The 57,671-nt window shown below is 64.2% G+C and carries 46 protein-coding genes and 1 pseudogene (1 of these 47 running past the window's edge); 21 read left to right on the plus strand and 26 right to left on the minus strand.

The genetic code is table 11. From position 1 onward, the window contains the following. Nucleotides 1–1,352, plus strand: a 1,352-nt coding sequence (locus ASD25_RS31570; RefSeq protein WP_235562587.1) for a toprim domain-containing protein, incomplete at both ends; no start/stop codon positions are given. 1 nt (nt 1,353) lies between these two features. Continuing rightward, nucleotides 1,354–2,286, plus strand: a pseudogene (locus ASD25_RS31575) (toprim domain-containing protein); the annotation flags it as partial. Between the two features lie 3 nt (nt 2,287–2,289). Here ASD25_RS31575 and ASD25_RS03335 read toward each other — a convergent pair. Together ASD25_RS03335 and ASD25_RS03340 are read right to left on the minus strand one after the other, a co-directional pair. Beyond that, on the minus strand, nt 2,290–2,727 hold the full coding sequence (locus ASD25_RS03335; RefSeq protein WP_055827153.1) for a surface-adhesin E family protein: 438 nt from the start codon (nt 2,725–2,727) through the stop codon (nt 2,290–2,292). 72 nt (nt 2,728–2,799) lie between these two features. Then, entirely contained in the window at nt 2,800–3,975 is a 1,176-nt protein-coding gene (locus tag ASD25_RS03340; RefSeq protein ID WP_055827156.1) for a DNA cytosine methyltransferase, read from the minus strand. A 582-nt stretch (nt 3,976–4,557) separates the two neighbouring features. Between ASD25_RS03340 and ASD25_RS31580 the strand changes: the two genes are divergently transcribed. From ASD25_RS31580 to ASD25_RS03350, 4 genes are all read left to right on the plus strand, one after another. After that, the coding region (locus tag ASD25_RS31580) for a HAMP domain-containing protein (protein WP_255356135.1) at nt 4,558–5,156 on the plus strand (599 nt) is incomplete at its 3' end. Nucleotides 5,157–5,241: 85 nt separating this feature from the next. Beyond that, nucleotides 5,242–7,451, plus strand: a 2,210-nt coding sequence (locus ASD25_RS31585; protein ID WP_255356136.1) for a HAMP domain-containing protein, incomplete at its 3' end; no start/stop codon positions are given. 202 nt (nt 7,452–7,653) lie between these two features. Next, nucleotides 7,654–10,419 (plus strand): response regulator, encoded by a 2,766-nt coding sequence (locus tag ASD25_RS31590; RefSeq protein WP_235562593.1) that lies wholly within the window; start codon nt 7,654–7,656, stop codon nt 10,417–10,419. Further along, complete coding sequence (locus ASD25_RS03350) at nt 10,419–12,452, plus strand: response regulator (RefSeq protein ID WP_055827161.1); 2,034 nt, start codon at nt 10,419–10,421, stop codon at nt 12,450–12,452. The genes ASD25_RS31590 and ASD25_RS03350 overlap by 1 nt, the downstream gene beginning before the upstream one ends. Here the strand turns inward: ASD25_RS03350 and ASD25_RS03355 are convergent. The 6 genes from ASD25_RS03355 to ASD25_RS03375 form a co-directional block, all read right to left on the minus strand. Continuing rightward, a complete protein-coding gene (locus ASD25_RS03355; RefSeq protein ID WP_055827164.1) occupies nt 12,440–13,003 on the minus strand; it encodes a dihydrofolate reductase family protein in 564 nt (187 codons plus the stop codon). The two genes, ASD25_RS03350 and ASD25_RS03355, sit on opposite strands and share 13 nt — an antisense overlap. A 70-nt stretch (nt 13,004–13,073) precedes the next feature. Further along, entirely contained in the window at nt 13,074–13,607 is a 534-nt protein-coding gene (locus ASD25_RS03360) for an SRPBCC family protein (protein ID WP_055827167.1), read from the minus strand. Next, on the minus strand, nt 13,604–13,969 hold the full coding sequence (locus ASD25_RS03365) for a helix-turn-helix transcriptional regulator (protein WP_055827169.1): 366 nt from the start codon (nt 13,967–13,969) through the stop codon (nt 13,604–13,606). Before ASD25_RS03365 ends, ASD25_RS03360 begins: the two co-directional genes overlap by 4 nt. A 107-nt stretch (nt 13,970–14,076) precedes the next feature. Next, complete coding sequence (locus tag ASD25_RS32790) at nt 14,077–14,199, minus strand: hypothetical protein (RefSeq protein ID WP_255356134.1); 123 nt, start codon at nt 14,197–14,199, stop codon at nt 14,077–14,079. Further along, nucleotides 14,196–15,533, minus strand: coding sequence for a serine hydrolase (locus ASD25_RS03370; RefSeq protein WP_055827172.1), 1,338 nt, complete (start codon nt 15,531–15,533; stop codon nt 14,196–14,198). Before ASD25_RS03370 ends, ASD25_RS32790 begins: the two co-directional genes overlap by 4 nt. After that, nucleotides 15,533–15,796, minus strand: a complete 264-nt coding sequence (locus tag ASD25_RS03375; RefSeq protein WP_055827175.1) for a DUF1272 domain-containing protein — start codon at nt 15,794–15,796, stop codon at nt 15,533–15,535. The genes ASD25_RS03370 and ASD25_RS03375 overlap by 1 nt, the downstream gene beginning before the upstream one ends. 215 nt (nt 15,797–16,011) lie before the next feature. Between ASD25_RS03375 and ASD25_RS03380 the strand changes: the two genes are divergently transcribed. Together ASD25_RS03380 and ASD25_RS03385 are read left to right on the plus strand one after the other, a co-directional pair. Continuing rightward, nucleotides 16,012–16,851: an AraC family transcriptional regulator gene (locus ASD25_RS03380; protein WP_055827179.1), complete on the plus strand. Its 840-nt coding sequence runs from the start codon at nt 16,012–16,014 to the stop codon at nt 16,849–16,851. A gap of 92 nt (nt 16,852–16,943) precedes the next feature. After that, nucleotides 16,944–17,411: a nuclear transport factor 2 family protein gene (locus tag ASD25_RS03385; RefSeq protein ID WP_082560067.1), complete on the plus strand. Its 468-nt coding sequence runs from the start codon at nt 16,944–16,946 to the stop codon at nt 17,409–17,411. Between the two features lie 138 nt (nt 17,412–17,549). Here the strand turns inward: ASD25_RS03385 and ASD25_RS29105 are convergent, their stop codons facing one another. Continuing rightward, nucleotides 17,550–17,987 carry a very short patch repair endonuclease gene (locus ASD25_RS29105; protein ID WP_082559997.1) on the minus strand — a complete coding sequence of 146 codons (438 nt, stop codon included), beginning with the start codon at nt 17,985–17,987 and terminating at the stop codon, nt 17,550–17,552. Nucleotides 17,988–18,064: 77 nt separating this feature from the next. On the opposite strand from ASD25_RS29105, the gene ASD25_RS03390 reads away from it, so the two are divergent. Further along, nucleotides 18,065–19,612, plus strand: coding sequence for a DNA cytosine methyltransferase (locus ASD25_RS03390; RefSeq protein ID WP_055827182.1), 1,548 nt, complete (start codon nt 18,065–18,067; stop codon nt 19,610–19,612). A 120-nt stretch (nt 19,613–19,732) separates the two neighbouring features. On the opposite strand, the gene ASD25_RS03395 is transcribed toward ASD25_RS03390, so the two are convergent. Genes ASD25_RS03395 through ASD25_RS03415 form a run of 5 tightly spaced genes read right to left on the minus strand, consistent with a single transcriptional unit; the run spans nt 19,733 to nt 26,831 of the window. Next, on the minus strand, nt 19,733–20,509 hold the full coding sequence (locus ASD25_RS03395; protein WP_055827186.1) for a hypothetical protein: 777 nt from the start codon (nt 20,507–20,509) through the stop codon (nt 19,733–19,735). Then, the gene (locus ASD25_RS03400; protein ID WP_055827189.1) at nt 20,506–21,399 is read right to left on the minus strand and encodes a hypothetical protein; all 894 of its coding nucleotides are present in this window, start codon (nt 21,397–21,399) and stop codon (nt 20,506–20,508) included. The genes ASD25_RS03395 and ASD25_RS03400 overlap by 4 nt, the downstream gene beginning before the upstream one ends. Beyond that, nucleotides 21,396–23,246 (minus strand): hypothetical protein, encoded by a 1,851-nt coding sequence (locus tag ASD25_RS03405; RefSeq protein WP_200943526.1) that lies wholly within the window; start codon nt 23,244–23,246, stop codon nt 21,396–21,398. The genes ASD25_RS03400 and ASD25_RS03405 overlap by 4 nt, the downstream gene beginning before the upstream one ends. Continuing rightward, nucleotides 23,234–24,247, minus strand: a complete 1,014-nt coding sequence (locus ASD25_RS03410) for a PD-(D/E)XK motif protein (RefSeq protein WP_162246613.1) — start codon at nt 24,245–24,247, stop codon at nt 23,234–23,236. Before ASD25_RS03410 ends, ASD25_RS03405 begins: the two co-directional genes overlap by 13 nt. Next, on the minus strand, nt 24,228–26,831 hold the full coding sequence (locus tag ASD25_RS03415; protein WP_200943528.1) for a Z1 domain-containing protein: 2,604 nt from the start codon (nt 26,829–26,831) through the stop codon (nt 24,228–24,230). The genes ASD25_RS03410 and ASD25_RS03415 overlap by 20 nt, the downstream gene beginning before the upstream one ends. A gap of 470 nt (nt 26,832–27,301) precedes the next feature. On the opposite strand from ASD25_RS03415, the gene ASD25_RS03420 reads away from it, so the two are divergent. After that, nucleotides 27,302–27,961 carry a hypothetical protein gene (locus ASD25_RS03420; RefSeq protein WP_055827200.1) on the plus strand — a complete coding sequence of 220 codons (660 nt, stop codon included), beginning with the start codon at nt 27,302–27,304 and terminating at the stop codon, nt 27,959–27,961. A 1,083-nt stretch (nt 27,962–29,044) separates the two neighbouring features. Here the strand turns inward: ASD25_RS03420 and ASD25_RS03425 are convergent. Continuing rightward, nucleotides 29,045–30,007, minus strand: a complete 963-nt coding sequence (locus tag ASD25_RS03425; protein ID WP_055827203.1) for a hypothetical protein — start codon at nt 30,005–30,007, stop codon at nt 29,045–29,047. Between the two features lie 182 nt (nt 30,008–30,189). Between ASD25_RS03425 and ASD25_RS03430 the strand changes: the two genes are divergently transcribed. From ASD25_RS03430 to ASD25_RS03455, 6 genes are all read left to right on the plus strand, one after another. Then, nucleotides 30,190–30,903 (plus strand): exonuclease domain-containing protein, encoded by a 714-nt coding sequence (locus ASD25_RS03430; RefSeq protein ID WP_162246614.1) that lies wholly within the window; start codon nt 30,190–30,192, stop codon nt 30,901–30,903. A 41-nt stretch (nt 30,904–30,944) separates the two neighbouring features. Further along, nucleotides 30,945–31,232, plus strand: a complete 288-nt coding sequence (locus tag ASD25_RS03435) for a hypothetical protein (protein WP_156389180.1) — start codon at nt 30,945–30,947, stop codon at nt 31,230–31,232. Nucleotides 31,233–31,331: 99 nt separating this feature from the next. Beyond that, on the plus strand, nt 31,332–32,258 hold the full coding sequence (locus ASD25_RS03440; protein ID WP_055827213.1) for a metallophosphoesterase: 927 nt from the start codon (nt 31,332–31,334) through the stop codon (nt 32,256–32,258). 19 nt (nt 32,259–32,277) lie between these two features. Then, entirely contained in the window at nt 32,278–32,646 is a 369-nt protein-coding gene (locus ASD25_RS03445) for a hypothetical protein (RefSeq protein ID WP_156376879.1), read from the plus strand. A gap of 257 nt (nt 32,647–32,903) precedes the next feature. Continuing rightward, nucleotides 32,904–35,633, plus strand: a complete 2,730-nt coding sequence (locus ASD25_RS03450; protein ID WP_055827220.1) for an ATP-dependent RecD-like DNA helicase — start codon at nt 32,904–32,906, stop codon at nt 35,631–35,633. A 202-nt stretch (nt 35,634–35,835) separates the two neighbouring features. Further along, nucleotides 35,836–37,743: a hypothetical protein gene (locus tag ASD25_RS03455; protein ID WP_055827224.1), complete on the plus strand. Its 1,908-nt coding sequence runs from the start codon at nt 35,836–35,838 to the stop codon at nt 37,741–37,743. A gap of 29 nt (nt 37,744–37,772) precedes the next feature. Here the strand turns inward: ASD25_RS03455 and ASD25_RS03460 are convergent, their stop codons facing one another. Together ASD25_RS03460 and ASD25_RS03465 are read right to left on the minus strand one after the other, a co-directional pair. Beyond that, nucleotides 37,773–38,738 carry a TerB family tellurite resistance protein gene (locus ASD25_RS03460; protein ID WP_055827227.1) on the minus strand — a complete coding sequence of 322 codons (966 nt, stop codon included), beginning with the start codon at nt 38,736–38,738 and terminating at the stop codon, nt 37,773–37,775. Next, nucleotides 38,735–39,130, minus strand: coding sequence for a hypothetical protein (locus ASD25_RS03465; protein WP_156376880.1), 396 nt, complete (start codon nt 39,128–39,130; stop codon nt 38,735–38,737). Before ASD25_RS03465 ends, ASD25_RS03460 begins: the two co-directional genes overlap by 4 nt. A 116-nt stretch (nt 39,131–39,246) precedes the next feature. On the opposite strand from ASD25_RS03465, the gene ASD25_RS03470 reads away from it, so the two are divergent. Next, complete coding sequence (locus ASD25_RS03470; protein WP_055827233.1) at nt 39,247–39,441, plus strand: hypothetical protein; 195 nt, start codon at nt 39,247–39,249, stop codon at nt 39,439–39,441. Between the two features lie 230 nt (nt 39,442–39,671). Here ASD25_RS03470 and ASD25_RS29115 read toward each other — a convergent pair whose 3' ends face one another. Continuing rightward, nucleotides 39,672–40,250, minus strand: a complete 579-nt coding sequence (locus ASD25_RS29115; protein WP_082560002.1) for a helix-turn-helix transcriptional regulator — start codon at nt 40,248–40,250, stop codon at nt 39,672–39,674. Nucleotides 40,251–40,658: 408 nt separating this feature from the next. On the opposite strand from ASD25_RS29115, the gene ASD25_RS03480 reads away from it, so the two are divergent. From ASD25_RS03480 to ASD25_RS03490, 3 genes are all read left to right on the plus strand, one after another. Continuing rightward, nucleotides 40,659–40,823, plus strand: a complete 165-nt coding sequence (locus tag ASD25_RS03480; RefSeq protein ID WP_200943530.1) for a hypothetical protein — start codon at nt 40,659–40,661, stop codon at nt 40,821–40,823. Nucleotides 40,824–40,899: 76 nt separating this feature from the next. After that, complete coding sequence (locus ASD25_RS03485; protein WP_055827239.1) at nt 40,900–42,024, plus strand: hypothetical protein; 1,125 nt, start codon at nt 40,900–40,902, stop codon at nt 42,022–42,024. Continuing rightward, entirely contained in the window at nt 42,021–43,262 is a 1,242-nt protein-coding gene (locus tag ASD25_RS03490) for an MBL fold metallo-hydrolase (RefSeq protein ID WP_055827242.1), read from the plus strand. Before ASD25_RS03485 ends, ASD25_RS03490 begins: the two co-directional genes overlap by 4 nt. 63 nt (nt 43,263–43,325) lie before the next feature. On the opposite strand, the gene ASD25_RS03495 is transcribed toward ASD25_RS03490, so the two are convergent. After that, nucleotides 43,326–43,874 carry a hypothetical protein gene (locus tag ASD25_RS03495; RefSeq protein WP_156376881.1) on the minus strand — a complete coding sequence of 183 codons (549 nt, stop codon included), beginning with the start codon at nt 43,872–43,874 and terminating at the stop codon, nt 43,326–43,328. Beyond that, nucleotides 43,871–44,605, minus strand: a complete 735-nt coding sequence (locus ASD25_RS30125) for an NUDIX domain-containing protein (protein ID WP_156376882.1) — start codon at nt 44,603–44,605, stop codon at nt 43,871–43,873. Before ASD25_RS30125 ends, ASD25_RS03495 begins: the two co-directional genes overlap by 4 nt. Nucleotides 44,606–44,672: 67 nt before the next feature. Between ASD25_RS30125 and ASD25_RS03505 the strand changes: the two genes are divergently transcribed. Then, nucleotides 44,673–46,208, plus strand: a complete 1,536-nt coding sequence (locus ASD25_RS03505; protein WP_056614981.1) for an ADP-ribosylglycohydrolase family protein — start codon at nt 44,673–44,675, stop codon at nt 46,206–46,208. Here ASD25_RS03505 and ASD25_RS03510 read toward each other — a convergent pair. From ASD25_RS03510 to ASD25_RS03535, 6 genes are all read right to left on the minus strand, one after another. Then, on the minus strand, nt 46,200–46,763 hold the full coding sequence (locus ASD25_RS03510; RefSeq protein WP_156376883.1) for a hypothetical protein: 564 nt from the start codon (nt 46,761–46,763) through the stop codon (nt 46,200–46,202). The two genes, ASD25_RS03505 and ASD25_RS03510, sit on opposite strands and share 9 nt — an antisense overlap. Before the next feature lie 107 nt (nt 46,764–46,870). Then, complete coding sequence (locus ASD25_RS03515; protein WP_055827256.1) at nt 46,871–50,557, minus strand: DEAD/DEAH box helicase; 3,687 nt, start codon at nt 50,555–50,557, stop codon at nt 46,871–46,873. Continuing rightward, a complete protein-coding gene (locus tag ASD25_RS03520; protein WP_055827259.1) occupies nt 50,554–51,939 on the minus strand; it encodes an EH signature domain-containing protein in 1,386 nt (461 codons plus the stop codon). Before ASD25_RS03520 ends, ASD25_RS03515 begins: the two co-directional genes overlap by 4 nt. Continuing rightward, nucleotides 51,936–52,685 carry an OmpA family protein gene (locus ASD25_RS03525; RefSeq protein ID WP_055827262.1) on the minus strand — a complete coding sequence of 250 codons (750 nt, stop codon included), beginning with the start codon at nt 52,683–52,685 and terminating at the stop codon, nt 51,936–51,938. The genes ASD25_RS03520 and ASD25_RS03525 overlap by 4 nt, the downstream gene beginning before the upstream one ends. Next, on the minus strand, nt 52,685–54,637 hold the full coding sequence (zorA, locus tag ASD25_RS03530; RefSeq protein ID WP_055827266.1) for an anti-phage ZorAB system protein ZorA: 1,953 nt from the start codon (nt 54,635–54,637) through the stop codon (nt 52,685–52,687). Before zorA ends, ASD25_RS03525 begins: the two co-directional genes overlap by 1 nt. A 194-nt stretch (nt 54,638–54,831) precedes the next feature. After that, nucleotides 54,832–57,671, minus strand: the 3' portion of a protein-coding gene (locus ASD25_RS03535; RefSeq protein ID WP_056614991.1) for a TM0106 family RecB-like putative nuclease. It continues 490 nt past the right edge of the window; the window shows 2,840 of its 3,330 coding nt (coding positions 491–3,330); the start codon falls outside the window, past its right edge — the gene reads right to left on this strand; the stop codon is at nt 54,832–54,834.

A 57,671-nucleotide genomic window follows, 5' to 3' on the forward strand; every position in this document is an offset into this window, starting at 1 on the left:
AACGCCGACGGCTCGGTCACCGTGACCGACAACGGCCGCGGCATCCCCACCGACATCCACGGCGAGGAGGGCGTCTCGGCGGCGGAGGTCATCATGACCCAGCTGCACGCGGGCGGGAAATTCGACCAGAATTCCTACAAGGTCTCGGGCGGCCTGCACGGCGTCGGCGTCTCGGTCGTCAACGCCCTCAGCGACTGGCTGAAGCTGGTCATCTACCGCAACGGCAAACGCCACGAGATGCGCTTCGAGCGCGGCGACACGGTCGAGAGCCTGCGTGTCACCGGCGACGCCCCGTTGCGCGACAACGGCAAGGTCCTGTCGGGCACAGAGGTCACCTTCTATCCGTCGGTGACGACCTTCGCCCACATCGACTTCGATCTGAAGACGCTGGAGCACCGCCTGCGCGAGCTGGCCTTCCTCAACTCGGGCGTGGTCATCAAGCTGCAGGACCATCGCGGGGCCGATCCGTTCGAGGAAATCCTGCACTACGAGGGCGGGGTCGAGGCCTTCGTGCGCCACCTGGACAAGTCCAAGTCGCCCATCCTCAAGGACGTCATCGTCATCCGCGGCAAGAAGGAAGGGATCGAGATCGATCTCGCCCTGTGGTGGAACGACAGCTACCACGAGACCATGCTGTGCTTCACCAACAACATCCCCCAGCGGGATGGAGGCACCCACCTCTCGGCCTTCCGCGCCAGCCTGACGCGGGTCATGGGCGGCTATATCGACGCCGCCGGCGCGGCCAAGCGCGAGAAGGTCTCGGTTTCGGGCGAGGACGCCCGCGAAGGCCTGACCTGCGTCCTGTCGGTCAAGGTTCCGGATCCGAAATTCTCCTCCCAGACCAAGGACAAGCTGGTCTCGTCAGAGGTGCGCCCGGCGGTGGAAGGGCTGTGCTCCGAAGGCCTGTCGACCTGGTTCGAGGAACACCCCGTCGAGGCCAAGGCCGTGGTCGCCAAGATCATCGAGGCCGCCGCCGCCCGCGAGGCCGCGCGCAAGGCCCGCGACCTGACCCGGCGCAAGACCTCGATGGACATGGCCTCCCTGCCCGGCAAGCTGGCCGACTGTCAGGAACGCGATCCCGCCAAGTCCGAACTGTTCATCGTCGAGGGCGACAGCGCCGGCGGCTCGGCCAAACAGGCCCGCAACCGCGAGAACCAGGCCGTCCTGCCCTTGCGCGGCAAGATCCTGAACGTCGAGCGCGCGCGCTTCGACCGCATGCTGTCGTCGGAGCTGATCGGCACCCTGATCATGGCGCTGGGCACCGGCATCGGCCGCGACGACTTCAACGCCGACAAGCTGCGCTATCACAAGATCATCCTGATGGCCGACGCCGACGTCGACGGCGCCCACATNGACGACTTCAACGCCGACAAGCTGCGCTATCACAAGATCATCCTGATGGCCGACGCCGACGTCGACGGCGCCCACATCCGGACCCTGCTGCTGACCTTTTTCTATCGCCAGATGCCCGAGTTGATCGAGCGCGGGCACGTCTATATCGCCCAGCCGCCGCTCTACAAGGTCGCCAAGGGCAAGCAGTCCCGCTACCTCAAGGACCAGTCCGAGATGGACTCCTACCTCATTGAGGAGGGGTCGTCCGAGGCCGAACTGGACCTGCCGACCGGCGAGCGCCGCACCGGCCTGGACCTGCAGTCCCTGGTGCGCGAGGCCAAGGCCTTCAAGGCCGGCGTCGACCGTCTGTCTCAGCGCGCCCCGGCCTTCGCTATCGAACAGTCCGCCCTGGCCGGCCTGTTCGATGAAGACGCGTCCGATCCGGCGAAGGCCGCCGCCCGCCTGAACCTCTATGCCGAGGAAGGCGACGGCGACTGGACCGGCGAGCCCGGAGCGCAGGGGGCCGTGGCCTTCGAGCGCGTGCGCCGCGCCGTGACCGAACGCATCGTGCTGGAAGAGGCCCTGATCCGCTCGCTGGACGCCCGCCGTCTGGCCGAACGCTCGGCCGCCTTCGAGGGTCTGTTCGACAAGCCGGCCATCTTCCGCCGCAAGGACAAGGTGGTCACCGTCCGCGGTCCGCTGGACCTGCTGGAAGCTGTCCTCGACGCCGGCAAGAAGGGCATCGCCATCCAGCGCTACAAGGGCCTGGGCGAGATGAACCCGGAACAGCTGTGGGAGACCACCCTGGACGTCAACGCCCGCACCCTGCTGAAGGTGCAGGTCGAGCATCAGGAGGATGCGTCGGATCTGTTCGCCAAGCTGATGGGCGACGTGGTCGAGCCGCGCCGCGAGTTCATCCAGGCCAACGCCCTGGACGCCGCCGTCGACGCCTAGGATTCAGTTCCGTCCGGCGTCGACGAACGCCTTGATGTTGGGCCAGGTCGGCGGCTGGGCGCGCGTACCCTTGCAGACGATATCGTTGAGGAACTGGGGCGAGGTGTTGGGACGAACGTCCTCCCAGGCCGCCCCCTCCTCGGGATAGCGGTCCGCTTCCGCGCCGTCGGGACCGTATTCGATCACGCCGGCGGTGCGCCATTTGCCGGTGGCGCACTGGATTTCATAGGTCTCCACCGAATGGCTGTAGTCGCCCGGCGTCCCGGTCCTCGGCGCCGTGGCCACGTGAACGGTGGTGATGTCGCCATTGGCCACGATGCTGTCGACGTCGGCCATGAAGACGTTGTTCTGGCTGCGCGAGAAGGGATGCCAATTCTCGGCCGCCGCCGGCGTGGCCGCTCCCGCCGCCAGAACCGCAAGGCTTAGTGCAAGATATTTCACGATGATCTCCCCAGACCCCTGCACCGCATGATGCTCCGCTGCGCGGCTTTGGCAAGAGGCTGTGGGCGTGGATCAGGCCGCGCGGCGCGCGCCCCCCGCGGCATCGAGGATCGGTTCGAACAGCCATTCCGCCAGATGCCGCACGACGGGAACGGCGACCCCGTCTCCGGTCAGCCGGTATGCGGCGCTGCCGGACTCCGGCAGGCGGTAGCGGTCGGCCAGCCCCATCAGTCGCGCCGTCTCGCGCGGCGACATCAGGCGCGAGCGAATCTCGCCCCGATCGATGACCAGCACCGTCTGGCGACTTGACCCGCCCGCCGGGGTGCGCAGGCAGCCGGCGATGTCGAAGCGCACTTCCGCCCGCTGCAGCTTGCCGCCGTCGGCGCCCCGGCGGGTCCGCCGGTACAGCGCCCCGACGCGCCGACCGCCGTCGCCGCGGGCCTGCTCGACCTTGGCCAGATTGACCGGCGACATCAGGGCCAGCAGCCGCGCGGTCCGTTCGGGCGGACTCCAGGGCATATCAGCCGGATCGTCCTCGATCAGCGCCGCCAGGTCGGCCGGCCGCGCACCCGGCTCGGGCAGCCGCCACCAGACCATCCGGCCGCGCAGGCTCTCGGGCAGCCGGTCGACGGCGCGGCGCAGGGCGGCCGGATGAAACGGCGCGAGCGGCGCCAGCGCGGTCAGGCCGGACGGCGCCGGCAGATCGCCCCGCACGCCGACCACGAACAGCCGCGGCCGCGACTGGGGCAGGAACCGGTCGGCATTGATGATCAGGGCGCCCCAGCGGTAGCCCGCCTCGACATAGGTCCGGCAAACCGCCTCGAAATCCCGGCCGCCCCGCGAGGTCAGCGTGCCGCACACATTCTCGACCGCCACGATCGCCGGCGCCCGTCCGTCGGCCGCCAGCCCCCGGACCACGTCCCAGAAGGCGTGGAAGGTGCCCGAGCGCCGTCCGCCCAGGCCGGCTCCCGCACCGGCCAGCGACAGGTCCTGGCACGGAAACGAGCCCCACATCAGATCGGCCGCGCCCGGCAGATCGCTCGCGGCCACGGCGCCGATGTCGCCGAGGTGGAAATCGCCGTCGCCCCAGTTGGCGCGATAGGCCTGACCCTTCCCGGCGTCGATGTCGTTGGCGAACAGGCAGCGCCAGCCCTCGCCCAGCCCGGCCCGGACCATGCCGCCGCCTGCGAAGAACTCATAGAATCCGGGGCGACCGTCGGCCGGCGTTTCAGGGCGCGATTCGCTCATGATCCGACGCTGACGCCCCGGCGTCCCGAAGTCCACCGGAAGGGCGGCATCGCCCGCCTGTCATCGGGGCGATCCGGGCTTCCCCGCGCGGCGCCGGCATCAGGTTGATCAGCAGGGGCGCCACGCCCATCAGAAGAAACGCGGCGGCGAAGGCCAGGAGGAGACCGTCTCCGGTCCTGCGCCAGCGGTGCGTACGCCTCGCGCGCGACGCTGGCGTCCCGGGCCCGATTGGCGCGTCAAAATATGTTCCGTCTGTCGGAACCGTTCCGGTTCCTCGCGGTTTTTTGCAGTTGGTTCGGGGGAAGCGGACGGAAGGTGGGCGGGGGCGCGGCGATCGCGAAAGCGGGACCGCCTTCTTGCCGCCAGACGGCCGACGGAGCCTTCGGACGGTTGCCCCTGAGCTGAAGGTGAAAGATGTCGCTTGCCGCCGCCGTAGAGCCGAACCTCGACAATCGACAGCTGCTGACAGCCCTGAGAGCGTTCCGGAGGGGTGACTTCTCGGTCCGCCTGCCCGGGGGACTGACCGGGATGGACGGCGACCTGGCGGAGGCCTTCAACGACGTCGTCGAACTGAACGACCGGATGAGCCGCGAATTCAGCCGTCTCGGCGAGGCTGTCGGCCGTCAGGGCAAGATCAACAATCGCGCCCGGGTCCCGGCGGCGACCGGCGCCTGGGCCGACAGCGTCGAGGCCGTCAACACCCTGATCGCCGACATGGTCCACCCGACGGCGGAAATGGCCCGGGTGATCGGCGCCGTGGCCAAGGGCGACCTGAGCCAGACCATGGACCTCGAGAACGAGGAACAGCCCCTGCGCGGCGAATTCCTGCGCATCGGCCGGGTCGTGAACACCATGGTGGGCCAGCTGGGCTCGTTCGCCTCGGAGGTGACGCGCGTCGCCCGCGAGGTCGGCACCGAGGGCAAGCTGGGCGGGCAGGCCAACGTCAAGGGCGTGGCCGGCACCTGGAAGGACCTGACCGACAACGTGAACTTCATGGCCGCCAACCTGACCGGTCAGGTGCGCAACATCGCCGAGGTGACCACCGCCGTGGCCAACGGCGACCTCAGCCGCAAGATCACCGTCGACGTGAAGGGCGAGGTGCTGGAGCTGAAGAACACCATCAACACCATGGTGGACCAGCTGAACTCCTTCGCCTCGGAAGTGACCCGGATGGCCCGCGANGTGAAGGGCGAGGTGCTGGAGCTGAAGAACACCATCAACACCATGGTGGACCAGCTGAACTCCTTCGCCTCGGAAGTGACCCGGATGGCCCGCGAGGTCGGCACCGAGGGCAAGCTGGGCGGCCAGGCCAATGTGAAGGGTGTGGCCGGCACCTGGAAGGACCTGACCGACAATGTGAACTTCATGGCGGCCAACCTGACCGGTCAGGTGCGCAACATCGCCGAGGTGACCACCGCGGTGGCCAAGGGCGACCTGTCCAAGAAGATCACCGTCGACGTGAAGGGCGAGATTCTCGAACTGAAGTCGACCATCAACACCATGGTGGACCAGCTCAACGCCTTCGCCTCGGARGTGACCCGCGTGGCGCGCGAAGTCGGCACCGAGGGCAAGCTGGGCGGCCAGGCCCAGGTCACGGGCGTCACCGGCGCCTGGAAGGATCTCACCGACAACGTCAACCTGATGGCCGACAACCTGACCGGCCAGGTTCGAAACATCGCCGAAGTGACCACCGCCGTGGCCAAGGGCGACCTGTCCAAGAAGATCACCGTGCAGGTCCGCGGCGAAGTGCTCGAGCTCAAGGACACCATCAACGTCATGGTGGACCAGCTCAACGCCTTCGCCTCGGAAGTGACGCGCGTGGCCAAGGAAGTGGGCACCGACGGCAAGCTCGGCGGCCAGGCCCAGGTGGAGGGCGTCRCCGGCRCSTGGAAGGACCTGACCGACAATGTGAACCTGATGGCCGACAACCTGACGGGTCAGGTGCGCAACATCGCCGAGGTGACCACCGCCGTGGCCAACGGCGACCTGTCCAAGAAGATCACCGTCGACGTGAAGGGCGAAATCCTCGAGCTCAAATCGACCATCAACGTCATGGTGGACCAGCTGAATTCCTTCGCCTCGGAGGTGTCGCGCGTGGCGCGCGAGGTGGGCACCGAGGGCAAGCTGGGCGGCCAGGCGAACGTGAAGGGTGTCGGCGGCGCCTGGAAGGACCTGACCGACAACGTGAATTTCATGGCGGCCAACCTGACCGGCCAGGTGCGCAACATCGCCGAGGTGACCACCGCCGTGGCCAATGGCGACCTGTCCAAGAAGATCACCGTCGACGTGAAGGGCGAAATCCTCGAGCTCAAATCCACCATAAACGTCATGGTGGATCAGCTGAACGCCTTCGCCTCGGAAGTGACGCGCGTGGCTCGCGAGGTGGGCACGGAGGGCAATCTGGGCGGCCAGGCCCAGGTCACCGGCGTGACCGGCGCGTGGAAGGATCTCACCGACAACGTCAACCTGATGGCCGACAACCTGACCGGCCAGGTGCGCAACATCGCCGAGGTGACCACCGCCGTGGCCAACGGCGACCTGTCGAAGAAGATCACCGTCGACGTGAAGGGAGAAATCCTCGAGCTCAAGTCGACCATCAACACCATGGTGGACCAGCTCAACGCCTTCGCTTCCGAAGTGACGCGCGTGGCCCGCGAGGTGGGCACCGAGGGCAAGCTGGGCGGTCAGGCCCAGGTGAAGGGCGTGACCGGCACCTGGAAGGATCTGACCGACAATGTGAACTTCATGGCCGGCAACCTGACCGGCCAGGTGCGCAACATCGCCGAGGTGACCACCGCCGTGGCCAAGGGTGACCTGTCGAAGAAGATCACCGTCGATGTGAAGGGCGAGATCCTCGAGCTCAAGAACACCATCAACACCATGGTGGACCAGCTCAACGCCTTCGCCTCGGAAGTCACGCGCGTGGCCAAGGAGGTCGGCACCGAGGGCAAGCTGGGCGGCCAGGCGCGCGTGGAGGGCGTCGGCGGCACCTGGAAGGATCTGACCGACAATGTGAACTCCATGGCCGCCAACCTGACCGGTCAGGTGCGCGGAATCGCCGACGTCGTCACCGCGGTGGCCAACGGCGACCTGAAGCGGAAATTGACCGTGGACGCCAAGGGCGAGATCGCCTCCCTGGCCGACACCATCAACGGCATGATCGAGACCCTCGCCATCTTCGCCGACCAGGTCACCAACGTGGCCCGTGAGGTGGGGATCGAGGGCAAGCTGGGCGGCCAGGCCCGGGTGCCCGGCGCCGCCGGCCTGTGGCGCGACCTAACCGACAACGTGAACCAGCTGGCCGGCAACCTGACCACCCAAGTGCGCGCCATCGCCGAGGTKTCGACCGCSGTGACCAAGGGCGAGCTGACCCGCTCCATCACCGTCGAGGCCTCCGGCGAGGTSGCGGCGCTGAAGGACAACATCAACGAGATGATCCGGAACCTGAAGGATCAGACCCTCAAGAACACCGAACANGTGACCAAGGGCGAGCTGACCCGCTCCATCACCGTCGAGGCCTCCGGCGAGGTCGCGGCGCTGAAGGACAACATCAACGAGATGATCCGGAACCTGAAGGATCAGACCCTCAAGAACACCGARCAGGACTGGCTSAAGACCAACCTSGCCCGSTTCACCCGCATGCTGCAGGGCGARCGCGAYCTGGCCACGGTGTCGAACATGGTGCTGTCSGARCTGGCSCCGCTGATCAACGCCCAGCACGCGGTGTTCTACGTCTCGGACCGGGACGCTGGCGACGAACCCATCCTGGTCCTCGCCGCGGCCTACGCCGCGACCGAGCGCGAACAGCTGTCGCCGACCTTCCGCCTCGGCCAGAGCCTGATCGGCCAGTGCGCCAAGGAGAAGGAGCGCATCCTTCTGACCAACGTGCCGCAGGACTATGTCCAGATCGGCTCGGGTCTGGGAACCTCGGCGCCGCTGAACATCATCATCCTGCCGGCCCTGTTCGAGGGCGAGGTCAAGGCGGTGATCGAGCTGGCGACCTTCGGCGAGTTCTCGGAGACCCACCAGTCCTTCCTCAGCCAGCTGATGGAGTCGGTCGGCATCGTGCTCAGCACCATCGCCGCCAACATGCGCACCGAGGGGCTGCTGACCCAGTCCCAGCTGCTGACCGCCGAGCTTCAGGCCCAGCAGGACGAGCTGAAGTCCACCAACGACCGGCTGGAGCAGCAGGCGGCCTCCTTGCGCCAGTCCGAGGAACTGCTGCGCGCCAAACAGGAGGAACTGCAGCAATCCAACGCCGAACTGGAGGACAAGGCGGTCCTGCTGTCGGCCCAGAACCAGCAGGTGGAAGCCAAGAACCGCGAGGTCGAGCAGGCCCGTTTCGCGCTCGAGGAAAAGGCCGAACAGCTGGCCCTGACGTCGAAATACAAGTCGGAATTCCTGGCCAATATGAGCCACGAGCTGCGCACGCCGCTGAACAGCCTGCTGATCCTGTCCAAGATGCTGAGCGAGAACACCCAGGGCAATCTGACGCCCAAACAGGTGGAATTCTCGAGGAACATCCACGCCGCCGGTTCGGATCTGCTGGGCCTGATCAACGACATCCTCGACCTGTCCAAGATCGAGTCCGGCACCGTCACCCTGGACATCGGCGAGATGGCGCTGGAGTCCCTGCGCGACCAGATGCACCGCACCTTCGCCCAGATCGCCCAGGACAAGCGGCTGGACTTCTCGATCGACATCGACCCCGACCTGCCGCCGTCGATGTACACCGACGACAAGCGGCTGCTGCAGATCATCAAGAACCTGCTGTCCAACGCCTTCAAATTCACCGCCAACGGTTCGGTGCGCCTGCGCGTCGACCGGGTGGCCGAGGGCTGGAGCCCCGGCAACGAACACCTCAACAAGGCCGGCCAGGTCCTCGCCTTCTCGGTGCAGGACAGCGGCATCGGCATTCCCGAGGACAAGCAGCGCATCATCTTCGAGGCCTTCCAGCAGGCCGACGGCACCACCAGCCGCAAATACGGCGGCACGGGCCTGGGCCTGTCGATCAGCCGGGAGATCACCCGCACCCTCGGCGGCGAACTCAAGGTCGAGAGCGAACCCGGCCAGGGCAGCACCTTCACCCTGTTCCTGCCGCTGAACTTCAGCCCGACGGCGGCCGCCGCCGGCCCCTCGGCCCGGGAGGCGTCCCGCGCCGTCATGGTGCGGACCGCGTCCGAGGAGGAGGTGGTGGAAACCATCGAGCCCGTGGCGGATGACCGCGACACGGTTGCGCCCGGCGATCCGGTGATCCTGATCGTCGAGGACGATCCCCGCTTCGGCGCCATCCTTCTGGCTCTCGTCCGCGACAGCGGCTTCAAGGGGGTGATCACCCATGAGGGCATTGCGGCGACCGCCTTGGCCCGCCGCTACGGACCCCAGGCGATCATGCTGGATGTCGGACTTCCCGACATGGACGGCCTGGCCCTTCTGGACCTACTGAAGCGGACTCCCGAGACGCGCCACATCCCGGTCCATGTCATCTCGGCCCACGACCATGCCGGCCTCGGCCTGTCGATCGGCGCCTTCGGCTTCACCGCCAAGCCGATCGACCGCGAAGGCGTGGTCGCGAGCCTCGACGAGGTGAAGAAATTCGTCTCGACCGCCAACCGGCGCCTCATCCTGGTCGGGCCCGCCGGCGAGGCCCAGGCCCTGCTGAAATCCGCCTTCGGCTCCGTCGTCCGGGTCGAGGCGCTCAAGGGTCTGGCGAGGACGAAGATCAAGCCCGCCGACAGCCTGATCATCGACGCCTCCGCCGCGCCGATCCCCGAATTGGTGGAATGGCTGAAGGCGGCCGACCGTCCCGCGGTGATCTACGCCGGCGACAGCCTGTCGTCCCTGGACGAGCGCCGGCTGCGGCTGGCGGTCTTCGCCGGCCATGCGCGCCTGGCCCGCACGCCGGAACAGCTGGTGGAGCAGGCCACCCTGCTGCTGCACGAGCCCACCGATCGCCTGTCGGAAACGGCCCGCATCACCCTGGCCCAGACGCGCAAGGAAGACGCCATCCTGACCGGCCGAACGGCCCTGGTCATCGACGACGACATCCGCAACATCTTCTCCATGGCCAGCGCCCTGGAGGAGTTCGGCGTCGACCTGCTCTATGCCGAAAGCGGCCGCGCGGGCCTCGACCTGCTGGCCCAGCATCCCGAGACCGACGTCATCCTGGTCGACATCATGATGCCGGACATGGACGGCTACGAGACCATGCGTGAGATCCGCTCGCTTTCGAACTTCGCCCGCATCCCGATCATTGCGGTGACCGCCAAGGCGATGAAGGGCGACCGGCAGAAATGCATCCAGGCCGGGGCCTCGGACTATGTCTCCAAGCCGGTCGACATCGACTATCTGATCTCGGTCATGCGGGTCTCGATCCAGCGGGCCGACGCCGGCCGCATGTCGGCCTTCGAGCAGTCCGCGCTTCCCGCCCCGGCGGCGATCTGATGGGCCGTCAAACCAGAACGAAACCGAAGCCGCTGACGGCGCGCGTCCTCATCGTCGACGACGACGAACGCAACGCCTTCGCCGCCTCGGAGGCGCTGGAGGTGCTGGGCCACGAACTGGTCATCGCCCGCTCGGGCGAGGAGGCGCTGCGGCTGCTGCTGCATCAGGAATTCGCGGTCATCCTGCTGGACCTGCACATGCCCGGCATGGACGGCTACGAGACCGCCAGACTGATCCGCGAACACCCCCGCACGCGCGACACGCCGATCGTCTTCGTCACCGCCGTGTTCCGCGACGAAGCCCACATCTTCCAGGCCTATACCGCCGGCGCCGTCGATGTGGTGTTCAAGCCGGTCGACCCCTTCATCCTGCGCTCCAAGGTGGCGATCCTGGTCGAGTTGCACCTCAAGACGCTGGAGGTGCGCCGTCAGGCCGAGGAACAGCACGCCCTGCTGGAGGCCAACGCCCGCATCACCGAGGAAAAGCTGGCTGCGGAACTGGCCCTGCGCGAGACGCGGGAACGGCAGGACACCATCCTGAAATCCCTGCCCGTGGTCTTCACCTCGCGCGCCAGCGCCCATCCGTTCGGCGCCCTGTTCGTCAGCGACAGCATTGCGCCCCTGACGGGCTTCGCCCCCAGCCGGTTCGTGGATGAGCCGGAAATCGGTCTCGGCCGCATCCACCCCGACGACGTCGCGGGCGTGATCAACTGCCTGATGCAGGCCTCCACAAGCGGGGCCTATGCCTGCGAATACCGCTGGCAGTGTTCCGACGGGACTTGGCGCACCTTCCTCGACCAGGGCGTCTGGGTGCCCGACGCCAACGGCGGGGAGGGGGAGATTCTCGGCACCCTGCTGGACGTCACCGACCGCCGACAGCTCGAGGAGCATCTGGCCCAGGCGCGCAAGATGGAGGCGGTGGGCCAGCTGACGGGCGGGGTCGCCCACGACTTCAACAATCTGCTGACGGTGGTGCTGGGCAACGCCGACATCCTGCTGCGCCGGCTCGGCGACGACGAGCCGCGGATCACGCGCCAGCTGTCCGCCATCCGTTCTGCGGCCGAGCGCGGCCAGACCCTGACCCGCCAGCTGCTGGCCTTCTCGCGCCGGCAGCAGCTCAACCCGCAGGTCATCGACCTGAACGCCCTGATCCGCGGCTTCGCCCCGCTGATGCAGCAGGCGGTGGGCGAGGGGATCACCATCGCCCTGGAACTGCACGGCGATCCGCTGCACGCCTCGATCGATCCCACCCATCTGGAGACCGCCCTGCTGAACCTGGCGGTCAACGCCCGCGACGCCATGGAGGGGGACGGCCGGCTGGTCGTGGCCACTTCGGCGGTGACGGACGACGAGGCGCAACCCATGGCGCGCATCCTGGTCGGCGACACCGGTCCGGGTATGGCGGAGGACGTCGCCCAGCGGGTGTTCGAGCCCTTCTACACCACCAAGGAAGTCGGCCGGGGAACGGGTCTGGGCCTGTCGCAGGTCTATGGTTTCGTCAGCCAGTCCGGCGGCCGCATCGACGTGTCGGCCACGCCCGGAGAGGGCGCCGTCTTCGAACTGATGCTGCCCCTCACCGATGAGGCGCCCGCCGCCGCGGCGGCCGAGATCGAGGCTGCCAAGGTCGAGGCCGGCTCGGAACGGGTGCTGATCGTCGAGGACGATCCGGCGGTGCTGAGCCTGTGCCTGGATATGCTGACCAGCCTCGGCTACCGCTGCGACGTCGCGTCGGACGCGGGCGGGGCCCTGCATCGGCTGGACAGCGACCCGGACTACGACCTGCTGTTTTCCGACGTGATCATGCCCGGCGGGATGAACGGCATCGAGCTGGCGCAGAAGGCGCAACAGCGCCATCCCGATCTGAAGGTGCTGCTGACCTCCGGCTACCTTGGCGAAACCGGCAACCAGATGCAGCACGACTTCCCGCTGATCGACAAACCCTACCAGTGCGCCGAACTGGCCAGCCGCCTGCGTGCGGTGCTGGGCGCCCCGGCCATGGCCGAAGCGCCCGCTGCGGGGCGTCAGGTCCGGTAGGTCAGGACCACCCGGCCCTCCTGCGTCGCCCGGCTGCCGGCCAGCGTCAGCTCGAGGGGCTTCTTCAGTCCGCCGAAAAGGGACTGGCCTCCGCCCAGCGCGATCGGATGAACGATCAGCCGCAGCTCGTCGATCAGGCCCTCATTGAGGAGATTGCGGACCAGGGTGGCTCCGCCAGCGACGTAGATGTTTTTCCCCGGCTCAGCCTTGATGGCGGCGAGGGTCTTCAGGTCTCGCACGATCCGCGCATTGGGCCATGGCGCTTCCTGAAGTGTGCGGGACATCACCACATGAGGCGTCCTGCTGGCCTGCTCGGCATAGGCGATCTCGGGCGGAGTGGGAGGGCGCTCCATGAAGGGCGCGAGGGCCTTGGGATCCCGGTGGATCGCCTCCCAGAACATGCCGTAGCCGGGATACATGCCGGCGCCGATGACGAAGACGTCGACATCGTCGATCAGGCCAAGGGCGTCCGCCCAGCTGCTGACCCAGTCCTGCTCGCCTTCCGGCCCCCGGGTGTAGCCGTCCAGCGAGACTTGAAGGGCCGCGATCATGGTTCTCGAAGCGTGCGCCAAAATGGCCTCCGTCGTCTGGTCCGGCCGCTCAGCAACCCGGATTCTCGGGTCAGGCGGAGATGCGGTCCGCGTATTCGGCCTTCAGGCTGTGCCATCGATCCCAGAAGGGATCGGCCTGCCCGCCCCTGAGGCGAATCCCCAGCAGGTCGAGATGGGCGTGCCATCCCGCGCCGATGTTCAACAGCGTCGCCCGGTCGGTCAGGCGGTGATGGGTCAGCGTCAGGATTACGTCGTCGCCGCTGGCTTCCAGGTCGAAGGTCACGCCGCCCGTCGAGCCCCAGGTGATGGCCAGCCGGGTCGGAGCCTGAAGTTCGGTGATCGTTCCTTCCAGACGGTGTTCCTCGGGCGCGCCGGCCGGCCGGGCGCCGGAGGGGTCGGTCAGTTCGTCATTGCGCCAGATGAACTGGAAGCTCCCGCCCATGGTCAGGTCCATCGCGCCCGCCGCCAGCCATTGCCGGCGCAGGTCGGCCTCGGTGAGATAGTCCCACACCCGCTCGATCGGTCCCGGGAGCAGCCGCTGGATGGTCAGGGTCATGGGTTCTGTCACGACGCCATAGGCGTCCTTGCTCGCGAGCCGGCTCATTGATCGTCTCCTTGTCGGGGTTTGGAAGTTGCCGCGCGCTCCTGTCGAAGCAGCCCGTCCAGCACGGACAGTCGGTCGGTCCAGAACCGCTCGTAGAAGCCCAGCCATTCATTGGCGCTGGCCAGCGGTCCCGGGTTCAGGCTGCAGACGTGCTGTCGTCCCCGTATTTCGCGCCGAACCAGCCCGGCTCTCTCCAGAACCTTGATGTGTTTGGACGCGGCGTTCAGGGACATCGAGAAGGGGTCGGCTAACTGGCCGACCGTGCGCTCGCCGTCGGCGAGGGCGCGGATCATCTGCCGTCTCGTGCCGTCGCCCAGGGCGTGGAAGACGTGATCCAGCGGTGTCTGCTGATGTTCAACCATGTGGTTGAGATTACGCGGGGGATTCCGAACAGTCAACCGTATGGTTGATCATTTTTCCGCATGCCCAAAGGTCACGCGGCCCGCAGTCTTCTACAGGTGCGACGTCCTTATGCCGGGGCCCACAGGCAGTCGGCGGCGAGGGCGTAGCCCTTGCCCTGCACCGTCTGGATCAGATCCGGATGAAGGGCGCGCCGGGCCGGGCCGCCTTCGATGGCCAAGCATTCGGTCACCCGCCGACCGAGGCTCGGGCCGGGGATGTTGAACCAAGGTCCTCTGCGATCGCCCGGCGGACGTCGTTGACGATGGGCGTGTGATCGGTGGGAAACTGCTGGACCATGACGACGGCGGCCAGGCCGGACTCGGGATCGATCCAGGCGGTCGTCCCGGCCGCGCCGTAGTGGCCATACGAGCCCGCCCGCAACCCGCCGGGCGCCGGATCGTCGCGCAGCCGCACATAGCCGCCGAAGCCATGACCCTGGCCGTCGAAGCCGGTGACCGCCTCGGGCAGGATGTTGGTGTGGATCAGCCGCGCGGTCTCGGGGCGCATGACCCGCCGGTCTCCGACGCGCCCCTCGTCGAGCAGCATGGTCAGGAACCGGAGATAGTCGCGCGTGCTGGATAGCAGCCCCGCGCCCCCCGCGAACAGGGTTACGGGCTGCGCATAGGCGGTGGTCGCCGGGCTGTCGATGCGGATCGGCCCGGAGGCGGTGAAGGCGTAGAAGGACGCGAAGCGGTCGGCCTTGTCCGCAGGCAGCCGCCAGTCGGTGTCGGGCATGCCGATCGGGTCCAGCAGGCGCGTCCGGACGAAGGCTTCGAAACTCATTCCGCTGACGCGCTGGATCACCAGACCGAGCACGTCGAGCGAGACGCCGTATTCGTAGGCGGTCCCGGGCTGGAACAGCCGGGGGATGTCCGCCAGCCGCGCGACCATCTGCTCCAGATCCGCGGCCTTGGGACCGTCGATCGCGGGCCGCGGATCGATGGTGGCGCCCGTCGACGGGAAGATCCCGGCCCGGCGATAGGCCATGTGAACCGGGCCCGCGCCCGAGAAATGATAGGTCAGTCCGGAGGTGTGGGTGAGCAGGTGACGGATCGTCATCGGCCGTTCGAGGGCCGTCCCCTCCAGTCCTTCGCCCGGATTGACCGCGACCTTGAGGGCCCGGAATTCCGGAATGATCTCGACGACCGGTTGATCCAGATGCAGGCGTCCGTCCTCGATCAGAAGCGCGCACGCCGCCCCAGTGATCAGCTTGGTCAGGGAGTAGATTCTGAAGATCGTCCGATCGTCGACCGGCGTCGGATCGTCGAAGGCGAGGGCCCCTGCGCGGACATAGGCGGGACCGGAGGTTCCGTGCCGCAGTCCGACCGTCGCGCCCGGGAGCCGACGGGCGGTGACATAGCCGTCGACGACCGCCTGGCAGTGTTCAAACGTCAGCGCGGCGTCCCGGGTCGCCGCGCTGACAGCGCCCGGCTTCACAGCGCCGATCATGAGCATGGCCGCGGCGCCGTTCATCCACTGGCGCCTGTCGGGCTGGACCGCCCATGTCGCGTGCGGAGGCTTCATCAGGCCGCTCCCGCAGCGCCCGGCGCGCAGCGCCGGTCGTCCCGCAGGACGCGTTTGAGCGACACGGGGACCTTGAGCAGGGCCGCCGCCGGCCGCGTGGGCCGCAGGACCAGATCGCCGCCGCAGTTCGGGCAGGCGCCAGCGAACGCGACCTCGGCGCAGGCCGCGCAGAAGGTGCATTCGAACGTGCAGATCCGCGCCTCCGGGTCCCCGTTCGCGAGGTCCCGGTCACAGCATTCGCAATTGGGCCGCATCTCCAGCATCGGACTTTCCTGCTGCGCCGCTGAACCGGCCGGCGCGCCAAAACCGCCTGTTCTTGAACCGGGAAACCGCCCTCGCGCTTCCATGTTTCGGCTAAGTTTCACGGGCTCGCCGGGATGGCCGGCGAGGTGGCGGTTCCGCGCTTCCATGATAGATTTTGTCCTCGGCCGCCGCCGATGCGGCGCAACGGCCGCAACCTTCCGGGATTGAAATTCGCATGGCCTCCCTGGATTCCGGCGTCGTTCAGCCGGCTTCGCCCGACGCCTCGGGAACGCGCCTGTTCGCGTGGGGCGCGCGGGCGATCTACCTCGGCCCGGCCTTCAATCTGTCGGCCCACAGGAATGCGGTGGGCGTGATCGCCCTCGGGCTCGACGAGCCGTTCGGCGTGGCGGAACCGCCCGCGGCCTCGTCCGGCCGATATCGCCTGTGCCGCAGCGCGATCATCCCGCCCAACACGCTTCATCATTTCGCCGACACCCAGGGCCTGATGGCGTTCATCTATGTCGACGCCCTGAGCCGTGACCTGCACCATCTGGGTGAGACCGCGGCAGCGCGCCTGTCCCACGCCGCCTTCGATCTCGCCGACGAAGCGGCCTTGATCGGGACGCTGCGGGGACTGGCGTCCGCAGCGATCGACTGGCCGACGGCGCGGGTCGTGCTGGAACGGATTCTGCTCGGACCCGACCATGCGCCCGTCGACCGGCGCGTCGCCGGCGCCCTGTCGCTGCTTCACGGCAGCCCCGACGATCGCCCCTCGCTGTCGGCGCTCGCATCCCGGGCCGGTCTCTCGGAATCCCGCCTGCGACACCTCTTCAAGGCGACGACAGGGGTCCCGTTGAGGCGCTACCGGATTTGGGTGGCGATGCGGGTGGCGCTTCAGGCCCTGTCGCGCGGAGCCAGCATCACCACCGCCGCGCTCGACGCGGGCTTCGCCTCTTCCGCCCATTTCAGCACGGCCTTCCGGGAGATGTTCGGGATGGAGCCCTCACGACTGACCCGCGGGGGCCTTGTCCTTGAGGGCGCGCGATCCAACAGTCGAAGCGCAGCCGCTTCCTGAAAGCCCGCCGCCCCGGCCGGAGTTAGCCTCTCCGCAAGGGGTCAGTCGGCGCACGGCGCGTCGGAGACGTCTCGTGGAGCGCCATGCCTGTGATGATCGACCGTCGTGACGCGCTGGCGATGCTGGCCGCATCCGTCGCCCCGGCCGAGACGGACCGGCAGGGCGATCCGGGCATTCGGGCCGCGCTGGAGCGGTATGCGACGGCCTGGCTGGCCAACGACCTTCCGGCCATCGTCGCCTGCTACCATGACCGGTTCACCCTCCACTATTTCGGCTCCAACCCGCTGTCGGGAGTTCACGTCGGCAAGCGGGCGGCGCTGACGACCCTGGCCGAATTCGGCCGCCTGACCGGACGCCAGCTCCTGGGCGTCGTCGACATCATGGCCGGCGCGACCCGAGGCGTCATCCTGGCGCGCGAGCGTCTCGGCCATGGAGGCGACGCCCGGGATGTGGATCGGGTTCTCGTCTACCGGATCGAGGACGGCCTGCTGGCCGAGTGCTGGGTCCACGACGCCGATCAGGCCCTGATCGACAGGTTGCTGACGCCGCCGGCTGGCTGAATGAGACGGCCGCCTCAGTCATTCCGAAGGCGAGCCTCCTTGGCTCGGACGCAATAGCGCAGCGTCGCTGGCGAGAAAAGAACCCCTGAGCGAACCGGCGACGTCTGGTGCGAGGCAAGGGTTTTCAGGGTCAATCCGTTAGTCGATCGTTGCCGAACCCGAATCTGAAGTGATCCATCGGGCAAGTCGCTCTGTAGCGCCCCGAGCATCGCGGCGAACCGCACATTCCCAGACGGTCGCAACCCGCCAGCCTGCCTTTTGCAACGCCACAAACGCGCGCTCATCGCGGAGGACATTGGCGCCAAACTTCTGGTCCCAGAACGCTGGTCGTGTCGCCGGTGTCGTGGTGAAGCGGCAGCCTTCATGCCGATGCCAGAAACAGCCATGAACGAAGATCGCAGCGCGCCACTTGGGGAGAAGCAGATCGGGCTTGCCGGGCAATCCGGGCGCGTGGAGCCGAAAACGAAATCCCGCGCGATGAAGACCTTGCCGCACCACCATTTCCGGCTTCGTGTTCTTCCCCTTGATGCCGGACATCATCCGAGACCGGGTCGCCTTGTCGACAACGTCAGCCATTCTGTCCTTTTCGCGTGGCGGTTTCGCGCGTCCCTGGTAGATACCGATCTAATTCAAGGCGCGAGAACTTCTGGGGCATGGCTTTAACGTATCAGGTCGTCGATCTGTTCGCAGGACCGGGCGGTCTTGCGGAGGGCTTTTCCTCGTTCACTGACAGGGACGGAACGAACCCATTCCAGGTAACGATCTCCGTCGAGAAGGAGGCGTCCGCACACAAAACCCTCCAGCTCCGGGCGTTCCTTCGCCAGTTCGATGAGTTTCCGGACGAGTATTATGATTGGCTGAACAATGGTGGTGCGGAGCCGGACTGGTCCGTGACGCATCCGGGCGAGTGGGAGACCGCCCTCGAAGAAGCGCTGCGGCTAGAGCTCGGCACACCGCACGCGGCCCGCGTTCTGGACAGTCGGATCGCAGAGCTGGTCGAGCTGGACGTGCCGACTGTCGTGATCGGAGGGCCGCCATGTCAGGCATATTCCCTCGTCGGAAGGTCACGTAATCAGGGCACAGAGGGCTATGTCCCTGAGGACGACAAGCGACACTTTCTCTATCGCGAATATATCCGGATCCTGAAGGGACTGCGGCCCGTCGCGTTCGTCATGGAAAACGTGAAGGGAATCCTTTCGTCGTCGGTCGAGGGGCGTTTCATCTTCGAACAGGTGCTAGCAGACCTTCGGGCTGCCGACGGCTCTCCCGACGCTTACGAACTGTTCGCAGTAGCCCTGGATGATGAGGGACACACAGTCCTTCGCCGGACATCACGTCACCAGGACTTCATCGTCCGAAGTGAAGATTTTGGCGTGCCGCAGGCTCGCCATCGCGTCATCGTCGTGGGTCTCCGCCGCGATGTTGCCGGGGCAATTTCGTCTGCCAGTGAGACAGCCGGCAAGTTCGTTGGCGAACCAGCCACTGTGCGCGATGTGATCTCCGGACTTTCAGTCCTCCGCAGCGGATTGAGCCGTGGAGACGATGCGGCAGCCTGGCGTGATGTCGTCACTGGTCAGATGGACACTGTCATCACCGCGCTCGAGGAAGTGCCGGAGACTGCTTCGGACCTGCTGACGGCAGCGCGCCGTTTCCGACAGATGTTCATGGCCGTGAATGACCTGCCGCCCCGGTCATCTAAGGCGCCGCCTTCGGTTTCGTCCGATTGCCCTGACGTTCTCGCAGGCTGGCTTGTTGACCCCCGCCTCGAGGTGACTTTGAACCATTCGAGCAGGGGCCACATGGTGGAGGACCTCGGCCGATATTTCTTCAGCTCGGTTTTCACCAGCGTCCGCGGTCGTGCGCCCAAGGCAGGCGACTTCCCGACGGCGCTTGCGCCCGATCATGCCAACTGGGGATCCGGCAAGTTCGCTGACCGTTTCCGGACCCAAGGCTGGGACCAGTCGTCCACCACGGTGACCAGCCACATCTCGAAGGATGGCCACTACTTCATCCATCCGGATCCAGTTCAATGCCGCTCGCTGACCGTGCGTGAAGCGGCGAGGCTTCAGACCTTCCCCGACAACTACCTCTTCCTCGGCAACCGCACCGAGCAATACGTCCAGGTCGGAAACGCTGTCCCGCCGTTTCTTGCACGGCAGATTGCCGAGGTTCTGCACTGCGCGCTGTCTTCGCAAGACTGAATTGCGGCTGTCGGGAAACCTGATGTCCGTGCGACTGGGCGCCCTTGTTGCGTGAGAACCCCCGCTAGTCGCCTCGGGTGAGGGGCGAGCGGCAATGATCGGAGCCCGTTGACGCCGGCCTCAGGCCGCCGTCTGCTCCGCCGCCACGATCCGCGCGCTTTCGTCGAAGATTTCGTCGATCAGATCAGCCAGCGCTTCGGCACCCATCTCGCCAAGGAAGATGATCTCGTTTCTCAGCCGCAAGCCGATTGTGGCCCGGCGCATGATCGCCTGCATCGCTGGTCGGCCATGTCGAAGAGCGGCGCGTACCCAGCCCTCTGCGAGCGCACAGGCGAGGCGGCGATCGCCGCCGATGGAAGGCCGTTCTGTGATGGCGACGAAAGCGTCCTCGGTCAGGGTCTCGAGCAGGGCCCAGCGATTGGGTGCGTCCTCCCCTCGATCGAGTGCCCTGGCCCGCATCCACAGGCGCTGGAAGGTATTGCGAACGCCGCCATGGTGGCGGTCTTCGGACAACTCGTACCGCCAGATCGTCACCGGCCGTAGTAGAGCCGTCGCAATGAATGTCCAGACGTCGTCTCGCAGGGCTTCGCCCGACTGCAGAAGGGGGTGACCCGCGAGCAGCTTCGCGCAGGCGACGTCGAAACGCGCGCGAGCCGCGATGGTGTTATCCGTCGGAAAGCCGGCCTCCCGGGCGACGCGGGTGACATCGTCACGAAAGCGCACCAGCTGCTCCGGCGGTATCGGGCTTCCTCCCACCGGGCCGAAGGTGATCGCGTCCGGCAGCACGTCTGAGGTCGGGCCGTTTCCCGGCAAGCCATGCGTCTCGCGTTGTTCGGCGAGCATCTGGTCCGCGGCGGCCTCGCTCAGCCGTGGCAGCAGGATAACCGGGTCGCTCATGCGTCGAATCCTACACTGGCGATAATAGCGGCGCGGAAATCGCCAGGGCGCTGTTCGAGCGTGGAGCCGGCCTCGGGCACGGAGCTGAAGGGCCGCAGCAGCCAGTGCCGGATCTGACCGCCCAAGGTGGTCTCTTCCGCACTCTGCAGTCGGTCCGCACCATCCGGCGATCGAAGTGCGCTCTCACACATCTGGGACACGACATCTCCCATCAGCGCCTGCAGGGTCAGCGGGTCCTGTTCCTGAACGCGATCCACGAACAGCGGCTGGTCTTCGTTGAGGTACAGCCGTACGGCGCTGTAGAAGTCCCGCTCCAGGTCCGCGGCATTCCAGCGAAGGTGCCACGGCGCATGCTGATGCGGACGACCCCGGAATAGTCCGTTGAAACTGACGACCTCCATCGGGAAACGGGGATCATGACCTTCCAGTCGGGATACGATCCGATCTGACCAGAGCCGAGACCCCTGCAGGGTCGGAGCCAGTCGATTGAAAGCGTCAGCGTCCGCCGCAAGCACTATCGTGGTGCGCAGGCTGAGCTGGCTCGACATCCAGCGGCTCGGCAGTTCGAACTCGACCCTGTGGTCGGCCGCATCGCGCAACAGCGGTTCGCGTACGCGGTGGATGATTTCGCGAGGCAGGGCGCCGGAGCCGGAGCCGGCCTCGACCACCAGGGCGAGCGCAAAGCCGTCGGCGGCAAGACCGAGCTCTTCGGCGGCGGCGGCATGATCCAGGCGAACCCGGCGGCTGACCTTCAGGGCGGCTCCATAGTCCCAGTCCGGCATCGTGTCGCCGAGCGGCAACGGGCTGCCGTGGTTCAGTTCGTAGACCCATCCGTCGAGGCGTGCGGCCTCGGACAGCTGAAGAAAGGGAGCGGCTGTCCGACGCTTCATGCCCGACCGCCTTCACCAACCATCGCCTGCAGCCCGACGGCGCAATTGTCGGGGACCGTCACCCGAACGGTAAAGGAGCCCTCGACCTGGCCGATCCGAATGAGGCTTCCCGGAGCCAGGACGTCGCCGTCTGGACCGGTCACCGAGACGATCTCGGGACAGGGGCCCTGCTCGAGTCGCGAAAGCGGCACGTGGCCGCCATCCATCGCGACCACCGGTTCCAGGAGCAACTGGTCTTCGCGACCGGTGCCGGTCACTTCGAAACTGAACAGCGCCGTTCGTTCGTCATGATGGAGCTCCAGTCGCTCGAAGACTGGTCGCGATGCGCGCCGCCGTGCAGAGCGTGCGCCGCCACCGCCGTTTCCCCGATCGCGGCTCGGTCCGCCATGGCCCCCCGCGTCGAGGAAAGACCCCAGGAGGCCGGAAACCGCAGCCAGCGGGTGGCTGTTGTCGCTCTGGCCCGCACTGGACATGACCGGGCTTGCGACCTCGTGGGCCGCGGCGTTCAGGCGTTTGAGCGCGACCGCCACATAGGTCTTGTCCCGGCCCTTCGGAAAGGCCGAGGGGTCCCAAGTGTCATGGGCCGCCGGTTCCGACAGGGCGAAGGCTCTCTCAACTTCAGGCTCGGCGCTGGCCACGAACACTCCCGCCCATTCGGCGCGGTCGTCGGGCAGTGCCCCGCCCTCGATATTGGTGACGACAAGCTCGGCCGGCCGCATCAGGGCGATGTGGCTGGCGGGTTCCGGGAACAGACTGTCCTCACGCTGGAAGATGGGGAGACGGTCCGATCGGAGCCCCTTCACGATGGCCAGGTGGCCGAGAAGCTTCTGCGGGCGCTGACAGCTTACTGGCACCACATCGGCGTGTTTCTCGCGGATCATGGTCATCGCCCGCGCATAGAGATCGAGTGGCGGGCAGACCTCGGGCAGGGGAACCTCGATCTCCTCTCCCTCGACTTCGACCCGCGCCACGATGCGTTTGGCCGGCTCCGCATTCTCCATCATGCGGGGCCAGAAATTCCACAGTAGCGCCTCGACAATCTCGATACCTGCGGTCTCAACGGTTTCGCCGGCGAGGTCAGGGTCAAGGATGATGATCGAGGTGCCCGTCTCCAAGGGGCCGCGTTCGGGCGAGCCCATGGCCGCGGCGATCCAGGCCGCCATCTCGCCGGTGGCCGGGTCGGTCGGTTCCTCGGCGCCCGACGAGACGCCCCACCAGTGTCGACCGGTATATTTGCGGGAATAGCCATCGCCGGATGATCGGGCGCCTGATGCGCCGAGATGACAGGCCATGATCCGGCGCTCGGGGTCGGCCGGACCCACGGCGAGCGTATCGACGATAATCGTCGAGCACCGGCTGGCCATGTACAGGGACGCCTTGCCAAAGCCGTAGGTGCCGCCGCCGAGCGCAGTATTGCGCTGGGTGCCGACGTTGCGCAGGAAGTCGATGAAATCGGTGCGGTCGACGCCATCCGGGATCCGGTCGGCCCGGGTCGGGCCGCCGAGCCCGGTCGTATTGAAATCGCAGATCTCCAGAACGCGCGGCGTTTCGGACTCCAGAAACCGAAGCAGGTCGTGGCGCGATTCTTCGACGAACGGCAGGTCTCCGAACACGCTCGCACGCAGGAACTCGACCTGCTCCGGCGTGAGCGTCCGAAGGCGGATCAGGATCGAAGGACCGATTCCCAGCTTGGCGGCATCACAGCTGTTCTGAATCGCTTCCCGAAGGACGAGCTGCAGGCCTTCCAGGGAGGGAGCTCCCAACAGCCGACGGAAGCCGCCATCGCCGATGTTGCCGGTGGCCGCATAGGGCTCGGAATAGAGCCTCCACGCCGTCATTTCAGGCACGCGAGTACCCGATCTTCGGTGAGTTTCATGTCGGCCTCGGTCAAGGCGAATGGGCCCGCCTGGGCCAGATCGATCTCGTACTTCAACGCTCCGATGCCCGCAGGCTTGCCGGCCGGCCCGAAGGTCTCGGCGACAATGCGCGGAAAGCCGGGCTCCACGGCGAAGGCGTCGATCGCCTCGCAGTTGAAGGACTGATTGTTCCAGGCGCCCGCAGACGGATCAGGACATCCCATTCCCTTGAGGCGTTCCCGCAACACCTTCGACGAGCCGGTGCGTGCTTCGATATCCTCGACAAGCCGCGCGACCGTAACCGCCCCATTGGAGGTCCGGTCCAGAACAACGCGCCAGAGCTCGAGTGAGCCGCCCATCGGGATGTCGAGCTGGTCGATCGACGAGATCGTAACCGTGCCGGAGCGCCGGCGACTGGATTTGACTTCGATGGCGTGCACGCCGCCCCGAAAGTCGTGGCGATCCTTGTCAGGTCCGAACCATACCTCCGGTGCGCGTGCATGCCGGTTCGCGAGCCGGAGCAGGACGAGGAGCTCAGCCACCAGTCCCTGCACCTGTTCGATGCCGATGCTTTCGTCTTCCGCCTGGACAAACAGGGCTCGCAGATCGCGCACGGCTTCGGTCAGCGCGGTGGATGGCGATTCCCCATCCTCAATCCGCGAAAGAACCGCCAGAACCAGATCGGCAAATGCGCGATCCAGCGACGCCTCTCTGCAACTCACGATCAGATAGGGTCGCGATCCTGACGCATCGGACAGCTGGTTGGCCCCGACCTCGATGACGGGGAGATCGGCGAATACTGGTCGTTTGGTTCCCGGCGCGACCGGCAGCAGCAACTGAGTCCAGCCCTCTGGCGAGATGCTGAGCATTGCGTTGCCATAGCCGGTCGTCACCCCGAGATCGGAGGCCGCGACCGAAGCGGGGTCCTCTTGCGTGGAGCCGGTTCGAAGCGTGGCCCAGCGGGTATGAATGTCAGACGTGGTTCTGGACACCGGCGGCCTCCAGAGCATCCATTTCGTCGGCTTCGATCTGCGCGAGCTCCTCGGGCGTCGGTGGGGCGAGGTGAACGCTGACATACCTGCCGCCCGCTTCGCGGGAGCCGGGCATGACAATCCCGAAGCCCAGGATGTCATGCTCGGCGTCGAGGTCGATGCGTGTCGTGCTTCCCGTTCGCGCCCGGGATGCCCGATCAATCGGATAGAGAAGGAGGAGCGGTCGCTCACCCACCTGCGTTCGGCGCTTCGCCTTGATCGCTTCCCAGTCATCATCCGTCGAGACTGTACCGGAGGGGCAATCGAACGCCGCATCCGCCTTCGACATCAGCGCCTTGATGTCAGCGATCTCACCCTTGTCCTTGAGCCGCGAGCGCTGAACCATTTTCACCGAACCCAGCACGCCCAGGGGCTGGCCGGATGGCTCGCCGTCGGCCGATTGAATCACGCCGACGTTCCACGTCGTCAAAGCGGGATCATCCAGCTGGACGAACTGAAGCAGGAGGTCGTCCTTCAGATCCTGGTGGCTGTCATCGATGCGGTAGCTGCGAAGAAACTGCGCGATCAGCTTTCGCGGAACGTCTGTGAAGAGGCGGCGACCTGGGATGCCTCCAGATTTCCCTTGCTGGTCCGCGAAGGAAACAAGCTCGGCTCCGGCCTGCCAGTTGTTCTGCAGCAGGCGCTCGTCCTTTCGCTTGAACCGCAGGGTCTGAACGTGGCGGCCCCAGTAACCGATGCTGCACTGATGGGCGTGTCGCATCTTGTTGCGGGCGACGATTGCCATGCCAGGTACGCTCCGGATGCGGATCGCGAAATCCATCGGCGTGACAGAGGGCGATCTGCTGTAGTTCGAGATGTCGTCCCGAATTTCCGCCTCGATGGCGGCAAGAGCGCGGAAGCGCGACTTGAGTTCTGTCGGCATCCAGAGACGAGGCAGATCCTCATAGCCGTGCCGATAGCCGAACCAGCGGCCCATCTGCAGCAGGGTGTCGTACTGGTTCGAGGTACGCAGGAAGTAGCTGACCGCGAGGCCCTCCAAGGTCAGACCGCGTGCAAGGATGCTGCCGCCGACGATGATGTAGGTCTTGGCGCCGCCGGTGTAGTCGATGCGGTCGTCGCTCGCCCCGTTTTCGATGACGACGGAAAGGGCCTGCAGCACAGCCGGCAGGTGGTCGCACAGCTCGTCAAACGACACTGGGCGCGCGGAGGTGAGGTCGTCGAGGCCGGCCGCCTGTTCGGCCTCCCAGACGGATCTCAGGGCTTCGAATGCTGGACCAGTCTGTTGCTCAATTCCGGCCCGTTCCTTGTCGATCCAGTTCTCGATCAGATGCGCAATGCTCTGGTGCATCCGGATCGCCGGCGACGTGTGCACAAGCATCGACATGTGCTCGCCCGCATGGCCCCGGGCCCGGCGCACTGCGCAAGTGGCGATGTAGTAGAGGATCGCGTCCTGGAGACTTGGGGTCATGCGAGGCACGAATCCCGCCTGAGCCGCTCGACCGCGTGGCTGAAGCGCCGCCTCATCTGCTTCATCCACTTCTCGGATGACGTCGAGGCCTTCTTCCTCCGGCAAGGGGTTCGCAGCGTCCTGCGGCGTGCGGCCGAACAGCCTCTGGGTTCCGAAATAGCCCTTGGGCAGCGCGAGCGAGGTGATGAAGTCCTTCGGATAGAGATCGTCGAGCGTGTCGGTCTGCTCGGCGTAGGGGTTGATCAGGACATTGGCGAATGGCGTGGCGGTGTATCCGACGTAGGACACCGCCGGCAATTTCTTCAGGATGAGCCGGATCTTTTCGTTGATCTTGCTGATGTCCATTTCGTTGCTGGCGGAGTTGACGCTGGCTTGATCACACTCATCGTCGATCAGCAGGATTTTCAGCTTGCGCATTTCCGCGGCAGGCGTGTCCTCGATGACGTCCAGCAGCCGCTGCAACGGCGCCACGTTCTTCTTCATCACCGCGAGTTGGGCCCGGTTCAGCGCCGAGATATGGCCATGGGCCGGGATCCGGAATTCGCCATGGATGTCGGTGGTGGTCAGCTTGTGCCAGAGAGTCGGGTGACGAACGACGATGTCCGATTCTAGCCGCCGCTGTGTTTGTTGCCGGAGCTTGTCCGTCAGACCGGCGAAAACCAGAATCAGGTTGTAACCGCGATCGACGGCCTTGGAGATGACGGCCGTCATGTTCGCGGTCTTGCCCGACTGGACATAGCCCACCACCAAACCACGGCAGGAAAACTGATCTTGAGCGGGATCAGCGAGGAGCGAGACGATCTCGTTTGAGCCCTCGTCGATGCTCTCGATGGTCTCGCTGTCCCAGTGCTTGGGGCCCAGGAAGTAGGATTTGAGCGCGGGCCAGTGACGATCGCCCGGTTGTGGCCCGTGGTACCAGTCGGGTCGCTTCGCGAAAATCGACGAGCGCCGCAGGATGGTGATCTCGTGCTCCTTGTGGAGCAGCGTCCGGGCCTCCTCGAGATCGTCCCCCAAGGGCCCGGAAAAATCGATCACCGACCCCAGGCTGGAACGTAGCCAGTCGGTCGCTTGGTCGATCCCGTCGTGGCCCGGGAGAGCGTTGCGGATCTGGGCCATGAGCGAAAGAGTCTGGGGGGAGGGCAAATCAACTGGTCCTTGTGGGCGGTCAGTCTTCGCCAACACGCGCCGAGCTTGCAACCACCAAGTGACCCCTCTGAACGATGCTCGCGTCGGACGTCACATCCAGGCCATGCGGCACCGAGGTCTGCATCGTTTGTCACGTCAACATTTCCGAGCCGACGAGCCGGGCAGCTTCCATGCGGGCATCAGGCCGGGTTGGCAGTGACGGGCGAAGAGCTCTACTCAAAGGTCGAGGCGTGCGGTCGCGGAAGCGGACGGAGGCCGGTCTCGACTAATCGACGGAGCGAAGAAGATGGCGGCATGCTCGACACGGTAGAGGTGAAGCCGCCGCTGAATGCGGCGCTGTGGGAGCCGGGACGGGCAGCGCCCGCGTACTTCCTCCGTTTGATACGTGGGGAACCTAGCGGCGAGCCGTTAGGCGCAACTCTCCTAGGCGGGGAGCCATCGTGAGGGAGTATCGCGTTCGGGTCTCCGACCGGTTCTTGGAGACGGCTACCCTGGCCGCCGTTGAAGCCTATAGTCATGGAGACGGCCGCAAGAAGCGCAAAGAGATCGAAACGCTTGGCCTGGTGTGGGGGCACTGTCGAACTCGAGCGGAGGAAACGGTCATCTTTCTAGATCGGCTTGCGGTGTCGCTGTCCGCCGAACGAGAAGCCGGCTCTGTCATGCCAAACGCCGGCGCGATCAGCCTAATGGCGGAGGTCATGGAGCGGTTGGCACCGGATCAGCTCTTGTTGGGGGACTTCCATTCGCACCCCTATAGAGATCTCGCGGAGGTCCAAATGATCAAAGGCTACGAATTCTCAGACGGCGATTTTGACGCATTCCTCGCCGATGATGCGATCTGGGACCGAACGAACAATGCACCTGTAATGGTAGTCGCTACGGTCTGCAGGCTCGGTCGGGTTCACGAATCGGGAGGCGATCACATCCGCAATAACGTCTGGTGGTTCGACGTGGGACAGTTCCGCTTTTGGCTCAATGTTTGCGTCGGTTTTCTGGATGAAGCAGGAAAGCGTCGCCATACCGGAAACAAGAGGTCTTGTGTCTGGCTGGATCTAAACTCACGGTTCTTCAACGACAGCGGCGACCGGGTGGAGGCCTGACCATTCCCCACTCCGCAGCCGATCTTTGACCGATGCTCAGACCTTCGAGGTTGGCGGCCGAGGGCAGATACGTTGGTCTGGTGCGAAGGCCAAGGCTCGCCATAGCTCGTGCAGTTGTGCAAGCGCTGGCTGACTTGCTGCGGGCGCGATTTCCTGCAACCTGTGTGCAGCCGCGCAGACCATCGCCAACCTGCATATCGGGTAAGGCGGCTCTCAATTGGGAATGCAGCCGCGGGAAGTTGGCATCAGGTTTGAGGGAATGCACGACGACCTTCTCGAGCTAGTGCCCGCCGAGTTGCACGCGCGCTCTGGCGGCGTTTTATATTCGGGCCGCTCAGCATTTCGTGGGCCCAGACCGCTTTACCTGCTTGGACTAAACCCCGGAGGGGATCCCGCTGCGCAAGCCGATGAGACTATTGGTCGATCTATTCGCAGTGCAACTGCGAGGAGCCGGAACGACTGGTCCGCTTATGCTGACGAATCTTGGCAAGGTCGCCCCCCGGGAACGGCAACGCTCCAACCGAGGGTCCTGCATCTCCTTCGAAACCTCGACCTTGAACCCCGCGCGGTCCCAGCCTCGAATGTAGTTTTCGTCCGATCAAAGCGGGAAGGATTGCTGGCGAGAAAAGCCGAGTTGTTGCGGGACTGCTGGCCCTTACACGAAGCTGTAATCCGAGGGCTTGGCGTCAGGGTTATCGCCTGCATGGGTGTAACCGCAGGAGCGTGGACAAGGGAGATGGTCGGGGCGCATGAGCTCGTGGAAAGCTGGTCCGAGCAGAACGAGCGCGGGTGGACCAGCCGCACTCACATTGGGCGGGACGGCCTCCAGGTGGTTACGATGACGCACCCTAGCGTTGCTGCATGGAATTCCGCCGCAGCTGATCCTTCCCCTCTTGTCCGGAGCGCCCTTGGGCGCTCGTGAAGTCGGCGCAAGTCGCGAACCGGGCGCCCGCAATGACGGCGGGATCGGGCCGATGGAGCACGAGAATTTGGGCTGCCCCCATCTAGACCCTGATCCACTAGGGACACTGGGCGTCACGGCAAGTTGTGTCGCCTCTGACGACAACTCTCAGGAAGGTCGATTTAGCCATTCCAGTAGGTCCTGCTCGGTAGGTAAGGGCTGATGTGGCCGGGAGCGCCGCTCAAGAGCCGCTCAATTTCATGGAGAACAGGGGCAGGCGGACGTTTGTTGCGCGGTCCGTTGACGTCCTCGACTTCCCAACCGAGACCCGGCACCTGTTCGAATTCAATGACTGCTCGGCCTTCGAGTTCGTAGAAGTAAGAATATCCGCGACGGACAAAATCGACCTGAGAAGCCAGGCAGTTCTGGAAGCGCTTCGCAGCGCTTCTCATGGCGGCAGGGCTATCGAGCGGCCGCAACCCTTCGGTTCCACCCCATGGCGCGGGCGGCAAGGGCAGGCCGGCCCAGAGCTCGGTTACGTCGCCACCGCCGAGAAGTTTCTTGCGGATGGCTCCGTCAAGTTGAGGTGCGACGGCCCTCAACCTCTCCAGGCGCCACACCCAGCGCCGGACCCTGCGTTGAGGCGACCCAAGCCGCTCCCCGACCTTCAGTGATTTCGCCAGGCCGGCATGCCGCAGGTCCGCGGGCAGGGCATGAAGGGTCTCAATGGTGGAGGCAGCGATGCGCTTGCGATGGCGGATAGTCTGCGCGCCCAAGCCGCCTTCCTCGAGGAGGTCCGCCAGCTTCAAATATTGCGCAGCGTCTTCCAATCCCGTCCACGGCAGTTTGCCCAAGCTCCCCAGCAGTCCGCGGGCTTCGCCGAAGCCTGCCAGCCGCAGCAGACATGCCGAGGTTTCCGACAGGAAGCGTTCGCGCCACAGGGTGAAGTCAGCGGGTTCGTCGAGTCGGTCCGCGCGCATCGACATCTGCGCCCAGATGCAGAGCCAGACGTGTCGGCGTTTGTCTGGCTCGTGGACGAGCGCCCTGTGCGCCTCTTCACGACCACCCCAGAACGCGATCGCCCAACCTTCGAGGCCCCCCGCGAGAGCGTGTAGCAATGTGTCTGTTTTCATGCCGACCACCATGGCGGCCTTTAGCGACAGAAGCGGTCGCGCATCACGAGCGGGCTCCGCAGTGGTTCTGGACTGTCTCGGGATCTGGTCGAGCTTATCTCGGGTTAGGTGGAGCGTCACACTTGAAAGACTGTTTGCGACCGCGGTTGTCGCATTTGTGCCCAAGCATCACTGGAACTTGGGTGGGGATGACAATGCTGCTGCGCGTAGTGGACTTTGAGACAACAGGCGGCGAGGGCAGTCAGGTCATTGAGGTCGGCACCGTCGACGTCACGGGCAACGGGCGCGACTGGAGGGTCGGAGCGCCGCGGACGCTTCTCCTGAAGCCGACCGAGCCCGTCTCGCCTCACGCCCGAGCTGTCCATCACATCAGTGATGATGAGCTCGCGATGGCTTCAACGTTTTCCGTCGAGGCCGTCGAGCGCTTCATCAAGGCTGATGGACCGCCGGACGTCCTCGTAGCTCACCATTGCGATTTCGAGCGAAGTTTCCTCGGCGACCTGGCTCTCGCGTCGTGGGTTTGCACGGTCAAGGCCGCTCGAAAAGCCTGGCCGCAGGCGCCGGGTCACGCCAATCAGGTGTTGCGCTACTGGCTTGAGTTGCCTCTCGACCCGCGCTTCGCATTGCCAGCACACAGGGCAGGACCCGACGCCTTCGTCACCGCTCATATTCTGGTTCAGCTGCTTCAGACCGAGACGGTGGGCGATCTGATTGAATGGACGACTCAGCCAGCGGTAGTCACGTTCGGCCGCCATCGCGGCAAGGCGTGGGGTGAGGTGCCGTCAGACTATCTGCGATGGATCGCAGGGGAGGAAGGAATGGATATGCATAAGTGCAAACTGGCCGAGACAGAGTTGGCGCGTCGCGACGGCCGGGTCTCGGAAGCCATGGCCACGGGTGACCGATGAGCGCTCGGCTTCATCTCATCTGTCGTGACGCCAAAGGTCTGGTGTGCCTCGACCCCAAGGGCGCGATCTACCGCAGCGAGGCCTGGGCGCTGACGTCGGCCGAGGTCGCCAAGCTTGCCGGCGGGCGCGTCTATTTCCATCAGACCAAGGCGGAGCCGTCCTACTTCGGTGGACATGTCCTCGACGCCGAGCCTTTCCAGGGTGGGAACTCGGACCCGGAACGGTTTGTGCTGCGGCTGAAGGCCGAGCGCGACGCCAAGGGCGTTGTCTGGGATGAGGCCGGGCGCTCCCACGCCATGGCCTGGTCTTCCGGCGTGCTGGACGACTGAGATGGGTCTGACAGATCATCGCGCCGAGCGCCCTCGCGGGGCAGCCAAGGTGGCCGCAGAGGTGCTCGGGCCAAGCCCGAGCGGCATTCAGGCATCGGAATGAACCACGACATCATCGGCGACATCCACGGCCATGCCGACCAGCTTGAGGCCCTATTGACCGAGCTCGGTTACCGCCATCGGTCCGGGGCTTGGCGACATCCCAGCCGCACGGCGATCTTTGTCGGTGACTTCGTGGATCGCGGCCCAGGTCAGCTTCGGACTCTCGAACTCGTCAGGGCGATGACTGACGCCGGATCGGCCCGCGCCGTGATGGGAAATCACGAGTTCAACGCCATCTCGTGGGCCACGCCGGATCCAGTCAGTGACGGTCACCACCTTCGTCCCCGTCTGGGCGCGAAGGGGGTGAAGAACCGCCAACAGCATGAGGCCTTTCTCGCTGAAGTCGGGGAGGACACTGACGATCATCGATCCTGGATCGAGTGGTTCCTGGACTTGCCGCTGTGGATCGAGGAACCAGGATTTCGGATCGTCCATGCCTGCTGGAGCCCTCGCCACGTCGCGGCTCTGAGGCCGCTGCTGAGCGAGGAGAGATTGACGCCTGAGATCGCCGAAGCTTCGAGTCGGAAAGGGTCGGTTGCCTACGAAGCTGTCGAGACACTTCTCAAGGGCGCGGAGGTGGAACTGCCTCCCGGCCACGGCTTTACAGACAAGGACGGCCACAGCCGCAGCGCGATCAGAACACGATGGTGGGACGCGAGCCTCACCACCTACCGGTCAGCCTACATTGGTCCGCCGGGCGTGGAGATGCCTGACCTTCCAATCCCGATGACCGAGAAGATTCCTGAACCTGACCGGCCAACGTTCATCGGACACTATTGGCTGAATCCGCGAGAGGCATTGGCGCCCCTTACGCAACGGGTCGCCTGCGTCGATTACAGCGTGGCGAAGGGAGGGCCGCTGGTGGCCTATCGGTTTGATGGCGAGGCGGAGCTGGCGGCCGACAAGTTCGTGGCCGTCCATTAGGGCGCGCACAGCGTGTGGGATGACCGAGGCCGCTCCAGGAGAAAGCATGTCGGACGCAAATATAGATCGGCTCGCGGACGTGATCGGTACCTTCCTGAACCGGGCCGCGCAACAACCCGTGACGGTTTGGGCGACACTGAGGGAGGATACTTATGAGACCCTCTTTGGCGACGGCTACTACGCCTACCTGGACAAGGTGTTCGATTCACCAATCGCGGCTCTCGGGCGGTCTAATGAGCCAAGGGGAGATTGGGTGAAGTTGCACGTCCGCCGCTACGAAATCAGCGTTTCAAGCAAGCAGCCTGTCCTTTCCCCTGAGCCGTCCGAGTCAGAGCCGGTCACGGTGAAGGACGTCGTCGAAAAGATGCTGCGGGCCGGCATCATCTAGCCGAAGACAAGGTGCCACCTGAGAGGCCCCAGTATGAATATGAGCAAAGCCTGTAGTGCTGGTTTTCTCCCGGTCGTCTCTTCGAAAACCACCCCCAGCCTGTCGCCAACTCCCTGTGCGGCGGGCTCGTGCAACTGTTTGTTGAGGCCGGAACATTAGGGGATGGTCTCTGCAATATGGGTTAGCGGGTCGACCGCATCCTCCTAAAACCCTAGGGTGTCCGATTGTGGAAGAGTGATGGGGGTAGTGTGGAGGGAGTGATCGACGCGGAAGGGTTCAGGTTTCTGGAGCCATTCTGGCCGGATCTGCACGAGACATCCCGAAAGGCCGAGCAGGCTGGACCGCAAGCACCTGACCTGGCCGCGATCCGCCTGCGCGCCTTCACCGAGTCGATGGTTGCGCACCTATGGGGTCATCTGGATCTTCCACCGCAGCAGACTTCTCAGTTCGATCGGCTAGTCCTCCTTGAGAAGGGGGATCTGCTCGATCGGCGACTGCTGGCCAAGTTTCATTCCATCCGCCGCCTGGGCAACAACGCTGCTCATAATCACCCGGTTACACCGGCGCAGGTCGAGACCATGCTCGAGGATGCCTGGTCGCTCGGCTGTTGGTTCTGTCGGTTCATGCGTCCGGACATTGAGTGGTTTACACCGACGCGAACTCCACATGCGTCCATTGGAGTGGGGATCCAGCAGGACGAAGCCCCCGAAAGCGCCGATAGGCAGTCAACCGCTTCGGGGCCGCCGAGCAGTATCGTGCCATTCCCGGTCGACCGCATCCGACGCGTTCGTGAGGAGGTCGCCAAAGCGATGGCGCAGATCGATCCCCGGGCGCGTTCCCTGCGCACGCGGATCAGCATGCAGGATGCGTTTTCGGAAGACTTGAATGTTGATCAGCGTGGCTGTCTGTCAGCGCTGTCCGACTTCCTCGGTGATCGCGAACAACGTCTGTTCCTTTTGAAGGGCTACGCCGGGACTGGGAAAACCTTCCTGGTGAAAGGGATCACGGAGTACCTCGCGGCTCAGGGTCGTGACTTCCAGCTTCTGGCTCCGACCGGCCGCGCAGCCAACGTTATGCGGGAGAAGACGGGACGCGAGGCACGCACTCTGCACGGGTCGATATACGATTATTCCGATCTGCAGGAGTATCGCGACGGAGACGCCGATGCGCTCGAGACGTTCAAGATCATTGCATCAATCAGGTCAAATCGAGATCAGGCTAATACCGTTTACATCGTAGACGAGGCGTCGTTGCTAGCCGATGTCTATGCGGAAAGTGATTTCTACAGGTCGGGAACGGGGTATCTGCTCCAAGATCTGATGACGTACATGTGCTTCGACCATAGCGAGAACGACAGAAAGATCATTTTCGTCGGTGATCCCGCTCAACTTCCGCCTGTCGGGATGGCCAGTTCACCCGCGCTCGACCCGGAATATCTCCGCAAGCACTTCAATCTCAGCCCAATCCAGTACGAGCTCAAGGAGGTGGTGCGCCAGAAGGCAGACAGCGGGTTGATCCGCAATGTCATGCCGCTGCGAGAAAGTCTGTCCAAGGCAAGTTTCAGCAGCCTCACCTTTGAATTTGGCGAGGACGTTGCGCGTGCGCACACCGATGAAGTCATCCCGCTGTACATGGCGGCTCGAGGGGCCGGGCGGCAACCAATCATCATTACGCACCCGAACGCCGAGGCCGCGGCCTTCAACCGGGCGGTGCGCGAACAACTGCATCCCCAGAAGGAGTTCGTGACCGCAGGTGACACCCTGATCGTCACGGCCAATGCGGTCGTTGGCGGCCGATTCCTTGCAAATGGCGAGTTCGTCGAGGTCATCCACGCTGAACCGGTCGTAGATCGTCGGACGCTGACCCTGAAGCAGCGAAATCCGGACACCAATGCCGTTGAGGAAATGGAAATCTCGCTGACGTTCCGGGATGTCGACGTGGCGATCACTCTACCCGACGGGACCAAATCCGGTATCAACGTCAAGCTATTGGATGATCACCTGCATCGCAACGAGCCCGGGCTGTCGTCGATAGAACAGCGCGCGCTCTACATCGACTTCCTGAAGCGCCATCCGGACCTGCGTGCGGATAAGGAGCGGGTTCGCCGGAGCCTGGTCCTGCGCCAGGATCCGTATTTCAACGCCCTGCGGGCCAAGTTTGGTTACGCCGTGACCTGTCACAAGGCCCAGGGCGGGGAGTGGACGGATGTCGTCGTATCCTGCCCGACCGGTCAAGACCCGCGGACGGCCGGCTATTTCCGTTGGCTGTACACCGCGATGACCCGATCGAGCCAAACCCTGCATCTCGTCAATCCGCCGGAAGTAAGGATCAAGTCAGTAGGCGAGCCTTGGTGGAGACAAACCAACAATAGCGGCCCGCCGCTTTCAATGACGATAACGGAAGGGCTTGAGGAGCTCACCGGATCATCGCCGCAGGAGCAGTTTCGCGCCGGCGTCCTCGCCAAGGTTCGGTCGTTACTTGTCGACACGCAGGTCGCTATCGATGATGTCGCCCATCACAGCTACCAGGAGGCTTATTACCTCAGTCGGGGCGTCGACTCCGGGCGCGTCAACATCGGCTACGATGGCAAGTACAGGATCAGGTCCATCACGACCCCCAGGACTGGAAATTTTGAAGACGAGTTACGTCAACTTTTTGCGCCGTTGCTCAACCACGGCAGCCTGGGGCTGCCACGCGCCGACAGCGTACCGAACCTCGGTCCCACCGCGCCCTTCTTGAAGGAACTGCATGATCGTCTGGTGCCGTTGCTTACGGCGCAGGGGATCATTGTGACTTCGTTGGAAGAGCTCCAGTGGTGCCAGCGCTATACCTTCTCTCGTGGAGACGAGGTCGCAAGAATAGATATCTTCTATGACGGCAGGAACCGGATCAGGAGTTGCATGCCCTTGAGGCCGAAGTCAGCGGCGCCACCTCCGCCGTTGTTGCCCCAAGTGATGGAAATCTTGACGATGGAGCTCGCCCCGTGAAACCGCTTCCGGTCGCTGGGCGGGGGGAGTGGTTTGCACATTTGTGCGCTGTTTTGCCCCCGAGGAATGGAGACGTCACCGCAATAGGCGTCCGGCGCAATGCGAGGCGCGTTCTCGAGAGCTGGCAGCCACTCGGCGCCGGCTGCCCAAGGGTCGCACCCCCTCCCGAAATCTCGGACGAGCTGAAGACTGAGATCGTCGCGTGATTTCCTCCAAGGACGTGTTCCAGAAGCGCAGGGATGGTGACCTTGATGCGGCCTATGCGCTGGCGTTGGAGCGTATGGCCGCGACCGACCGGGACGCATGGGATGTTCGCGCCTTGGGTTGGTGCCTGGTCGATCTCGTCAAGAAGTTCGCTGGGGACCGACCAAGCCCGGAACTGGAACGATACGCAGCAGAGCTCAATGATCTGATCGTGCCGCCGGACGACGAGGTGTTGACGAAGCAGCGGGACTACGCCCTGAGCCTTCTGCAGGCGGGCGCGACGGAACTGCAAGAGGCGAAGCGGCTTAGCAAGGCCGGCAAGTTTCGCGAGGCAGTAGGCATCTATGCGGTGCTTTTCAACGGAGGCACGCTCGATCGCTCGAACCACACCAACTATGGCTGGGACCTCTTCAAGGCGACGCGCGATGCTTTGCAGCAGGAACCGCAAGATCAGTGGTCTGGCAGCCCGGTGGCGGAGGCGAGACGTTACCTCGGCATCTATCTGAAGCTAGACGTCGAGCGGCCATCACTCCTGCACAGTTGCATCCTGCAGCAGGCTCTGCGCCTCGCGCCGAGCGGTCATCTCAAGGTCATGGCGTTCGTTCGTATGTGGGGCTTGGAGCACCTGCGCGCGGAGGATTTCGAGCGTTACGTGGCTGAGGACGGAAAAGCGCGGTCATCACTGGCTGAAACCGCTGTGCAGCACGCTGCGAAGGAAGCCGTTTTAGACGGTCAGGCCGGCAACCTCGAGTATGTTCAGCCCTTCGTCGACCTCGCCATGGCGCGCTTTCCGGACAATGCTTGGCTGAGGCTGAACAAGGCAAAGATCCTGCGCGCGCTGGGCCGGCAGGACGAAGCTCTCGCCGTGGCGATTGATTTCGCCAAATCGAAGGTAGGTGAATACTGGGCCTGGGAGCTCCTTGGCGATCTTGTAACGGATCCGGAGCAGCGAAGGGGTTGTTATTGCAAGGCTCTGATCTGTTCGCAGGACGATAACTTTGTAAGCGGTGTGCGCTTGAAGCTGGCCCGCGCCTTGGTCGGCGCCGGTGAATTTCCGGAAGCCAAAGGCGAAGTGTTGCGCGTGATTGAGCACAAGACGCGCGCGGGTCACAGGATTCCGGCCGAGGCGCACGATCTGATGCAGGGCTCGTGGTTCTCCGAGGTCTCTGCTCTAGAGCCCAAGGCGGCCTTTTACGCGCGCTTCGCGTCTCAAGCCGACGACTTGCTCCTCAGCGCCGTGCCTTGGATTGACGCCTGTGTGGGGGAGAGCTTCACGATCGAAGGCCAGGAATCCAAGCCGCGCCGCAAGCTCTATCTTCAGGGGACGCCTTTCCCGACCGAAGTGAGCGTTCACGCTTCCAAGCTGCGCCTTAAAAACCTGGCGGTCGGCCTGCCGATCAAGGTGAAGGCGGAACTTGAGCCCGGCGAGGGCCGACGATTCACGCTTTACGCAGCAGCTCTCAGAGAGGACGGGTCGGATTTTGACATCTTCCCTGAAACGATCGGCGTGATTGACTCTATCAACGCCGACAAGGGGCTTTTGCATTTCATGGCCGGTGTCGACGCGCACGGGACTTTTTCCCTGGCGGAGTACTCGGGAACGGCGTCCCTCGGAGGCAGCGTCGCCATAAGGCTCGCCACCTATCATTCGAAGCGAGGGGCATTTCTTCGCGCCTTGACCGTTGGCCCTTCCGCTGAGCCGGCGGGGCCAAACGTCTGCAGGTCATTCAAGGACAAGGTCCGCGTGGACAAAGGGATGGGCTTCACGCCCGACGGTGTGTTTATCCCTCCTGATCTCGTGTCCGCTCATGGCTTGGGCGACGAAGACTTCGTCTCGGGGACGGCTGTCCTGAGCCATAACAAGAAGCGTCAAACCTGGGGTTGGAAAGCGATCCTCATCGAATAGGTGCATGCCCCGGACGGGGATGAGACGCGCTAGGCTCCCGGCCTCCCAGGCTTCAAATTACCAAAACGATTGGTCAGCGACCCGATCGCTGAACCAGCCTTTCCGCCAAAATCCGCCATGGCGGAACCAGTCTTCCCGCCGAGATCTGCCATCGTCGTTCCGGTCTTGCCGCCTAGGTCGGCTAGCGATTTTCCGACCTTGGCCAAGCTGATCGCACGCTCCGCCCGAAACGTCGCTGCGATGGCGTCAATTGCATGATCTTCTCGCTCGTCGAGGACTCCATCGGCCTCGATCACCTCGCGCAGAAAGGCAAGCAGTTCGGCTTGCATGGCCTCGCCGTTGCAGTCGGGGCTGGCTGCGTGGAATTCGGCGAGCGATTTCGCGACGGCTTTCACCCGCGTCTCATCAGCTGTCTCTGAGAGCACGTCGAGCGCCCGCGCGCCGTACGCGCCGTTGTAACCCCATTCTTCAACGAAATGCCGTTCAATCGCGGCGCGCTCCACCGGGGCGATCGCGCCGTCGATCTTGGCGACGCGCAGAACCAGCGCCGCCACGAGGTCGAACAGCTGCATGCCGAGCAGGTCGATCGGCGTGTTGATGAAGCGCGGGATTGTGTCGACCAGCGAACCCGATTGTTGGCGTACGAGTCGGGTGACACCGTAGTACGCCCCACCCGTGGCCGCAGCGGCGGCAAGCACCCATCCAATCGGTGTGGCCGCCACTGCGCCGATGCCAATCGCAGACAACATCCCGCCCGTTGAGGCAAAAAACGTGGACACGACGACCTGAGATGCCGCGATGGACGCTCCGGTCGCGGCGACCCCTCCGACGTCCCAAAGGCTCTGCAAGCCGTTCTTTGCGCGCAAAACGGCATAGGCGTCTTCGCCGATGCGCAGTTTCAGCTTGAACTTCAGCGAGTCCGCAATGACGCACTCGACATTGTTGAGCAGCGAAAGCGCTGGATCTTCTTTCGTGCCGTCTCCGATCGTCGTCACGCTACACCCAGGTCTTTGAACTGCGCTTCCAGGCCCGACAGCCTGTTCCGCATCGGTCCATCGATCATGTCCTGAAGCGCACCCCACCCGAGCCCGATGATCAGCAGAATGGGCGTGAGGACCGGCGAGAGGAGAGGGCCGAGGAGAGGAATTGAGCTGATCAGGAACGAGAGGACCAAGGCTGCGACGACGCCGAAGGTGACTTTGGGGTATGATTTGGCGAGATCGAAGATGTACGCCAGCACTCGGCAGCCAATCTGGACAATCTTGCCACCCACCACGACCGTGGTTTCGATCAGGGTTGAAAGCAGGGCTTTCAAGTCCGCCGAGACATGCAGTCTCTCGATGCGCCTTACGATCTCGCGTCGATCGATGAGGGGCTCGACTTCCATGGGGCCTGGCATTGGCGACTCTCAAAATCGTAAGGACTTGGGGCACAGCTAACGCGTCCCCTGCGGCGCTACAACCGGTAGCGGCGGAAGCTTCGCTTCAACACCGTGAGTAATGAATGAAGCTCCTGCTCCTCGTGATCTGGAAGATCTTCGGAATAGTTCTGATCGCGTTCCTGATCATGAAGGTGCTGGCTTGGACATCCACAGGCCGGAAGAAGCGGGTGTTCCACGCGATCGCAGCGGGAGTGCTCTGGATGGGCATCCCTCTCTCTGTCCTCAGAGTGCTTCTGATGTTGAACGGAGACGCCTGACCGAGGATCGCCTCTCCCGACACGGCCCGCCGGTCGGCCCGCCGGTTATTCCGGAGCCCGGCTAACGGTGCCCGCAATATCGCGGCGTTAGCTGGCCGAACGTGGCCTGCCAGCGGTGGGTCAGGCTGACTGGCAACGTTGTGACAGCCACCCGCTCAAACCTCCGATGGCGAACAGGGCACATGCGACTGCCTGAGTTCGACGCCAGGCCTCAGGTTGGCGGGGCCGATTCAGAGCGGAGTGAGCGGTTCCGGCACGATTTCAAACCGCCCGTCGACTTCCTTGCACGACAGGTTGTTGTGCTCGCAGATGGCCTTGATCCCTTTGACGACTCCATAGCCCGCCGCGCCCACTGCCACCGGGAGCACCGCCACGACGGCAACGCCACCAAGAAGGCTTCCGCCGAGTGCCGCCAGGCCAGATGTGATCCCTGCGGCAGAGAATCCAGCCACGGTGCCCGTTGCTCCAATGGCGCCTATGCTGGCGACAACGCCGCCCGCGCCACTTCCTGCCGCAACCATCGTTTCAGTCAGAGCACTCCTGTCCGTCGAATTCAATTTCTTGAACCGATGGTATCCAATGATCTGGAGCGCCCTCAGCTTGTTCATGAAATCAATTGTCGGCTGGTGGATCCCTGACTCGAGGCGAGAAATCGTTGACTCGGAACAGCCAAGAATCTTCGCAAGTTCGCGGCGCGATATTCCAGACACTTGTCGGATCAGAGATAATTTTTTACCGCAATTTTCGGCGGTAATCTCCTCCTCCATCGCAGCGCGCTGATCCTCGTTGTCAAACGCCCAGTCGGTCATCGAAACCCCCACCCCAGTTGCAGTCAACCGAAGCTATGCGCGAGATCACAAGCGTATGCAAGCTTATGCATACGTGTGAATGGTTTTGAAGGCTGACTTCAGGCGTCGCTCTTTTCCGAGTCCCTCGCCAACGCAAGTGTGTCGGCAGACCGCATTGGAGAGGGTGTCGGGGGAGAGGCTCTGCGGCCTCAAGTAGCTGCGCCGAGCACCGTCGCGGCTAGGCGAGTGAATGGCCACTCCGTCGGGCGACTCTCTTGGTGTGCAGGGCGATTTACGCGAGCCGCGATCTGACGAGCCAAGCCGTTTGAGTCGGAAGTTGATTCTTTCCGGCGGCTCTGCCTAACGTTGTCTCTGCCTAGGGGGAAGATTATGTCCAAACAACATATCAGAGACCGGTCAAACCGGCTCATGGCGACCATCGAGATCAAGTCGTCGGGCAAACACGAAATCCGAGACTCTTCCAATCATCTCCTGGGCACCTACGACCCGCGTACGAACGACACACGGGACGCCAGCAACAGGATGGTGGCCAAAGGAAACGTCCTGACCTCGCTCATCAGCCCGTTCTCCTGACCCAAAAATATCTACGACCGATTCTGACGCAGAGGCTCATTACGCTGTCACTGCGATCAACAACCAATGGGACAGTATGAACTCCAATAGCGATGACCACCTCCAGGATTTTGTCGAGGACTCGGAACAGCCCGATCTCTCTGAGGACATTCGGGCAAGGCTCCTGAACACCGCGTCTGGTCGCCAGCATGCGATGTGGAGCCAGCGACTTCGGGACGGCTATGCCACCAACCGGAATGTGCGGTTGCCTGCAAAGGATCGGGAAACACAAACTGGCGAGATGATCCCCGGCCTGATGGAGGTCATCGGTGACAACGACACCGCCGAGATTCACCTCACGTCCGCAGCCATCCAGGAGAACATGCAGACTAACGCTGCAGCGTTCGAGGGTTGGGCCTTGGCCCTTAAACGCTGGGCCGGCGCGAAGAAGGTCGGGCTGTTCTGGCCAGCGGTCGAGCCCGTGGATGGCAGGTTTCCGCCTCACTACGAGCGGTTCCTCTACCGGGCTCGACGGTTCGCTGACTTGTTCCCAGACTGGTTCTGGTTGGACGGCGATACATCGGCTTCGGCCGCTCTCGGCAACATCGGCGAGCGTGTTCTCAACGTGGCGGGCGATCGCAGCCACCTGACCGGCAAGCAGGTCTGTGAACCGGGCAAGTGGATGAACGAAAACGAGATGGAGTGTTTCTTCCGTAAGGACGCGGCCTTCGCCGAACACTTCGGCTTCCGTCCCGGGTACCGAACCGACCAGCAGTTTCCGGTTGGACTGTTCGCATCAGAGGCGCCGAAAGACGGAACGCGCATCTTCCCCGGCGGCAAGGGGGCGATCGATCTGGTCTGCGCTGACGGGGACCGGTTCTGGCTTTTCGAGCTGAAAGCCGGAGACAATATTCCTGTCGGCACGATCAGCGAGCTGATCTTCTACGCCAGTGTCATTCGCGATGCGGCATTGGGCCATTTCCGGTTCGCACCGATGCGGGCACCTGGAAACGATGTGACCGGCGATGATGTGGTGAGCGCCAAGTCGATCGTCGCTGTCATGCTCGGCGACAAACTCCATCCGCTGCTGAGCGACGTGGACCTGCTCAAGATGCTGAACGACGCCGTTCAGGCCAGATGGAACGCCGGAGGGGCCGTTACAGTGGAGTTTCGGGCGGCCACAATCACAGACGGTCGGGTTATCAAGGATGTTGCTGCTTGAGCCTCACACTGACGGTTCACAGAGCGACAGACCAGATCGGCGGCAACTGCATCGAGTTGGCGACAGAGACGGGCCGCGTCCTGCTCGACGTTGGTCGCCCCCTGGACGCACCGAAGGATGCGACTGGTCTTCTGCCCGAGACGCTCTGTCTCGATCGGGCGGTCGATGGCGTGCTGATTTCACACCCTCACCAGGACCACTACGGTCTGCTGGATGAACTGCCGGCGACATGGCCGGTCTATTCGGGTGTATCGGCAGGCAAGCTCATGCACCTGACGGCGAGCATATTCGGCACCGCGCCGATCCGGGACTATCGGCACTGGGAAGGCGGGACGTCGGTCGAGATCGGTCCCTTCCGGGTTACGCCTTTCCTGACGGATCACTCCGCATTCGACGCCTATATGTTGCTGATCGAGGCCGCCGGGAAGCGTGTCCTGTACTCCGGTGATTTTCGAAATCACGGGCGAAAGGCTGCGCTGGTCCGGCAGATGATGTCTGCACCGCCGCGCGACGTGGACGTTCTGCTGATGGAAGGCACGAACCTGGGGAGTGACAAGCCGACCAAGAGCGAGCGCGATCTGGAAGAGGATTTCGTGGCCCTGTTCAGGGAAACACCGGGTCGCGTATTCACCTGCTGGTCCGCCCAGAACATCGATCGGACGGTCACCCTCTACCGCGCGGCGGTGAAGTCAGGCCGCACCCTCGTGATCGACCTCTACACCGCCGAGGTTCTCGAACTGCTCGCCGATGCCGGCAAATTGCCGAGGGCGGGCTGGAACAACGTCAAGGTCGTCATTACCCGCTCATTTGCCCGCCTCTACGAGATGAAGGGGCGCAAGGAGTTCGTCGAGCGCATGGCGGCGAACGGCATTTCGGCCGCCGCCCTGGCCCAGACGCCCAACAAATGGGTGGTCATGATCCGCCCGTCGCTCATCCGCGATTTCGCCGCGAAAGGCGTTGTCCCGACAGAGGCGGACGCGTGGAGCTACTCTCAGTGGCAAGGATATCTCGAGCAGCCGGATGGGGTAGCTTTGAAGGCTTGGTTCGATGAGGGAGGTTCACGGCCCCGCCACCTGCACACCTCCGGACACGCTTCCACGGCCGACCTGATGGCCTTTGCCACGGCAATCGGTCCAAAGGCCCTGGTGCCGATCCATGGAGTGGCCTGGGATACCGACCGCGACGGGTTCGAGAACGTCGTGCGGCTGCGCGACGGCGAGCCCTTGGCGATCGTTTGAAGGGGGCACAAGGGGCTGATCGTCTGTCGCAGGGCAGATAGCGCGACGGCGTACGGACTGGCCCTATTCGATGAGCGCGGGCGTGATCAGAACGGCTCCGGAGAGGTTCGGGGCCGGCGGCAGCGGAAACTCCAGATCCCGCATGTCCCCCATACGCCTCAGCGGCAGGTGGTCGAGTTGTTCCGGGGGGACCGCAGCGTATTCCTCCATCACGAAAGGAAGGGCGTTCTCCCTCTCAAGTGCCCCGAGCAGCTCACAGAGCCAGCCGGCGTAGGCCCAGTCCCGGCCGTATCCAGCGGCGCACACACCTGGAAAGCGCTTGATGAACTTGTCGGCAAGCTGTCGGGCGTTGTCGCTGCGGGCATCGGTCCAGCCGAAGTAGCGATTCGAACTGGCGCTGGAGTAGGCGGCACAGACGTCGTCGGTGGTGTGCTCCATCCAGGCGCCGTTGCGTTCGGAGAACAGATCCGCCGGTCCGATCGCCACCCGCCACGCCAACGGATAGATGTAGGGCATGACCCGCAGACGCTGATAGCCCAGCCGATGCAGGTCGCTGACCATGCGGATTACGCGTTGGGTCCGCCGGACTGAGGCTTGGAACTCGTCGCTCACGCGGTCTCTCCCAGAGCCGCAAGCACGCGGCGGAGGTTGTAGTGTTTAGGGGGGTGTCCGCGGCCGCGCGGGGTCGCTGCAGGCGGCTCCGACAGTTCGCCAGGAGCGAGCAGTCCCGCGGCGCGCTTGTAGAGATTTGAGCGGTCCACAACCCGGCCGATGGCGCGCTGATAGGCGGCGTGGAAGTCTGGATAGGTGAAGACCTCCGGCATCAGTTCAAGGAAGAGGTCGAGCTCGTCGTGGCGTTGGCGAATGCGGGCTTTCGCGTCGTCCAGGATGCGGTTGTGATCGAACTCCAGGCGGCCGATTTCGGAGAGCGCCGCCCAGTGCACAGCGCCGGCGTCTGAACCGGCTCGGGGCTCGCAGCGGCTGTCGTGAACGAACGTCCAGTAGGCCGCTGAGATGTAGCGCCCGCGCGGGTCGCGCGCGGCGTCTCCGTAAGCGCCCAGCTGATGAATGCGCAGCGGGTGAACGCCAGTTTCCTCCTCAAGCTCGCGAAGCGCGCAAGCCTCGAGAGATGGATCGACGTCTTCAGGGATCGCGCTGCCGCGAGCGACCGCATGTTCAACCTCGGGCGGGCCAACTCGTAAAAACCCGCCGGGCAAGGCCAGGCCCTTCGGCTCCTCCTTGCGATCGATGAGAAGCACTTCGAGTCCGTTGTGGCCGTTCCGGAGCACTACGACATCGGTCGCGACTGACGGGCGGGGGTGGCTGTAACGATAGCTGGTCATTTGTAGTGAGCTTGACACGAAATAATAAATGTGACAAGTACACAAAATCGAAATGACGGGGTACACAATGATCCGAACCAGCAAGACCGACCCTCTTCAGATCAACGAGGTGCTGTGCGCCGGGGGCGTGATTGGACTGACGCTGTGTCCCGGGAAGAAGGGGGGCAGCGTCTTCGGCGCGCCGTGGGATCGAGATCTGTCGGCCGACATCGGGGTCATTCGGGGTTGGGCCGCGACCACGGTTCTCACCCTGATCGAGGATCACGAGTTCGACCTTCTGGATGTCCGCGATCTGCCGGCGGCAGTGCGCGAAACCGGGATGACCTGGCTTCATGCGCCGATCCGAGATGTGGATGTTCCGGATGAAACCTTCGAGCGACGGTGGACGGTGGTCGGCCACAAGGTCCGCGCCGAGCTCCGGCGCGGTAACCGCGTCCTGATCCACTGCCGCGGTGGAAGAGGGAGGGCCGGCATGATCGCCGCTCGGCTCCTCGTAGAGTTCGGCGAAAGCCCGGCCGAGGCGATCCAGAGCGTGCGGCAAGCTCGATCCGACACCATCGAAACCGCGGCTCAGGAAGCCCACGTCAAATCGGTGCAGGTCCAACCCGATCGTGAGCGCGAAGATCGGGTTCTCGGCTGCCTTTTCGGAGGCGCGGTCGGTGACGCATTTGGCTACGCCGTCGAGTTCGATCGACTGCAGGAGATCCTGCGCCGCCACGGTCCCGACGGATTGACAGAGCCCCAGCTCCAGGCGGGCAAATTCATCGTCAGCGACGACACCCAGATGACGTTGTTTACAGCCGAGGCCGTGAACCGGTCCGGCTCACCGGAAGGGTTCATCGACGAGTGTCGGGCGGCCTATCTGCGCTGGTACGAAACCCAGACCGGCCGCCCAGGCGAAGGCCGCGACGGTCTCCTGGCCCATGCGCCGCTCTGGAAGCGACGGGCTCCGGGTAACACCTGCATGTCGGCTCTCGCCCAAGGCGGCACGGGAAGCGCTGAGCGCCGCATCAACGATTCCAAAGGCTGCGGCGGGGTCATGCGGGTCGCGCCGATCGGGCTGGTGCGTCACTGGGATGAGCGGACGGCCTTCGAGCTCGGAGCGGCCGCCGCTGCCCTGACACATGGCCATCCGAGCGGGTTCTTCAGCGCCGCAGCGATGTCAGCGATCGTTCGAAACCTGCTGGACGGCGCTGATCTCACGGTCGCGGTCGACCGGGCTTCGCATTTGCTCTCAGAGCATCCCGAGGCCAAGGAAACCCAGATTGCGATGGAGCGAGCCGTCTCGCTCGCCCGACAGAGTTCTGACGGTCAAGACGTGGCTCGCCGGGCGCTTGGGGAGGGTTGGGTCGGCGAGGAGGCTCTCGCGATTGCGATCTACAGCTGCCTCGTCGGCTCCAGCTTCGAAGACACGATGCGCGTCGCGGCGAACCATGACGGCGATAGCGATTCCACCGCGTCGATCGCCGGCCAGCTGTTTGGCGCTCGTTGGGGGTTCGAGCACCTTCCCTGGACCTGGGTCGGGCCGCTCGACGTCTTTGACGCGGTCGCCGAGACTGTGACGTCACCCAAAGGCTCGCCGAAGGCCGTGGTCCTAGACTGACCCTTGGCGGCCAAACATAGGCATCGAGGACGTCCAAAGGGCGTCCTCCAGATGCGGAAGCGCGAGGGGCGAGATCCCATCGCCGTAGCTGGCGCATTCCAGATCTAGTGGGACGCCGAGCGACTGCGCCCAGCAGGCGAGATTGAGCGCATATGTCCCCCGCGCGCCGAAGCCGAGATGCTCATAGATCCGCTTCCGGATACTGGACGAACGCCCCACGTAGAGAAACCTCGATCGAGGTCCGTGCCGGCGAGAAAAGCTTCTCTCGGCGGACTTGGTCTTTCCAGCGTCAAATGCCTGCAGGACCAGTTCTGGATTCAGGTCAGCTGGAACGCCGATGCGATAGAGCGTCGGGCTTTTGGCCGGGAGTTTGGCTAGCTCAACATCGAGGAAGTTCTTGGCGCCCGCTGGGGTCAGCGCCTGCGGATGGATCGTGAGCCTCCGGATCTCCGGCTCAGGGCAAACTTCCAACGCCTCGAGGGCCGTCTTCAGCGAGGCTGCGGCGAAACCGGGCAGGCGGGCAAGGTCTATCGGTGTCGAGAGGGGCGTCGTCATGGGCAATCGCATTTCTCTACGGGAATCATGATGTCGACCAGCGGTATACGGGAATCAAGGCGCCCACCAGCAGGATACGGGACGGAGCCGCCACTCGCCTGTTTCGCTCAGCCATTCGAGCCAGGCGGCGCATATGTCACCGTGCACTGCTTTCGCTCGTCGTAGAATGCCTCGACGCCTCGACCCAAAGTCAGCTCATGAATTCGGACGGCGCCGCCGGCGTGGCGCACCGCGATGTCCACGAATCGATCGTGGAAATCATCGTCTCTGGACCGCTTGCGTCGACGCGTCAGCGCCAGGCGCGGCATCGGTGTCAGCCGCCGGGTCAGCATGTCTCCCATCTCGCGTCGGCTCTGCGTATCAGAGGCGTCGCCTTCGACCTCTTCTGCGTACTCGATCGTCACGCTCTCGACAGAGCGCGCGACAGCTTTGAGATCTGCGATGAACTGGACTTGGGCCTCACGGTTTGAGCGACGCGCCAGCGCGTAAGGATCGCGGATGGAAATATCGACGAGGTCCTTGCCCGCGAACAGCGCCAGGATTTCATCCGTAGGCCTGATACCCCCGGCGGCCACGCGCCACTGACGGATCCCGGAATTGGTCAGTGCGGTTGGCAGGGTGAGCGTGGTTCGGACAGGCGGAGCCGCGGGTGGAACGATGACCGATGGCTCGTGGGGGGCAACAGATTCCGAGATCGCACTCGGAGCCGCAGTTTCTTCGGTTTCGTAGGCCTCTTCGACGTCGTTGGACGCCTCTCCGAGCGACACCTCACGGAACAGGTTCGCCAACTCGCCGTCGCTGGCATCCGGCGGCAGAAAGAGGTCGCGGGTGAGCTTGCGTTTGCGGTCGATGAGCGCGTTCAGGCGCAGGTCAAAGCTGGACGACCGGATCGCTGGATCGGGATGGACCGCCATTGGCAGGTGGACGTGCACGTCGCGCTTTTGGCCAATCCGGAACACGCGATCTGTTGCCTGGTCCTCCACCGCCGGGTTCCACCACCGCGACAGGTGGATCACGTGATTGGCTTCGGTGATCGTGAGGCCCACGCCGCCTGCCTTCGGCGACAGGATCAACACATCGAAACTGCCAGGGGACTTCTGGAAGACGTCCACCATCTCCTGGCGCTTGGGCCCAGGGACGGACCCGTTGATGCGCATGGGCATGCGAGGAAGGTGGAATCGCCCTTGGATCAGTCCGGCAAGACGTTCTTGCATGGCCAGATCTTCTACGAAGATCAGGGCCTTTTCCCCCTTTGCCGCGATATCCTTGAGGATGTCCAAGGTTCGCGACAGGCGGGCGGAATCCTGGGCATAGGCGTCGAGATCCGCAGGTGCATGACGGGGGTTGAGCGGGTGAAGGGAAACGCCGCGAAGTCCCGCGAGCGTGGTGAGCATACCGCCCTTGCCGACGGCCCCGTTGGCGCTGGCGGCAGCCGCGCGGACCACGAGATCCTTGTAGGCATCTGCCTGCGTCGCGGGCATTTCACCCTCGAAGGGGTGAACCGACTTGGACGGCATATCCTTCAGCGCATCGCTCTTCAGGCGACGAAGCATGTAGGGAGCTTGATCGGTCGGCGCCTCGGTCAGTTGTGTCTTGAGCCGAGAGAGCGCCGCAGTGTCACTGGCGGGATGACGCCGCTCAAAGTCGCGGCTGGCGCCGAGCAGGCCCGGCGCGATCACGTCCATGATGGACCACAGGTCCTGGAGCCTATTCTCGACCGGCGTGCCGGTCATGCCGAGCGTGAATGCGCCGTTGAGGGTCTTCGCCGCCCGGGTCATCTGACTGACCGGGTTCTTGAGCTTCTGGATTTCGTCATAGACGATCAAGCCGAAGCGGGTCCTCGCAAACGAGAAGTGATAATCCCGGAGCGTCTCGTAGGTCGTGAGCACGACCCCGGCATCGCGCCAGGCCTCGGCTTTCAGCGCCGCCCTGCCAGTCTCGATGTCGCGCTGGCCGAAACTGTCCTGCTCACGAAGCTGCTTCAGGTCAGAGCCGAAGGCGGGCACCAGTAACCCCAGCTGCGTGCCGGAGAGATGCTTCTTGATCTCGCCCCGCCAGGTGCCCAGCAGCCCTGTGGGCGCGACGATCAGGAAGGGCTCTTTGGGACGACGGCCGGCTTCCGCCTCTTCCTGGAGCCAGGCCATGAAGGCGATGGCTTGCAGGGTCTTTCCCAGCCCCATGTCATCCGCGAGCAGGGCGCCGGGATGAAGGGTTTCAATGGATCGGACAAGCCAGCGGAGGCCTTGCGTCTGGTGGGGCTTGAGTGTGCTGGACAGGCGCTCGGGTATGCGGAGCGGCGAGGGCGGCGGCGTCGCCTCTTCCGACCGGAAGGGCGCGAATTCGACCTCCTCGAAATTCTCGCGCACGACCAGGAAGAGTTTTCCCTGAAGGGCTGCGTCCCACCCGGCCGGCGGCGTGTCCTCGTCGACGGCGGGCGCATCCTCGCCACCCTTGGAGCGGCCAAATGGGCGCAGGCTCTCGAGCGACTGTATCAGCTGATCATTGACCGGCAGGCTTGACGGCGGAGGAGGACCATCTGGCCCGGTCGACTGCAACAGGCCCTCGACCCCGGCGGTGGCCTTGCCAGCTTCAGCGGCCGCGGCCACCTGGTCGATTACGGCCGCGACGTTCTCGGCTGGGATCTCGAAATAATCATCGCCCACTCGAAGCCCGAACCGCTCCGGCAACCAACTGTTCTTTCCGGCAGGCACGATCCAAGGCAGCACGGGCGTGCGCCAGACATCCACGCCGGCGACCCGGCTGGAAAACTGCTCGGTCTCGACGAAGAGCTCGTCGAGTGCGATCCGTTCAGCGACCTCCTCGCCCAAGGTCTCCTTGAGCACCTTGCGCGGGTTTAGGACGAAGGCTCGGCGTTCGCTCTCTGGCCGGTCTTGCAATCTACGCACCGCACCGAGAGCCGGGCGAAGCGAGGGGTCGATGAAGACGTATTCGCCGTCCCTCAGGACGTAGACTGGCCGTACGTCGGCCTCGCGCCTGAACCGATCTTCGGAGAAGAGCTTTTGGGCGCTGGGCGTCAGGACATTGTCAAACGCCTCGTCCAGCGCGCGACCGTCCGATTGGGCCTCGTCCGCAACGCCCAGACCAAACAGCACGGGATCGAAGTCGGTCCGGTCTGGTGTGAGCGTGCGCAGTGTCAGAGATAGCGAGGAGGCGTAATGTACGCGCATGTCTCGCAGGTAAGGTTCAGACGTGACCCCTGATGACGCATCCTCGGGCCAGTGACGGCGCAGGAGCGCCAGGAGCCGAAACCGCTCGGCCTTGTCGACAGGCACGGTGAGTGACCGGGCGATACTGAGGATGGACCAGAGGGGTTCGGGGATCCGGCGCTGCGAACCTTCGCAGGAAATGATCGCGCCATTGATCGAGACGCGACAGGGCTGGCCGCCCGGCTTCACCCATCGAACATCCAGCCGGAAATCGTCCTCATCGATCCGGCCGACAGGCTTGAGGTCGAGCGCCAAGGGCGTCGCGGGAGGGACCGTGAGCACCAGCGCCGTCGCAGCGTCGAACTCGGCCACGCAGCGAGGACTGAGAACAATCTCGTTGTCGAGCACCACGACTGAAGGCTGTTGTCCGGCTTCGAGCGCGTCCTCGGCTTTGGCGAACAGACCCCCCAGGGCCGTGGCAGCGTCCGGGCGTCGATTGGCCCATTCGGCAGTTGGGACGATCACGCCGCTTTGCGCGAGCGCCAAGTGGAGCATCTCACCGTCTTCTCTGACCGAGAATGATGCCTCTTCCGCCGTGCGGGCCTTGCGCCGGAATGGGTTGATCATGGCCGCAGGCCGGTTTCGTTCTTGATGATGTCAGCCACTCTCGATTGCCACCACGTCGTATGGGAACCGGAGGTCGGCGCGCGCATGAGTTCGGAAGAATCGTAGTCGGGCAATCGCCGACTATTGTGCCGGAACAGGACGGGGTGCTTCGGGTCGTTGCGACCCCAGATGTTCCATTTTCCGTTGTGGCTCCACTCAGCGATGGTCAGGTCGCCAATCTTCATTATGAGCGCGGCGTGTTGTGAGGAACGACCGGAGCCCGAGGCCAGTCGTCCGAACATCGAAAGACTCTTGTCGCCCGTTCGTTGGGCGGCGCGATCGGCACGGGCCGCACCGTCCGAGCCGAAGGCAACCCAGGCCGCCGAGATCATGTCGGCGTCCAGGTACCGGGTCCAGAATTTGCGCCGGTCTGCCCACATGTCAGGGCGATCAGTCATGGTTTCGTTGACGATGTCGAAAAACTGTCGGACCGAAGCCTCGGTTAGCCAGCGCAGAATGATGGCGTATGCATCGCCTGCGACCTCTTCTACCGGCCGCCATCGTGCGCGGTTGATGCGGGGGTCGCCTGCGTGCGCGACCGCCTTGTCGACGATCAGTGTCTTGTGGGCTCGGGCGGGCTCGCTTGCGCCCCAAGGCTCAAACAGAGCGCCCGCAAATTGCGGCCAGGCCTTGGGATAGGCGAGGGTGCCTGAACCGCCCGACCATTCAATAAGTCGTTCCTGGGCTGCGACCGCCTGGGCCGCCTTGAGCTTGCGCACCGTCTCGCAGGCCGCTGTAAAGCCGGCCAGCCCCAGGCCACCGATGCGACGGCCTTCCGTCGTCAGCCCAGCTTCGTCGAGGATGGACCGAAAGTCGCCTTTACCGCCGAGCACCGCTGCCGCCAGGCGGCCGGGCGCCTTTGAGGGCGTGAGCAACTCAAAAGCCTTGATCCGAGCCGGCCAGGGATCGGTTCCCCGCCATGGCCAGGACTTCGACGCGGTGGTCAGTCGCTTGGCGAGCCACGCGACGTCCGCATCATCTTGATCAAAGCCGTCGAGGTAGGCGTCAAGGAGAGCGAACAAGGCTGAACGGCGACGCAGCGTTTCGACCTGGTCGCAAATGGGGTTCGCGATGGTGGTGTCTTTGGCCGGTGGGTGCGGCGGGTGCAGAAATGTTCTGCAACTCTCCCGCAGGTCCCGCCGCGAAAGCGATGCGACCTGACCCTCAGATATCAGACCGGCCACTCGCTGCTGGAGCGCTTCGGTCGCCTCGAGGTTGATGGCCCTTGCCTCTCCACTGATCTGGGCGACAGCTCTAGGGAGCAAGACCAGCTCGGGGGCACGGACTCGCAAGGCGTCGAGGAGGCGTTCTGGGTGGTCCAGCAGAGAGGCCAGGCGGGTCATCGAGCGTCCAGCGCCCGCTCGACCCGGCGAACCGTTTGCCCGGAGTCGGGCGCGACCATGATGATGCGAAGATCGATGCGCCGGTTGCGGGCTTTGGCATCGATGGTGTCGCTCGGGTCAATTGGCCGTTGAGGACCATAGCCGCTGACGCTGAGAACAGGCTCGCACAGCTTGCCCTTCATGGCGCAAAGCTCTGAGAGATCGGCTCGGGAACCAACAAGCGTTCGATAAGTATTTGTCGCTCGGACGACTGACAGGTCCCAGTTGTCTCGACCGCCGCCGGAAAACGCGTCGCGATCGGTGTGCCCCTCGATGTAGACGGACTCGATCGCGTGCTCGGTGGCAGGGCATGTCGGGGGTACCGCGCGTCCCGACTGGTGGCGCGTGTAGCAGGGAAGCACTTCTTCCAGCGCTTCGGCCAGCTTGCCTACATTCTCCTGCCCTTCGACCTTCAGCTGATCGTCGCCGCTGTCGAACAGGATCTTGTCGGGCAGTCGAAGCACGCCATTCTGCGTATCTATAGATACCTCCACGCCCTTTTGCTTGAGGGACGCTTGTATCTGCGCCAGTATTTCCGCACGCGTGGTGTCCGCGCCAGTCAGTTCGTCAGTGACCTGGCGAAATTGCAGGGCGTAATACATCAGCAAAATGATGAAGATGAAGACGAGCCCCACCATCATGTCCGTCATCGAGACAAAATAGTTCTCTTCCTCGATGGCATGCTCGTGCGCGTCATCGAGGATCATCAGGCAGCCTCAGACAGCTTTTTGGCCTCGACATAGTCGTTGAGGGATTCTGCGTATTCCTCGATGGATGTCAGCGCGCCGGAGAGCTTGCCCACTGCGGACGCCAGCTCGCGATCGGTATCGGCAGCGAAGCGCTTGAACTCGCTGAAGGTACCCTCGAGCGTCTCTCCGAGACGAACGGTGGTTTGCTCGAGCGCCTTGTCGACATTCTCGAAGCGTGCGCGGTAGTCGGCCCAAGCGGTTTCTGCGGCCTCCTGCGTCTCGCGAATCCCATCGGCGAGTTTCTGCAGCGACTGCACCGCCTCCGCGTCCATTTGCTGATTGGCTTCCAGCGAACGCGCGATCCGACCTGCAGCTTCGTTGACGGCTTGAACTGCTTGGGCGACCGGCGCTGCCGCCGCCGCAAATCCCTTGGAAGCGTCGCCGATGGAGATTGCGACGGTCTTGGCATGCCCCGTCACGCCTTCCATCGCCTCAGCCGTTCGCACGGCGCTTTCGCCGCTCCGGGTGAAGCCCTGACCGGCGCGGTCAATCTGCTCCGCCGCTTCGCCAACCGCTTTGGCGAGGCCTGCGGCCACGCCTCTAAGGCCTTCCCCCGACTCCTCGAGCGCCACGCGGAACGTTTCCTGGCTCGCGGCCACACCCGCCGTCATCGCGTTCGAGACCTCCTTCTGCATCGTCTCTGCAGCGTTGAGGCCGGCTCCCTGCAATCGATTGACTGCTTCGGTGATGGCGTCAGCCGACTTGGTCTGGGCGCTCTCGAGGCCGCTCAGCATGCGCTCGAGCGTGTCGGACTGAGCCCGAGCCATTTCCTCGCCCTGGGTCGAGAAGCGCTCACCCATACCGTCGACCTGGCCAGTGAGCCGGTCGAAGGCCTCGCGAATGTCAGTCGCAGCCTGAGCGAAATCTGCGCCGGCGGCGCGGATCTGGCGGGCGGCGTCCTCTCCAGAGGAGCCCACCGACGAGCTCAAATCGTCCAGGCGTTCGCCCAAGGTGGAAAGCGTCTGACCCAGTGCTCGCAGCTCACCGCCTGACGCCTCCTCGATCGCCTTGGCGGCTCCTTGGCCGAGCCCCTGACCCATCGACGTCATGTTGTCATTGAGCAGGCCGAGCGAGGCGGTTACGGGTGCGATGGCTTGTTGGAATTCCACCCCCATGCGCTCACTGAGCTGGAGAGCGAAGTCGGTATTGAAGGCCTTGAGTTGATCGCGCTGCTCGCGAAGGACATCGAGCTGCTCGACCGCCAGGCGCTGGGGTGGCACGTACAACATGCCCCGCTCCAGCAGCGAACAAAGGGCATCCGTCACTCGGTTGGTGCGCTTCTGCAGCCCGTGCTCGACGAATCGCAGAACGAGTGATGTCCCGACACCTGCGACAGAGGTGAAGAACTTGGCGCCCGCGACGGTGAGCAGGTCAATCAGCGACTGCTGCATAGCCGTCTGGTCGCCCGTCGCCATGCCTTGGCTGGCTTTGTGCAGCGCCACGATGAGCCCGAGGAAAGTCAGGATCAGTCCCAGTCCAACCATGATGTTGGACCAGAAGATGAGAAGGCTTTGCCGCGGCGCGGCGCGGTTGAAGAAGGCCGCAGGTCGGTTCGTATTTCTGACCGGGGCTTCGGTTTCGTCGACGATCGATTCCTGGAACTCGCGCCAAGCCAGAATGAGAGGGTCTGCGCCCGGTGCAGGAGCGGCCATGGCGGCAGCGACGTCTCCATAGTTCGCGCTGAATGCGGCCCGTTCCGCAACGGGATCGCTTTCAGACCCAATCGCGCCTTGGAGAACCTCGACGCGCTTTGACGCGGCATTCAGATAGGGAAGGGTCCGCGTGCGTGCCTGGAACGATAGCCAGCCTGTCCATGCAAGCATCAGGGGCGCGATCACCAAGGGGGCTACCCAAGGGACGCCGAAGATAAGTTCCAGCCCAATCAGGATGAAGTCGAGAACGCTATTCATGTACCCCCCGTTTGAAGCAGCGCATCACAATGGTTGCGTGAAGTCCGCGGCCGCTTCGCAATCCAACCCTATCCCAAGGATCAGAAAGATTTGAAAAATTGCCCAATATTCGCGGCGGAATAACCACCGCTAGCCCCCTCGGCGTAAAGAACACTTCTACTTAAAGGCGCTGGCAGTGTCAGCCCCCATGACAGCTAACGGCATGCCGCTGCTTCGGCTCGTGCGAGCAGATCCAACCGCGGAAGGTCCGCAAGGCCCGGCGAAGACAGTTCCAACAATCGCTGCCCCTTGATCATGACGGCCAGGCACTTCGCTCGACTGATGGCGACGTTGAGACGATTGCGATTGAAGAGGAATTCCGTCCCACGAGGGGCATCGCCTCCAAAGGAAGTGGCCATGGACACCAGCACCACCGGCGCTTCCTGACCCTGGAATTTGTCGACCGTCCCGATGCGCGCGCCCTGAGGAAGCCGCTTCTTGAGCAGGGTCACCTGCATGTTGAAGGGACTGACGACGATGATGTCGCTGAGGGTGATGGGCGCGGCGACGCCGGCCGTGTTGACCCAGGATTGACCGAGCAGCTGTTCGATGAGGTGGCCGATTACGGTGGCCTCTTCCCCGGAACTCTGGGTGCAGCCCTGGTGGTCAACATCCACCGTACTGATGCCAGTAGGCTGCAGCGCGGGGTGCAGGCCGTCGCCGAGGACAAGCCGCTGGACAGCGGTCGAGGCTTCGGCCTGAAGGCGACCTTCGTAGACGGCGTCTGAGATGAAGCTGCAGACATCCGGGTGCATTCGCCATGACACGTTGAGGAGAATACCGCGCTCTGGCGGCACGGTCGGATGCTCCTGCATTGCGTAGTCCATGGATGACAGGCCGGTCTCGCCCGGATGTACGCCTTGTACGGGCTGGGGGAGCTGCATCTGATCGCCGACGAGCACCAGGTTTCTGGCGCAGCCGGCCATGGCCATGATGTTGCCGAGAGACACCTGACCTGCCTCATCCACGAACAGGTAGTCGAACGAGTTCACGTCGTGCTTGGCGAACTCGAAAGCGGTGGCGCCGACCAGCTGATGGCTGAGTTCGACGTCCTTGGATGCACCCACACTGATGATGCCATAGCCCTCGAAAACCGTCTCAGGGTCGCCCGGCGAGGCCTTCTTCACACCGTCGAGCTCAAACCCGACGTCCTCGCAGCGTTTCGAGACGCCCTTGAGCAGGTTGTTGATCGCCTTGTGAGAGTTCGACGAAACCGCCACCCGTTTACCGTCCTGCAGCAGGGCGGTGATGGCGCGGGCGGTGGTGTAGGTCTTGCCGGTGCCCGGCGGCCCCTGGATGATCAAGCTGCTTTCATCCAGGTCGCGAGCCGCGCGGATGGCACCTTCCACCAGATCTTCGCCGGCAGCGACCACTGCCTTGCCCTGCGCGCGTCCCGCGAGCCGAGGGGAGAGGCGGCGCAGCATGTCGAGCAGGGCCCGGTCGGATTCGAAGTCGCCCTTCGACACGCGCCTGGCGACTTCCAGAAGCCCCGCTTCCAGGACTGATTGGTCGATCAGCTGACCGGGCGAAAGTGATGCCCGCTCGGGGAAGTCTCCGCTCTTGGCCTGGCGGCGCAGGACCACGATCTGTCGCTCCATATCGAGCTTCACGATCGAGCCGGCGGGGTCGAGCGTGAGTGCGATACGCGGGCGGTCACCCTCCTTCACCTTCGTATCCTGCTCGGGGAAGCGATAGGTGGCGACCAGAGATTTTGCTTCCGGCTCCTGGTTTATGAGCTGCAGGCCGCCAAGGCTCTCAGCGTCTTCGATGAGCTCTTCATCGGTCCAGGTCTGGCGATCGAACAGCGCCCACCATTGGGGCTTCTGCGAGCGCTGGTGGAACCAGAGAAGCTCCGCCAGCAGCTCGCGCAGTTCAGGCTCCAGGCCCTCCTGTCCGCGAAGGGCCTCGGCGACCGCGATACGATCGCGTTCGAACTCGGCGCGCGCCTCAGCCTTGGCGCTCGGTTCCGGTTTGAGTTCGTCTGGCTCCGGAACTGCGAGGCCAAACGGCGCATCGGCCGGCCGCAGTGCCTCAAGCCAATCGCGCAGTTTGGCGGTGGAGACGCAGTCATCCTCGTTGTAGCGCTCAATGGCTTCCAGGATCGCCGGATCCGACAGCTCCCGCCAGCGCTCGTACTCCACAATACTATCTCCGGCGTTGGTTACTTCGCCGACGCGCTTGCCCCAGTAGATCTTCTCCAGATCCTTGAGCGAATAGCTCTCGGTCGAGGCCCTGATGCCCTGACGAACCACGGCGTAGAGATCCACGAAGCGGTGGTCGCGCTGCAGCTGGTCAAGCTCGGCCTCGCGAGTCGCGTATTTCGCGGACAGCCGCTTCAGCGCCGTCCTTTCGTAGGGGGCGTAGTGATAGATCCGCGCCCTCGGAAAACGCTCCAGGTGCTTCTTGAACAGATCCATCAAGCGCTCGAAGGACGCCTTCTCCGCGACGTGGTCATGAGCCCAGAGGGCTACGAAGCGATCAGTGCCGTCGTCGCCTAGAGGTCCCCACAGGCCGTGGAGGTACTCCAAGCCTTCGGGGTACAGCGGGTCTCCTTCAATGTCGTAGAACAGGTCGCCCGGCTGGGGCGGCGGAAGGATCGCAAACCCGCGCAGCGGCTCGCTCGGCAGGGTCTCAGCTAGGTGCTGGCCGCCCGCCGCGCCTCGCATCTGGAGCCGCGCCTGGTTCGCCAGCTTGGCCAAGGTATCTTCGCCGATGCCGGGAACCTTGGATCCAGTGGGAAGCGCAGCCACATCGGTCAGCGTGCGAACGCCGGCCTTGGCCAGCTTGATGATCTGATCGCCGCGCATGCCGGCTACGAACACGGGGCTGTCGGCCGTCCGCCATTCGCTCGTGCAGCGGTCGAGAAAATCGCACTGACCGCAGGCCCCGTTTTTGACGGCTTGGGTCTCCACTGGTGCGTCGATGAAGGCTTCGAACTGGCCCATCATGCGCCGGGTGATGTGTCGCGTGTCTTCGAGCCGGAACCGCTCGGGCG

The sequence above is a fragment of the Brevundimonas sp. Root1423 genome (assembly GCF_001426805.1).

Excerpts from the sequence above, each read along its gene's own strand:
- ASD25_RS03430 (WP_162246614.1), top strand. The coding sequence starts at position 30,190 with ATGCTGCTGCGCGTAGTGGACTTTGAGACAACAGGCGGCGAGGGCAGT.
- ASD25_RS03440 (WP_055827213.1), top strand. The coding sequence starts at position 31,332 with ATGAACCACGACATCATCGGCGACATCCACGGCCATGCCGACCAGCTT.
- ASD25_RS03465 (WP_156376880.1), bottom strand. The coding sequence starts at position 39,130 with ATGGAAGTCGAGCCCCTCATCGATCGACGCGAGATCGTAAGGCGCATC.
- ASD25_RS03415 (WP_200943528.1), bottom strand. The coding sequence starts at position 26,831 with ATGGCCCAGATCCGCAACGCTCTCCCGGGCCACGACGGGATCGACCAA.
- ASD25_RS30125 (WP_156376882.1), bottom strand. The coding sequence starts at position 44,605 with ATGACCAGCTATCGTTACAGCCACCCCCGCCCGTCAGTCGCGACCGAT.
- ASD25_RS03505 (WP_056614981.1), top strand. The coding sequence starts at position 44,673 with ATGATCCGAACCAGCAAGACCGACCCTCTTCAGATCAACGAGGTGCTG.
- ASD25_RS03350 (WP_055827161.1), top strand. The coding sequence starts at position 10,419 with ATGGGCCGTCAAACCAGAACGAAACCGAAGCCGCTGACGGCGCGCGTC.
- ASD25_RS03380 (WP_055827179.1), top strand. The coding sequence starts at position 16,012 with ATGGCCTCCCTGGATTCCGGCGTCGTTCAGCCGGCTTCGCCCGACGCC.
- ASD25_RS03400 (WP_055827189.1), bottom strand. The coding sequence starts at position 21,399 with ATGAAGCGTCGGACAGCCGCTCCCTTTCTTCAGCTGTCCGAGGCCGCA.
- ASD25_RS03375 (WP_055827175.1), bottom strand. The coding sequence starts at position 15,796 with ATGCTGGAGATGCGGCCCAATTGCGAATGCTGTGACCGGGACCTCGCG.
- ASD25_RS03355 (WP_055827164.1), bottom strand. The coding sequence starts at position 13,003 with ATGATCGCGGCCCTTCAAGTCTCGCTGGACGGCTACACCCGGGGGCCG.
- ASD25_RS03370 (WP_055827172.1), bottom strand. The coding sequence starts at position 15,533 with ATGAAGCCTCCGCACGCGACATGGGCGGTCCAGCCCGACAGGCGCCAG.
- ASD25_RS03425 (WP_055827203.1), bottom strand. The coding sequence starts at position 30,007 with ATGGTGGTCGGCATGAAAACAGACACATTGCTACACGCTCTCGCGGGG.
- ASD25_RS29105 (WP_082559997.1), bottom strand. The coding sequence starts at position 17,987 with ATGGCTGACGTTGTCGACAAGGCGACCCGGTCTCGGATGATGTCCGGC.
- ASD25_RS03365 (WP_055827169.1), bottom strand. The coding sequence starts at position 13,969 with ATGGTTGAACATCAGCAGACACCGCTGGATCACGTCTTCCACGCCCTG.
- ASD25_RS03470 (WP_055827233.1), top strand. The coding sequence starts at position 39,247 with ATGAAGCTCCTGCTCCTCGTGATCTGGAAGATCTTCGGAATAGTTCTG.
- ASD25_RS03395 (WP_055827186.1), bottom strand. The coding sequence starts at position 20,509 with ATGAGCGACCCGGTTATCCTGCTGCCACGGCTGAGCGAGGCCGCCGCG.
- ASD25_RS03385 (WP_082560067.1), top strand. The coding sequence starts at position 16,944 with ATGATCGACCGTCGTGACGCGCTGGCGATGCTGGCCGCATCCGTCGCC.
- ASD25_RS03525 (WP_055827262.1), bottom strand. The coding sequence starts at position 52,685 with ATGATCCTCGATGACGCGCACGAGCATGCCATCGAGGAAGAGAACTAT.
- ASD25_RS03360 (WP_055827167.1), bottom strand. The coding sequence starts at position 13,607 with ATGAGCCGGCTCGCGAGCAAGGACGCCTATGGCGTCGTGACAGAACCC.
- zorA (WP_055827266.1), bottom strand. The coding sequence starts at position 54,637 with ATGAATAGCGTTCTCGACTTCATCCTGATTGGGCTGGAACTTATCTTC.
- ASD25_RS03510 (WP_156376883.1), bottom strand. The coding sequence starts at position 46,763 with ATGACGACGCCCCTCTCGACACCGATAGACCTTGCCCGCCTGCCCGGT.
- ASD25_RS03485 (WP_055827239.1), top strand. The coding sequence starts at position 40,900 with ATGAACTCCAATAGCGATGACCACCTCCAGGATTTTGTCGAGGACTCG.
- ASD25_RS03515 (WP_055827256.1), bottom strand. The coding sequence starts at position 50,557 with ATGATCAACCCATTCCGGCGCAAGGCCCGCACGGCGGAAGAGGCATCA.
- ASD25_RS29115 (WP_082560002.1), bottom strand. The coding sequence starts at position 40,250 with ATGACCGACTGGGCGTTTGACAACGAGGATCAGCGCGCTGCGATGGAG.
- ASD25_RS03480 (WP_200943530.1), top strand. The coding sequence starts at position 40,659 with ATGGCGACCATCGAGATCAAGTCGTCGGGCAAACACGAAATCCGAGAC.
- ASD25_RS03520 (WP_055827259.1), bottom strand. The coding sequence starts at position 51,939 with ATGACCCGCCTGGCCTCTCTGCTGGACCACCCAGAACGCCTCCTCGAC.
- ASD25_RS03340 (WP_055827156.1), bottom strand. The coding sequence starts at position 3,975 with ATGAGCGAATCGCGCCCTGAAACGCCGGCCGACGGTCGCCCCGGATTC.
- ASD25_RS03390 (WP_055827182.1), top strand. The coding sequence starts at position 18,065 with ATGGCTTTAACGTATCAGGTCGTCGATCTGTTCGCAGGACCGGGCGGT.
- ASD25_RS03445 (WP_156376879.1), top strand. The coding sequence starts at position 32,278 with ATGACCGAGGCCGCTCCAGGAGAAAGCATGTCGGACGCAAATATAGAT.